The following is a 54,152-nucleotide window of genomic DNA, read 5'->3' as shown; positions in this document are numbered from 1 at the left end:
AGTGCGCGATCTGGTTCGCCCGCGCATCCAGCTCCGCGTACGAGACCACGCCCGCGGCGTCGACCAGCGCCGGCGCCTGCGGAGTCACCCGAACCCGCGCCTCGAACAGCCCCGGCAACGTCACCTCGCCGGCGACGCCCGCCGAACCACCCCACTCAACCAGCTCCCGCCGCTCCTCCTCCCCAAGAAGCGCCAACTCGCTGACCCGCAAACCGGGTTCGAGCACAGCAGCGTCCAGCAACCGACCCAGACGGCCCGCGAAAGCCTCGACGGTCGCGGCATCGTAGAGATCCGTCGCGTACTCGACGAACCCACGGATCCCCGCCGGCCGACCCCCCTCATCGAAGGCCTCCGACAGGCTCACCGTCACATCGAACTTCGAGGTCCCCGTCGCCAACGACTCCGCCCGCACCCGGAGCCCCGGCAGCTCGAACCGCCCCTCCTCCGCGTTCTGCAACACCAACGCCACCTGGAACAACGGATGCCGCCCACCCGACCGCACCGGGTTCAGCCGCTCCACCACCAACTCGAACGGCACGTCCTGGTGCGCCCACGCCTCCAGACACACCTCCCGCACCCGCTCCAGCAACTCCCCGAACGACGGATCCCCCGACACATCCGTCCGCAACACCAACGTGTTCACGAACAGCCCCACCAGCTCATCGAGGCCCTCGTCGGCGCGCCCTGCCACCGGCGATCCCACCGCCACATCGGAGCCCGCGCCCAACCGCGACAGCAACGCCGCCAACCCCGCCTGCAACACCATGAAGAGTGTGGCGTCCTCCGACCGCGCCAGCTCACGCAGCCCCGCATGCCCCGCCGCACCCACCTCGAAGGGCACCACCGCACCTGCGAACGACCCGACCGCCGGGCGCGCCCGGTCCCCCGGCACCGTCACCTCATCCGGCAGTCCAGCCAACTGGTCGGCCCAGTAGTGAAACTGACGGAGCATTTCACTTCCGGGGTCCGCCACATCCCCCAACACCTCGCCCTGCCACACCGTGTAATCCGCGTACTGCACCGGCAGCGCCGACCACCCCGGCGCCCCACCGCCCAGCCGCGCCTCGTACGCCGCCACCAGATCCCGCGCCAACGGACCCGCCGACCACCCGTCCCCCGCAATGTGGTGCAGCACGAGCAGCAGAACGGCGGCGGCCGGATCGTCCTCGACGCGGAACAGCCAGGCCTTGGCGGGGATTTCGGTGGCGAGGTCGAAGGGGTGGCGGGCGGTGGCCAGGAGCTCACGGTCGAGCTGGTCGGCCGCCACGGTCATGGTGTGGAGGCTCAGGCGGGCCAGCTCCGGGGTCAGCACGCGCTGGTGGGGCCGGCCGGCCGTCTCGGGGAAGACGGTGCGCAGCGGCTCGTGCCGGGCCACCACGTCGTTGATCGCGACCTCCAGCGCACCGGCGTCCAACTCACCGGTGAGCCGCAGGGCGAGCGGCATGTTGTAGGTGGCGGACGGCCCTTCCAGCTTGTGCAGGAACCACAACCGCTGCTGGGCGAAGGACAGCGGCAGCAACTCCGGCCGGGCCCGCGACACCAGCGCCGGGCGCACCTCACCCGCCTCCAACCGCCGCGCCACCCCCGCCACCGTCGGCGCCTCGAACAGAACCCGCAACGGCAGTTCCACACCCAGCACCCGCCGCACCCGACTCACCAACCGGGTCGCCAACAGCGAATGCCCACCCAACTCGAAGAAGTCGTCGTCCACCCCCACCTCGGGGATTCCGAGGATCCCGGCGAACAACGAACACAGCACCTCCTCGGCCTGGGTCCGCGCCGCACGGGAGGGGGTGTCAGTGCCGTACTCCGGCGCCGGCAGCGCCGCCCGGTCCAGCTTCCCGTTCGCGTTCAGCGGCAGCTCGTCCAGCACCACCACGGCCGACGGCACCAGATACCCCGGCAGCACCGCCCCCAACCGAGCCCGCAACCCCGCCGACGACACCAACTCCCCCACCACACCCACCACATACGCCACCAACCGCGTCTCACCCCCGTGCACACACGGCACCACCACCGCCTGCGCCACCCCCGACAACCCCCGCAACACCCCCTCCACCTCACCCGGCTCCACCCGGAACCCACGAATCTTCACCTGATCATCAGCACGACCCAGATACTCCAACTCCCCACCCGCACCCCACCGCACCACATCCCCCGTCCGATACATCCGCTCACCCACACCACCGAACGGACACGCCACGAACCGCTCCGCCGTCAACCCCCCACGACCCACATACCCCCGCGCCACACCCGGCCCCGCCACATACAACTCACCCACCACACCCGGCGCCACCACACCCAACGCCTCATCCAGCACGAACACCCGTGCACCCGCCACGGGTGTCCCGATCACAGCCTGGCCCGCCGTGTCCTCCGCACAGGTCTCGGCCAGCGGCTCGGTCAGCGTCGTGGCGACCGAACACTCCGTGGTGCCGTAGCCGTTGACCAGCTCGACGACGGCGGACCAGCGGCGGATCAGCTCGGTCGGGCAGCTCTCACCGCCGATGTGCACCCGGCGCAGCTCGGGCAGCGCGGACTCGGTGCCGGCCGGAAGGGTGGCGAGCACCGGGACCGGCATGGTGACGTGGGTGATCCGCTCCGTGCCGAGGACGGCGGCGAGCTCCTCCCCGATCAGGTGGCCGTGCTCGGGGATCACCAGGGTGGCTCCGCCGGCGAAGGTGGTGAGCAGCTCCCAGATCGCCACGTCGAAGGTGGCCGGGGCCAGTTGGAGCACCCGGGAGCCGGCGTCGGTGGCCTGGTGCCGGGCCGCGGTGGCGACCAGTGCGGCGATGCCGGTGTGCGGCACACCGACCGGCTTCGGTTCGCCGGTGGAGCCGGAGGTGTAGATGACGTAGGCGAGGTGCTGCGGGAGCAGCGGCCGGATCCGGTCGGCGTCGCCGGGCGCGGTGGCGGGGACGGCGGCGAGCGCGGTGCACGTCTGAGCGCTGTCGAGCGCCAGGACCTCGACGTCACCGGCCGGGAGGTGCCGGGCGAGCCGGGCCGCGTCACCGTGCAGCAGGACGGCCTTGGGGCCCGCGTCCTCGATCAGGTGGACCAGGCGTTCGGTGGGCTGTTCCGGGTCGAGCGGAAGGTATCCGGCGCCGGCCTTCATGACGCCGAGCAGGGCGGCGAGGTGTTCGGTGCCCCGAGGCAGCGCGACGGCGACCAGGTCGTCGGGGCCGACGCCGCGGCTGATCAGCCAGCGGGCGAAGCGGTTGGCGTGCGCGTCGAGTTCGGCGTAGGTCCAGGAGGTGCCGGCCGCGGTGACGGCGAGGGCATGCGGGGTGGCGGCCGTCTGCCGTTCGAAGACCTCCGGAAGGGTCGTCGGGGTGATCGCCGGGCCGGCGTCCGCGTCCTCGCTCCGGGACCGCCCGCTCGGGTTCGGCTCGTCGATGTTCCGCATGATGAACTCCTTCGCCCCTGGTGTTCCGAGTGGATCGCGATGCCGTGGAGGTGTGGCGGACGCCGGCCCGGCGTCGGGGGTCAGCCGCGGCTGACGGCGACCGGGAAGGACCTGAGTCCGGCGATGCTGGGGTTCCGGTAGTACTGGAGCGGCCCGTCGGTCCGTTCCAGCACCGGGTAGCGCCGCAGCAGCGCGGCGAGCGCGATCCGGATCTCCGTGCGGGCCAGCGGTGCGCCCAGGCAGTAGTGGACGCCCTGGCCGAAGCCGACGTGCTGGTTGTGCCTGCGGTGGATGTCGAAGCGCTCGGGTGCCTCGAACTGCCGCTCGTCGTGGTTGGCGGAGATCGCCGAGAGCGAGACGAACTGCCCGGCGGGGATGGGGACTCCGCCGAGTTCGGTGTCGCGGGTGGTCAGCCGGAGGCTGTTGACGACGGCGGGCCGGTAGCGGACGGACTCCTCGACGGCGGCCGGGATCAGGTCGGCGTCCTGCCGGACCGCGCGGAGGGCGTCGGGGTCGCCGAGCAGCTCGAAGGCGAGGCTGCCGAGCGAGCAGGCGGTGGTGACGTGTCCGCCGATGAGCAGCAGCTTGCCGAGGTTGACGACCGCCTCGTCGGTGAGGCGTTCGCCCTCCACCTCGGCCGTGGCGAGCCGGCTGAAGAGGTCGTCCTTGGGGTCGGCGCGGCGCAGCCGGAGGTGTTCGCGCAGGTAGGCCATGAGTTCCGCGCCGGCTTGGTCGATCGCCGTGACCAGTTCCTCGCCGGCCAGTTCACCGGCCTCGAAGGAGAGCAGCCGGTCCGCCCAGCCGCGCAGCAACTCGCGGTCCTCGAAGGGCAGTCCGATCAGTTCGGCGATGACCATCACGGGCAGCGGGTCGGCGAGGTCCCGGGCCAGGTCGATCTCCGGGCGGCCGTCGACGGCGTCCAGCAGGCGTTCGACGGTGGCTTCGATCTCGGGGACGAGCCCGGAGACCGTGCGGTTGGTGAACGCCTTGCTGATGAGCGCCCGCAGCAGCCGGTGCCGCGGGGGGTCCATCTCGGTGAGCCGGCCCTCGCCCCAGGTGTCGCCCTTGCCCCACTCACCGGGGTAGGCCCGCCACAGCTCCGAGGAGTAGGTGCCGTGGTCGGAGCTGGCGGCGACGACGTCGGCGTACCGGTAGACCATCCAGGCCCCGGTGGCCGGGTCCTGGTGCACGGGATTTTCGTCCCGCATGGTGCGCAGCCAGGCCCGGAGCGCTTTCCCGTCATCCAGGGAGTACGGCGGTTGGGGGGTTGCCGGGGAATTCCCGGCAGTCGTTTCGGTACGTTCCTGTTCCGACTCCACGAAAGCCTCCTGTGCGCGCACGGCGAATTGACCCAGGGCGTGTGGGATTCCTCCGAGACTCGATCACGCGCCCGGCGATGTCAAGCTCAACCAGCTTGAACACCAGGGGGTTTGAACGCCGGCGGGCCCGTTCGCGCGGACGGCTCGGGGACATTCTCGAATCCGGGTGCCACTGCTAACGTCGCAGCATGACTCTTCCCGAGAATCGTCCGTTCCGTTTCGGAGTGAATCTCGTCGCACCGGCCCCTCGACGTGAATGGGCGGAAAAGGCCCGCAAGGTCGAGGATCTGGGTTTCGATGTGCTGGGGGTGCCCGACCACCTGGGCGCGCCGGCCCCGTTCCCGGCCCTGGTGGCCGCGGCGGAGGCCACCGAACGGGTCCGGCTCTCCACTTTCGTCCTCAACGCCGCGTTCCACAATCCGGTGCTGCTGGCCAGGGAGGTCGTCAACACCGACCTGCTGACCGACGGCCGGCTGGAGGTCGGCCTGGCGGCCGGGTCCATCCGGCAGGGCACCGGCTCGGCCGATGTGCCGTTCCCGTCCGCGCCCGAGCGGGTCGGTCAACTGGAGCGCACGGTCCGGGAGTTGCGCGCCCTGATGAGCAATCCCGAGCACTCCCCCCAGCCGGTGCGGCCGGGCGGCCCGCCGCTGCTGGTGGCCGGGAACGGCGACCGGGTGCTGCGGCTGGCCGCCGAGCAGGCCGACGTGATCGGCTTCACCGGCATCTTCACCGACCGCGGGGAGTTCCCGCACCTGGCGAGCCCGGAGGAGCTGGGCGGGCGGGTGGACCTGGTCCGCAAGCACCTGGGCGACCGGGTCGCGGAGGTGGAGTTCAATCTGCTGGTGCAGCAGGTCATCGTCACCGACGACCCGAAGGGGACCGCCGAGCAGTGGTCCCGGCACCCGCTGGCGCACTTCACCCCGGAGCAGGTGCTGGCGGCGCCGGCCTGGCTGATCGGGTCGGAGCGGCAGATCGCCGATCTGCTCGTGGAGTACCGGGAGCGGTTCGGCCTCAGCTACATCGTGGTGCTGGAGCCGTGGTTGGACGCGTTCGCGCCGATCATCGAGCTGCTCAGGTAGTCACCGGGGCGCTCAGCCGCCGATCGGAACGGGCGGGCGGTGTTCACCGCCCGCCCGTTCCGGTGTCATCGTCGCCGCCGGCGAGTTCGAGCGCGTCGGCGGCCCGGACGACCTTCTCCAGCGCCTCGTCGCGCAACTCCAGCCCGTGCCGGTAGTAGTCGGCCTGACGCTCGGGGTGGGCGTGCAGCGTGCCGCGCACCGAGAGCAGGCCGAGCGGCTGGACCGGTTCGAGGTACGGGAACGGACCACCGACCGTGCCGTTGAGCAGGTCGGTGGTCCGCCAGCCGAAGAAGTAGAAGGCGTCGGTGTACACGGACGCCCAGTCCCAGGCCTTCAGGTACCGCCGGTGTTCGGCCGCGGCGGTCTGCCCGGGCCCCGCCGGCGGCCAGGACGAGGCGTCGAGCACGCTGAGGATGCTGTCCATCAGCAGGTCCAGCTGCCCGAACCGGGTGTGCACCTCGGCGATCACGCCGAGCGGCACCCGGTGGGTGGCGTCGTACCGGTGCAGCAGTGCCGCATAGCGCTTCCACGCGTCGACCACGGGCTCATACATCGTCCGATTATGACAGCCCGTCAGGTGCGTAGCGGGCGGCCGGGTCGATGTGCCGCAACTCCGGCGAGAAGTAGGCCTTGAACCGCGGCCGGTCCCGACCGGGGCGCCAGGCGATGTAGTTGTGGAGGCCGCGGCCCGCGGCCAGCGGGCGCCCCGCCACGTCGCGCAGCGCCTGCTCGTACGGTTCGAGCGGCCGCCCGCCGGCTGCCAGCGCCCGGTGCATTCGCCGCCGTACGGCCTCGTCGTGCGGGGCGTAGGTCCACATCGGCAGGTAGACGGTGGCCGCGCCGACCGCGGCGGGCCGCTCACCGGTGAAGGAGAGGCAGGTGACGGGTGGCTGGGCCGTGAGGTCGGCGGCCGCGGCCGCGGCCATCAGCTCACAGAACTCGCGCACCGGGGTGGCCGCGAAACCCGGGTAGGGCGCCATGAGTTCGGCCAGCCGGTCGGCGTTGCTGGCGTGGTGCCGGAAGTACAGCTTGACCCGGGCCGCGCGGTCCGCCGACAGGTCGAGCGAGAACAGCACCGGGGGGTCGAGCCGCTCACCGCGCGGCATGTGGGCGACCACCGCGGGCCAGGCCTCGCCCAGCCCGACGGCGGCCAGCCCCTGCCGGCACAGCTCGGCGGCCTGCTCGGGCCCGCCGACGCCCGGATAGAACCAGACCTTGAACTGGACCGGCCCGCTGCTCCGCACCTCGGCGCCGAACATCGCGACGTGCGCCGTGGCCGGCTTCTCCGGCAGGAACAGGTCGGCGACCTGTGTCCAGCGCCGCTGGTCCGTCCCGAACCGGCGGACCAGCCGGGCCATGGTGGCGCGGGCCGCGTCGACCCGGTCCGCCGGGGAGTCCCCGGGTGCCAGCGCCTCGACCGCGAACTGCACTGCGGCGTCGTCCTCGAGGCCGACCGCGAACTCCACCGGCGACCCGTCCGACGACACGTCGGACTCGGGCAGTTCCGCTGCCGTGGCGGTGCCCCAGGACTCGGTCATGGCCCGGAACGCCTTGAGGCACTCACCGGTCCGGTCACCGAGTCCGAGGCCGGTCGCCAGCCGGGCCAGGCGGGCCTCGCTCACCGCCCGGGCCGGCGTCAGGTCGGTGTTCGCTCCGTTGATCCCGCTCGCCGTCTCCATCGCTGCCGGTTCTCCCGCCGTCAGCCGAGCGTCAGCGGCAGCCGGGCGAGCCCGCGCAGCGTCCCGTTCGGCCGGACCACCGGCTCGCCCGCCAGGCGGAGCCGGGGGTGGCGCAGCAGGGCGCCTAGCGTGGCGTGCGCCTCGATCCGGGCGACGTTGAGGCCGAGGCAGGAGTGCGCACCGCGCCCGAAGGCCAGGTGGGCCCCCGGCTTGCGGTCCAGTCGCAGGGTGTCCGGGTCGGGGAACTGCTCCGGGTCGCGGTTGCCCGCGCCGATCAGCGCGGTCACCACCTGGCCGGCCCGGAGCTGCTGTCCGCCGATCTCGGTGTCGGCGGTGACGGCCCGGGCCAGCGCCTGGACCGGCCCGACGAACCGGATCAGCTCCTCGACGGCGGTGTCCGGGCCCACCTCGCCGCGGACCAGCGACTCCCAGGCGTCGGGCGCGGCGAGGAGCGCGGCCACGGCATTGCCGAGGAACCGGCTGGGCACCTCGAACCCGGCGTGGAAGAAGGCGCGCACCGAGTTGACCAGGACGTCGTCGACCGCCACGCCGGAGCCGGGCAGCAGCTTCACCACGTCGGCCAGCACGCCCTCCGGGCCCGGGGCGGCGAGCCAGCCGCGGACCAGGTCGTTGAAGTGGGCGCGGGCGCGCAGTCCGGGTTCCTCGGCGTCGGGGTCTAGTTGGGCGTCCATGCTGTGGTCGAGGTCGTCGTTGAAGCGGGCGAACGCCTCGTCGGTGACGGGTGCCTCGACGCCGAGGAACCGGGTGACGGTCCGCAGGGTGAAGACGTCGGCGAAGTCCTGGATGAAGTCGAAGGACTCCCGTTCGGCCAGTTCGTCGAGCAACTTCACGGCGAAGGCGTCCAGTTCGTCCCGCAGGGCGTCGAGGTCCTGGGCCCGGACCGCGTCGAGGGCGAGGTGCCGCAGCGGGGTCTGGTCCGGCGGGTCGAGGGTCTGCAGGCTCAGCAGGGTCGGCGGGGTGGGGATGCCGATCTTGCGGAAGTCGGTGCTGAACACCTCGGCGTCGCGCAGGATCGCCGTGCAGTCGGCGTACCGGGTCATCAGCCAGGAGCCGATGTCGGCGTGCCAGTACACCGGTCGGGTCTCGCGCATCCGCCGGTAGACCGGGTAGGGGTCGGCGAGCACGGCGGGGTCGAGGGGGTTGAACAGGGGGTCGGCCTGCTCACGGTCGGGCGATGCGGTCACGGCGGTCTCCGATGTTCGCGACGGCGCCGGCGCCGATGAGCGGCTGCGCATCCGGTTCGTCCGGGACGCCGCCGGTCGTCGGGGCGGGTCCGAGGACCGGGCAGCGGCGGGCGGCCGGGGTCTTCAGGAAGGCGGGCGACGACTCGAAGTCGTCGTAGTAGCGGTGGAAGACGGGGGTCGTGCCGGCGGACAGCGGCGGCACGATCCAGGACCAGTCGGCGGGTACCGCCCGCCCGGCCTTCTCCTCGCGCTCGAGGTGGCGCAGGAACCGTCGGGACTCGGTGTGGTGGTCGGTGACGGCGATGCCGTCCTGCTGGAAGGACCACAGCACCGCCACGTTCATCTCGACCAGGGCGCGGTCCTTCCAGAGGGTGTGGTCGGCGCCGCGGTCCAGGCCCATCCGGTCGGCGAGTTCGGGCAGCAGGTCGTAGCGCTGCTCGTCGACGAGGTTGCGGGCGCCGATCTCGGTGCCCATGTACCAGCCGTTGAAGGGCGCGGCGCCGTACCGGACGCCGCCGATCTCCAGGGTCAGGTCGGAGATGACGGGCAGCGCGTACCAGCGCAGGCCCAGGTCGGCGAACCAGTCGTAGTCGGGGTGCCGCAGGGGGACCTCGCGCACGGCGTCGGGCGGCAGGTCGAAGAGCCCCGGCGGCCCGGCCGGGGTCTGGATGAGCAGCGGCAGGGGGTCGAAGCGGGTGCCGGGGCCACCCGGCCAGCCGAGGGCGCGCAGCCGGTCGGTGAGGTCGGCGCCGGCCGGGTCACCGGTGATCCGGCCGTCGGGCCCCCGGTAGCCGGCGTAGCGGATCAGCTGTGCGTTGTGGATGCGGGGGCCGCTGCCGTCCGGGCCGTCGGCGGCGAAGACGCTGATCATCGGGCGGATCCGGCCGCCGTTGAAGGCCGTCCGCAGGTGGTCGACGCAGGCGCGGTGGAGCTCCTCGGCGGTCCGCAGGTGGCGCAGGTCCCGGACCACCAGGCTCTGCCAGTACAGCCGGCCGATGCAGCGGCTGCTGTTGCGCCAGGCGACCCGGGCGCCGAAGGCCAGTTCCTCGGCGGTGTGGGTGTAGCTGCCGGTTCGGCGGACCTCGCGGCGGATCTCGGCCATGCGGTCGGCCGGCGAGCGGCCGGTGGCGTTCTCGCGGTGGAAGAGTCTGATGAATTCCTCGGCGCGGGCCAGCACACCGGGAATGTCGACGCCTGCCGGCTCTGCCATTCTGGCACCCCCGAAAGATGCGCCGTAGCCCGGCCGCGATTGAGCCGGGCTACGGCTCTGCTGCTTCTACTGTCGTCAGTGCAGGTAGCGCATGATGATTCACCTCCCTCGCATTCGGCGAAGTCGCCCGGGCGGCGTGCTCATCAATCTAGGTGGGGCCTCGGATGCCGTCAACGAATGTCCGGAACACTCGACGGAATGCCGTTCGGAAAACAATTCCGGAGCATTTCCCGGGGCGGGCTCAGAGGGTGACCGGCAGGGCGGTCAGGTGCCAGCTGCCGGGGTTGGGCAGCCGCGGCACCTGGTCGGCCGGGACGGCCAGCGCCAGGTCGGGGAAGCGGCTCAGCAGCGCGCCGAGCGCCACCTCGGCCTCCACGAAGGCCAGCGAGGCGCCGATGCAGTAGTGCGCGCCGTGGCCGAAGCCGAAGTGGACGGCCGCGCCGGGAGGCCGGCCGACGTCGAGCAGGTCGGGGTCGGCGAAGGCCCGCGGGTCGCGGTTGGCGGAGGCGATCACCGCCACCACGGGCTCCCCGGCGCGCACCTGCGCCCCGCACAGCTCGAAGTCCTCCAGCGCGTAGCGGATGGCGGTCAGCAGCAGCGGCGGCCGCCAGCGCATCAGCTCCTCGACGGCCCGCGGCATCAGGTCCGGGTCCTTGCGCAGCGCGGCGAGCTGCTCGGGGTGCGAGAGCAGGGCCACCACGGAGTTGGCGATGAAGTTCGCGAGGTTGTCCTGGGCCGCGAAGACGGTGTGCCAGACCATCGTGATCAGCTCGGTGTCGCTGATCTGCCCGGCGTCCTCGGCCTGGGCCCGCAGCAGGTCGGAGATCAGGTCGTCGCCGGGCTGCTCGCGGCGCAGCGCGATGACCTCCCGGGCGCCGCCGATGGCGGCGCGCAGCGCCTCGTCGTAGGTCTGCCCGCCGGAGCTCATCCCGGCCACGTACTCCCGCCACCGTGGGCGGTCCGGTGCGGGGATGCCCATCACGTCGCCGACCACGAAGGTCGGCAGCGGCTGGGCGAAGTGCTTCAGCAGGTCGACGGTGCCCTGCTCGGCGTGGCCGGGCAGGGCGTCCAGCAGCTGCTCGGCGTTGTGGCGGATCAGGTCCCGGCGGGCCGCGGCACGGCGCGCGGTGAAGGCCCGCAGGGCGAGCCGGCGCAGCCGGGTGTGTTCCGGGCCGTCCATGTGCGACATGGTCAGCAGGTACGGCCGGATGTCCTCGGGTATGCGCTGGTTCCAGCTGTCCGCGGTCATGCCCAGGCGCGGATCGTTGAGCATGGTCTTGGCGTCGGCGTGGCGGGTCACCGCCCAGATCGACCCGAATCCGGGCGCCTGGAGTTTCACGACGGGATTCAGTTCGCGGGCCCGGCCGTAGGCGGCGATCGGATCCCGCAGCACCTCGGGATCGACCATGCTGATCTCGGGGATGTCGGTCCCGGTGTTCTCGCTGTTGAACAAGGCATTCCCCCAGGAGATTTCGGACGAATTCCGACTGGATGGCCACGATGCTAGTCACCGTGGCAATCCTCGGCAAACGTTCGAAATCTCCTGGGGGAATACCGGTCGGGCCGGGTGGGAAGTCCCGGAATTATTCGCTCTTGTTGTACTTCAGCACGCTGAGCGGCACGAAGACCACCAGCAGCACCGCGCAGGAGAGCAGCGCGGGGCCGAGCTCCGAGGTGCCGCCGTCGCTCATCAGGTCACGGGTGGCCGTGACCACGTGTCCGATCGGGTTGATGTCGACGAACGCCTTCAACCAGCCCGGCATGGTGGCCGGCATGACGAAGATGTTGCTGGCGAAGGTCAGCAGCGACAGCAGCAGCATGCCGAGCGCGGACACGGCCTGCGGCGTGCGCAGCACCAGGCCGAGCAGGGTCCAGACCCAGGAGACGCAGAAGCCGAACAGCATGGCGAGCAGGATGCCGCCAATGACGCCGAGCGCTCCGCCGTGCGGCCGGAAGCCCAGCGCGAGCCCGACGGCGACCACCACCACCGAGGAGATCGCGTAGCGGACCAGGTCGCCGATCAGCGCTCCGGTCAGCGGCGACGGCCGCCAGATCGGCAGCGACCGGAACCGGTCGAAGACGCCCTGCTGGAGGTCGGTGGTGAGGGCCACGGCGGTCTGCGTGGAGATGAACAGCACGCCCTGCACCAGGATGCCGGGCAGCAGGAACTGCAGGTACTCCCGGGCGGTGCCGGAGATCGCGCCGCCGAACAGGTAGGTGAAGATCAGCGTGAACATCACCGGGGTGATGGTCGCGTTGAACATCTGCCCGGGCGAGCGCTTGATCTTCACCAGCGCCCGCCAGCCCAGGGTGACCGAGGTCGACAGGGCGCCGGGGCGGCGCGCCGGGCGGGTGTCCTCGCCCAGGACCCGGTGGAGCCTCAGCTCCGGGTTGGCCGGGTGGGTGGCGGTGGTCATCCGATCTCCTCCGTCATCAACTCGGCGGCCTTCGCCATCAGCTCGCCGTCCTGTGCCTGGTCCCGGCGTCCGGCGGACTTCGCGGCCGCCGCCCGGCCGCCGCGCTGCCGGCCGGGTTTGCCGCCGCCCTGGCGCCCCGGCCTGCCGCCGCCCCGGCCGGGCTTGCCGGCCTGGGCGGTCTCCGTGGCGGCCGGCCGGCCGGTCAGGGCCAGGAACACCTCGTCCAGGCTCGGCCGCTCCATGGCGAAGTCCTCCACCTCGACGGACCGGGTGAGTTCGCCGAGCGCCTGCGCCACCTGCCGCGGATCGGTGCCGCGGGCGGTGAGTTCGGCCCGGCCGGTGGCTTCGACGGTGACGCCGAGGGCCCCGGCCAGGATGCCGGTGGCGGTCGGCAGGTCCCCCGGGTCGCGCAGTTCGACGCGGAGCGAGCCGCTGCCCACCGAGGCCTTCAGCTCGCCGGGGGTGCCCTCGGCCACCAGCTTCCCGTGGTCGATGACCGCGACCCGCTGGGCGAGTTGGTCGGCCTCCTCCAGGTACTGGGTGGTGAGCAGCACGGTGGTGCCGCGTTCGACGGTGGCGCGCACGATGTCCCAGACCTCGTTGCGGCTGCGCGGGTCGAGTCCGGTGGTCGGCTCGTCGAGGAACATCAGCTGGGGCCGCACGATGAGTCCGGCCGCGACGTCGAGCCGGCGCCGCATCCCGCCGGAGTAGCCGCGGGCCGGCCGGTCGGCCGCGTCGACCAGGTCGAACGCCTCCAGCAGATCGCGGGCCCGCTCGCGGGCGGCCGGCGGCCGGTAGCCGCGCAGCCGGGCCAGCAGCACCAGGTTCTCCACCCCGGTGAGCTCGTTGTCGATGCTGGCGAACTGGCCGGTGAGGCTGATCTGTTCGCGCACCCGGTCGGGTTCGCGGACGACGTCGTGGCCCAGCACCCGGGCGGTGCCGGCATCCGGGGCCAGCAGCGTCGCCAGGACGCGCAGGGTCGTGGTCTTGCCGGCACCGTTGGGTCCCAGGACTCCGTAGACGGCACCGGCCGGGACGGCCAGGTCGAGACCGTCGACGGCGGTGGTGGCCCCGAAGGACTTCACCAGGCCGACGGTCTCGACCGCGAGTTCATTGCTCACGTTCACCCTTGAGGTCGCTTGCGGCTGAAGTGGTGGGCGAGGCCGGCGAACCGGCCCGCCCCGGTCTGCGGCCCGCGCCGGAACCCTGGCGACTGCGTCCGGCCCGCTGCTGCGCGGCCTGGGCGGACCGCAGTCCGAGGTCGTAGGCGATGTCCTGCCAGGTCAGGCCGAGGTCCCGGGCGACGAACATCAGGCTCGCTTCCAGGACGTCGAGGTCGGCGCGGGCCCGGGCTATCAGGGTCAGGGCCGCCATCACGTCGAGCTGCTCCACCTCGGGCGCGGCCTCGGACCGCCCGTTGCCGGCGGCGCGGGAGGCGACCAGGTGGATGGCCTCCTGGGCGGTGAGGCCGCCGGGTGCGCCGGAAGCCCCCGGCTCCCGGGCGGCGGCGAAGCGCTCGGCCAGGTGGCGCAGCGCCACGTGTTCGCGCCGAGCGCGGGCCTGGTCGGGGTCTTCGGCGCGGAACAGGGCCTCGGATGCGTCAGCGTGCTCAGTCACGCGTGCATGCTGCCGCCATCAACAGACGCTTGTCAACACCGCGTTGAAAAGCCGTCAGTTGATCGTCAGCTTGTTCGTCGCCAGCTTGTTCGACTCGACGCCGGACGACCCGCCGCGGTGACCGGTACGGCACCGGCGAAGGACTGCGCCGCGGCCAGGAGCGCGGCGTTCTCGGCGGCCGAACCGACCGTCACCCGCACCCCCTCGTCCGGGAAGGCGCGGACCAGCACCCGCCGGTCCCGGCAGTGCCCGGCGAACGGTACGGCGGCCGAACCGATCGGCAGCCAGAGGAAGTTGGCCGCGCTCTCCGGCACCTCCCAGCCGCCGTCGAGCAGCGCGGTCCGCACCCGGTCCCGCTCCCCGGCGATCCACCGGGCCCGCCGCAGCAGCTCCGGCTGCCCGTCCAGCGCGGCCAGCGCGGCCCGCTGGGCGAGCGCGGTGACCGCGTACGGGACGGCGACCCGACCCAGCAGGTCGGCGACCGGCTCGGCCGACACGCAGTAGCCGACCCGCAGGCCGGCCAGGCCGTACGCCTTCGAGAACGTCCGCAGGGCGACCACGTTGCCGCGCCCCTGCCGCAGCCGCTCCCGGACCAGCCCGACGCCGTCGAGCGGGTCGGGGCCGGCGGCGAACTCCGCGTACGCCTCGTCCAGCACGATCAGCACCTGCGGCGGCACCTCGGCGATGAACCGCTCGACCTCGGTGCGGCTCAGGGCCGTTCCGGTCGGGTTGTTGGGGCTGCACACGAAGACCAGCCGGGTGCGGTCGGTGATCGCCGCCGCCATCGCCGGCAGGTCCAGGGTGTGTCGCGCGGTCAGCGGCACCTGGCGCACCACGGCGCCGGCGATCCCGGCGAGCGCCGGGTAGACCTCGAACGAGCGCCAGGGGACGAGCACTTCGTCACCGGCCGCACAGGCGATCTGGATCAGTTGCAGGCACAGGCTGACCGAGCCGGCCCCCAGGCTGACGCACTCGGGCGCCACCCGGTAGCGCTCGGCGAGCCGGGCGGTGAGCTCCGCGGCGGAGTTGTCCGGGTAGCGGTGCGACCCGGCGGCCGCGGCCGCGATCGCGTCCAGCACGGCGGTGGGCGGCCCGAACGGGGATTCGTTGCTGTCCAGGGCGATCATCCCGGCGTCGGCCGGTCGGCCGCGGAACCGCGGCAGCCCGCCGAGGTCCGGCCGCAGCCGCGGTCCGGCCAACCCCGGACCGCGCTCGGTGCCGGCCGGGGAGGTCACTGCGCGCGGCGGTCCGGGCCACCGGCCGCCGAGTCCATCGCGTCCACCAGGCTCTTGGGACGCATGTCCGTCCAGTGCGTCTCGATGTAGTCCAGGCACTCCGCCCGGCCGGCCTCGCCGAAGACCGTGTCCCAGCCCGCCGGGACGTCCACGATCACCGGCCAGAGCGAGTACTGGAGCTCGTCGTTGCGCAGTACTAGGTACGACGCACCCTCGTCCTCGAACGGATTCGCCATCGCCTTTCCCGTCCTTTCTTTTCCGGCTCTTTCCGGGGCCGGGACCTTTTCCCGGCGCCTTTGGCTCTTTTCCCGGCGCCTCGGCTTTCCCAGGGCCAGGAAAGCGTCTCACGACAATTTCGGCACAACAAGGCCGTCGAGCACGAGGCGGATCAGTCCGGCGGCATTCTCGGCGAGGAAGAAATGCCCGCCCGGGAACACCCGGACGTCGAAGGCGCCGCCGCTGAACTGCCGCCAGTCGGCGGCGTGCTCCGGCCCGGCGGTCGGGTCGGCACTCCCCATCAGCACGGTGACCGGCAGCTCGGCGCGGGCGCCGGGTGCCGGCCGGTAGTCGGCCAGCACCCGGTAGTCGGCCCGCAGTGCCGCCACGGCCGCCGCCAGCGCGGGGGCGTCCGACAGCAGACGGTCGTCGGTGCCGCCGAGCCGGCGCAGCTCGGCGATCAGCTCCGCATCTGTCCACTGCCGCTTCCCGGCCGCCTCGCGCGGGCGCGACGGCGCCCGACTACCGGACACGAACAGCCGGTCGACGGACCCCGGCCGCTCGGCTTCCAGCAGCCGCACGGTCTCGAAGGCGACCAGGGCGCCCATGCTGTGCCCGAGCACCGCGGTCGGCAGGCCCGGGTCGGCCGCCAGCGCGTCAGCCGCACCGCGCGCCAGCGCGTGCAGGTCGGTGGCGGACGGCTCGGCACGGCGCCACTGGCGGCCCGGGTACTGGACGCCGACCACCTCCAGGCCGGGCGGCGCGGCCGCCGCCAGCGAGAGGAACGACCCCGCGGAACCGCCGGCGTGCGGGAAGCAGACCAGCCGGAACCGCGATTCCCGGCCGGGGTTGAAGGGCATCGTCCACTTACCGCCGCCCCGGTTGCCGGTGTCAATTCCCACGGCGAATCCCCCGATCGTTGTCGATTCCGGTCCGAGCCGCTTCCGAATGGTCGCCCGGATATTCCTCGGCCCAGTCCGGGCATTCCTCCCGCAAATGGGCGGCCAGCGCACTGGGGCTGGGGAAGTCGAAGATCAGGGTCGAGCTCAGCGACAGGCCGGTGGCCGCGGCGATGCGGTTGCGCAGTTCGATCGCCCCCAACGAGTCGAAGCCCAGCTGGGGGAAGAACGCCTCGGGCGGGACGTCCGCCGCCGACGCGTGGCCGAGCACCGCGGCGGCCTCGGCGCGCACCAGGTCCAGCAGGGTCCGGGCGCGGCCGGGCGGGGTCGGCGCGGCGGCCGCCACCGAGGTGCTCTCCGAGCGGTTCTCCGAGGTGTTCTCCGACGCGGCGCGGGCGGCCCGGCCCCGATCCGCTCCCGGGCGGCCCGCAGGCTGCGGGTCGGTGAGGGCGGCCGCGACGACGGTCGGCCCAGCTGCCGCGAGGGCCTCGTCGAACAGGGCGAGGCCGCGCTCCGCCGACAGCGCGTGGATGCCCTGGCGGGCGAGCCGCTCGTGGTCCCGGGCGCGCAGCCGCCCGGTGATGCCGCTCGCCGGCTCCCACAGGCCCCAGGCGATCGACAGCGCGGGCCGATCCGCTCCGTGGCGCTGCTCGGCCAGCGCGTCCAGGAAGGCGTTGGCGGCCGCGTAGTTCCCCTGCCCGGCCGATCCGGTCACGCCGGCCACCGACGAGAACAGCACGAAGGCCGACAGGTCGAGGTCCGCGGTCAGCTCGTGCAGGTTCAGCGCGGCGTCCGCCTTGGCCCGCAACACCTCCGCCAGCGCCTCCGGCGTCAGCGAGCCGATCACCGCGTCCCGGGTGGTCCCCGCCGCGTGCACCACCGCGCCGATCCGCACACCGCGCCCGGCGAGGCCGGCCAGCAGCTCCCCGACCGCCGCCCGGTCTCCGGCGTCCACCGCCGCGACGCTCACCTCAGCACCCAACTTCCCGAGCTCTTCGACCAGTTCGGCACTGCCGGGGGTGTCGGTGCCGCGCCGGCCGACCAGCACCAGCTGCCGCACGTCGTACCGGGTCACCAGGTGCCGGGCGACCAGGCCGCCCAGCGTGCCGAGCCCGCCGGTGATCAGCACCGCGCGGTCGCGGTCGAAGTCCCTGACGGTGAGCACCACCTTGCCGATGTGCCGGGCCTCCGCCAGGTGGCGGAAGGCGGCCGGGGCGGCCCGCAGATGGCGGGTGGTGACCGGCGGCGGCGTCAGCACCTCCTCGTCGAACAGCCGCAGCAGCTCGGTGAACATCCGCTGGATGCCGTCCGGACCGGCCTGCCGGATGTCGAAGACGGTGTACTCGACGCCGCCGTACGCACCGGCGACGGCCTCGGGATCGCGCTGGTCCGTCTTGCCCATCTCCAGGAACCGGCCGCCCGGCGCCAGCAGCCGGAGCGAGGCGTCGGTGAGCGCGCCGGCCAACGAGTTCAGCACCACGTCCAGGCCGTGACCGCCGGAGCGGGTGCGGACGGCCGCCTCGAAGGAGTCGTCGCGGGAGGACGCGATGTGCGCCGGATCGACGCCCATCGCCCGCAGCGCGGGCCACTTCGCGGGGCTCGCGGTGGCGAAGACCTCCGCCCCCAGATGCCGGGCGAGCTGCCGGGCGGCGATGCCGACCGCACCGGTCGCCGTGTGCACCAGCACGCGCTCCCCGGCCCGCAGCCGCCCCAGCTCGACCAGCCCGTAGTAGGCGGTGAGGAAGCCCACCGGCACGGCCGCCGCCTGGGCGAAGGACCAGCCCGCCGGGATCCGGCAGAGCAGCCGCCGGTCGGTGACCGAGACCGGCCCGATCCCGTCGAAGAGGCCCATCACCCGGTCCCCCGGCCGCAGTTCACCGACCCCGGGGCCGACCTCCAGCACCACGCCGGCACCCTCGACGCTCTGCTGCTCGACGTCCTCGGGCAGGCCCGCCCTGGGGTCCACCACACCGAGGGTCAGCAGCACGTCGCGGAAGTTGACGCCGGCCGCGTGCAGGGCCACCCGCACCCGGCCCGCGCCGAGCGGCGCGTCGGCCTCCGGCCAGTCCGTCAGCGCCAGGTCGTCCGGGGTGCCGCGCCCCACGAAGTCCAGCCGCCAGGCCGCGTCACCGGGCGGCGGCGCGAGCAGCCGGTCGGCCACCGGGGTCAGCTCAGGGGTCAGGAACCCGCCCCGGCGCACGGCGCCCTGGGGTACGCGGGAGCGGATCGCCCGGCCGAGGGCGGCCGCCGACTCCGGGTGCGTGTCGACGTCCAGCAGTTGGAGCCGCCCGGGCTCCTCCTGCTGGGCACACCGCACCAGCCCCCAGACGGCCGCGGCGGCCGGGTCCGGCTCGGGGTCGGCCGTTCCGGTGCGCACGGCGCCGCCGGTCAGCACGGCGATCCGGCAGCGCGCCAGCGCCGGCTCGGACAGCAGCCCCTGAACCGTGGTGAGCACGCCGGTGGTGGTGTCGTGCAAGGCCTGCCGACGGGCCCCGCCGGAGGCGGCGGGCGGGCAGACGACCAGCACCACATCGGGCGTCCGTCCGGTCGTCCCGCGGAGCAACCCGGCGACGTCCGGGTAGCGTTCGGCGCCCAGGGCGGCCCCCAGGACAGCGCCCGGGGCGGCGGCGAGGGATCCGGGCGGGAGCGGCGAATCCGGCGAACCGTGCGCAGCGTCGGCAGTGATCAGTGCGATCCGTTCCGCACCCCGCCCGTCTGCACCCCGGTCGCCCTCCGGCAGGTGGGTGGCCGACCAGCTCAGCCGGCGCAGCACGTCGGGAGCCCGTACCACTGAAGGAGATTGACGGAGCGTCAGCGACTCCACCGACAGCACCGGCCGACCGTCCGCATCGGCGATCCGGATGGCCACCTGGTCGGGGCCGACCGGCGTCAGCCGGACCCGCAGTGGACCAGTGGCCGGTGCCCGGTGCCGGGTGATGCCCTGCCAGAGGAACGGGATGCGGGCCCCTGGGCCCGGCACCTCCCGGGCCAGACCGAGGAGTTCGATCGGGTGCAGCGCCGCGTCCAGCAGCGCGGGGTGCAGGCCGAAGTGCCCGGTCTCGGCACTGATCGCAGCCGGCGCGACCAGCTCCGCGCAGCAGCCGTCGGCCGTGCGCCAGAGCGCCCGCAGTCCGCGGAAGGCCGGCCCGTAGCCGAGGCCGCGGGCGGCGAGGGCGGCGTAGTCCTGATCGCCGTCCAGCGGCAGCGGCTCGGCACCGGGTGGCGGCCACGCGGCGGACGGGACCGGGTCGGCGGCGGAACCGGACTCGGGCTCGGACGCGACCTTGGACTCGGACTCGGACTCGGGCTCGGACTCGGGCTCGGGCTCGGCAGGAGCCAGCACGCCGGTCGCCCTGCGCTCCCACTCGGCGGCGGGATCCGCGACCGGCCGGCTGAACAGCGCGAACGGGCGGCGCCCGGCAGCGTCCACGGCCCGGACCACCAGGCGCAGTTCGGCGGCGGCCCGGTCAGGCCCCCGGTCGGACCCCAACGGCAGCGGGCTCTCCAGCACCAGCTCGGCCACCCGGTCGCAGCCCGCCGGCCGCGCGACCTGGCAGGCGAGTTCGGCGACCAGGGCACCCGGGGCGATGGCCCGCCCGGCCACCACGTGGTCGCCGAGCCAGCGGAACCGGGCCGGGTCGAGCCGGCCGGACCACACCAGCTCGCCGGTTTCGGGCAGGTCCAGCGGCCCATCCAGCACCGGGTGGCCCGCGTCGCGCGTGGAACCCGCGCCCTGTTCTTCGGCCCGGTCCTCGGTGCCGTCCTCGGTGGGGTTGAGCCAGTACCTGCGGCGTTCGAAGGGATAGGTCGGCAGGGTGGTCAGCTCGCCGCCCCAGGCCGTCGCCACCGCCGGCCAGTCCACCTCCAGACCCGAGGCGAAGCCGGCGGCCAGTGCGTTCGCCACGGTCCGGGCCTCGTCCCGGGCACCGCGCAGCAGCGGTACCGGCACCGGGCGGTCGAGCTCCGCGGGCTCGTCGAGGCCGGCCAGGACCGCCGAGGCCATCGCGGACAGCGTGCTGTCGGGGCCGATCTCCACGAAGTGCCGTCCCCCGGCCGCGCGGGCCGCGGCGATCCCGTCCGCGAACCGGACCGGGCGCCGGATGTGCTCCGCCCAGTACTCGGGCGACATCAGATCCGCCGCCTCGGCCGCCCGGCCCGTCAGCGTGGAGATCACCGGCAGGGTCGGCCGGTGGTAGGCCACCTCTGCCGCGATCCGGGTGAACTCCGCCAGCACCGGAGCCATCAGCGGGGAGTGGAAGGCATGGCTCACGGTCAGCGGCACCGTCCGGTGTCCGGCGGCCGCCAACTGCGCCACCACCGCGGAGACCGCCTCGGCCTCGCCCGAAACCACCACCGCGGCCGGGCCGTTGACGGCGGCGATCCCCACCCGGTCCGCCAATCCCGTGAGCAGCGGCTCGACTTCGGCCAGCGGGGCGCGCACCGAGACCATCGCACCGCCGGGCGGCAGCGACTGCATCAGCCGGCCCCGGGCGGCCACCAGCTTGGCCGCGTCCGCCAGCGAGAAGACGCCCGCGACCTGCGCGGCGACCAGCTCACCGACCGAGTGGCCGAGCACCAGGTCCGGTCGGACGCCCCAGGACCGCACCAGCTGGAACAGCGCGTACTCGGTGGCGAACAGCGCGGGCTGGGTGAAGCCGGTCCGGTCCAGCTCCGTCGCCTCGGCGGCCGCCGGGTGGGCGAACACCACGGACGCCAGCGGGCGGTCCAGGTACGGATCGAACGCGGCGCAGGCCTCGTCGAACGCCGCCGCGTACACCGGGAACCGCTGGTGGAGCTGCCGACCCATCCGGGGCCGCTGGGTGCCCTGCCCGGCGAACATGAACACGCGGCGCCCGGTGCCGGCCGGCGTCACCGTGCCCAGCGACAGGCCCGCCGCCGTGCGGTCCTCGGCCAGCGCCGCCAGTGCGGCCCGGTAGTCGCCGTCCGGATCCGCCAGCACGGCGGCCCGGTGGTCGAAGCCGTGCTGGATGCGGGCGGCGGTGTAGGCGACCGAGGCCGGGTCGACCGGCGTGCCCAGGTCACCGGGCGCCGCCAGGTGGTCGTGCAGCCGGCGGGCGTGGGCGCGCAGTGCCGTCGCCGTCTTCGCGGACAGCACCAGCGGAAGCCCGCCCGGGTGCACCGGCCGGGCAGGTCGCGGATCGGCGGGCGGTTCTTCGAGGATGACGTGGGCGTTGGTCCCGGAGATGCCGAACGAGGACACCCCCGCCCGCCGCGGCGCCCCCGGCGCCGGCACCCACTCCCGCGCCTCCGTCAACAACCGCACATCACCCGACGACCAATCCACCCCACCCACCGGCTCCACCACATGCAACGTCCGCGGCAACACCCCATGCCGCATCGCCATCACCATCTTGATCACCCCACCCACACCCGCAGCCCCCTGCGCATGCCCCACATTCGACTTCAACGACCCCAACCACAACGGCCGCCCCACCCCCCGACCCCCACCAAACACATCCACCAACGCCTGCGCCTCAATCGGATCCCCCAACCGCGTCCCCGTCCCATGCCCCTCCACCACATCCACATCCCCAACCCCCAACCCCGCCGACCGCAACGCCGCCCGCACCACCCGCCGCTGCGCCCCACCACTCGGCGCCGTCAACCCATTCGACGCCCCATCCGAATTCACCGCCGAACCCGCCACCACCGCCAACACCCGATGCCCCAACCGCCGCGCATCCGACAACCGCTCCACCAACAACACCCCCACCCCCTCACCCCACCCCGTCCCACCCGCATCCGACGAAAACGACCGACACCGACCATCCCCCGCCAACCCACCCTGCCGAGAAAACTCCACAAAAGCCCCCGGCGTCCCCATCACCGTCACCCCACCCACCAACGCCAACCCACACTCACCCGACCGCAACGACTGCACCGCCAAATGCAACGCCACCAACGACGACGAACACGCCGTATCCACCGAAACCGACGGCCCCTCCAACCCCAACACATACGAAATCCGACCCGACGCCATCCCCACCGCCGAACCCGTCAACAAATACCCAGCCGACCCACCACCCCCCTCCCACAACCGCGGCCCGTACTCATACGCCATCCCCCCCACAAAAACCCCCACCCCACCAGAACCCCGCAACCCACCAGCCCCCACCCCAGCCCGCTCCAACACCTCCCACGCACACTCCAACAACAACCGCTGCCCCGGATCCACCCCCGCCGCCTCCCGCGGCGACACACCGAAAAACCCCGCATCAAACAACCCCACACCCTCAACAAAACCCCCCACCCGCACCCCACACACCTCACCCGACAACACCCCAACACCCCACCCACGATCCACCGGAAAACCCGACACCCCATCCCCACCCGACACCACCAAATCCCACAAACCCTCCGGCGAAACCACCCCACCCGGAAAACGACAAGCCATCCCCACAATCACCACCGGATCCGAACCACCCACCACCGGAACAGGAACCGGAGCCGACGGGACGGGGACCGGCTCCGGCCCCTCAGCGGCGTCCCGAGCGGTGTCCCGCAGGAACGACCCCAGGTACTCACCGAGCGCCGTCGGCGACGGGTGGTCGAAGACCACGGTCGGCGGCAGCCGGAAGCCCGTCACCTCGCACAGCCGGTTCCGCAACTCCACCGACATCAGGGAGTCGAACCCCAGATCCCGGAACGCCACCCCCGCGTCGAAACCGCCCCCGCCCAGCACCTCGGCGGCGATCGACACCACCAGCTGTCGGGCGGCCACCACCCGTTCGCTGTCGGGCAGTTCGGCCATCCGACGGCTCCAGGCCGTGCCGTCCCGGCCGGCGCCGACCGCCGTGGCGACGGCCGACTCCACGGCCGGCTCCACGCCGGACTCCACGGCCGCCTCCACGACGGGCTCCACCGCCGACACCAGCTCGCGCAGCAGTGCCCGTACCTTCGGCGCGCTCCGCAGCGCCGCCAGGTCGAGCCCGGGCGCCACCAGGGCCGGGCGGTCCAGCGCGCGGGCGGCGTCGAAGAGCCGCAGGCCGTGCTCGGCGTCGATCGGGCGCAGGCCGACCCGGGCGAGGCGTTCGAGGTCGCGCGCCGCCAACCGGCCCGCCATGCCGTCCGCGAGGTCCCACAGGCCCCACGCCAGCGAGCGGGCCGGGAGGCCGAGGTCGGCGCGGTGTTCGGCGAGGGCGTCCAGGAAGGTGTTGGCCAGGCTGTAGTTGCCCTGCCCGGCGGTGCCGAGGGTGCCGGAGACGGACGAGAGGAGCTCGAAGAAGGCGAGCGGGGTGTCCAGGGTCAGCTCGTGCAGGTTCCAGGCCGCGTCGACCTTCGGGCTTATCACCTCGGTGAGTTGACGATCCGTCATCGATCGGACGGTCGCGTCCTGGACGATGCCGGCGGCGTGGACGACGCCGACCAGCGGATGCTCGGCGGGAAGGCCGGCCAGCACCGTCCGCAGCGCGTCCCGGTCGGCGCAGTCGCAGGCGGCGATCCGCACCTGGGCACCCGCGCTCCGCAGCTCGGCGGCCAACTCGGCGGCGCCCGGGGCGTGTTCGCCGCGCCGGCTGGTCAGCAGCAGGTGCCGCACGCCGTGCCGGGCCACCAGGTGCCGGGCCACCAGGGCGCCGAGCGCGCCGGTGCCGCCGGTCACCAGGACGGTGCCGTCGGCCACCCCAACGGCGCCGGACACCACAGCGTTGCCGGCCGGAGCCGCCGCCTCGTACGGGCCGAGCCGGACCAGTCGGGGCACGAACAACTCCCCGCCACGCAGAGCAACTTCGGGCTCACCGCAGGCCAGCGCCGCGCGCACCGCCCGGTCCGGGAGCCCGGCCAGGTCGGCGTCCCGGTCCACGTCCAGCAACAGGAAGCGGCCGGGCTCCTCCGCCTGGGCGCTGCGCACCAGACCCCAGAGCGGCGCCTGCACCAGCGCCGGCGCGCCCTGGTCGGCGGCCGAGGTGCGGACCGCGCCGCGCGTCACCAGCACCAACCGGGTGTCGGCGAACCGGGCGTCGGCCAGCCAGGCCTGGAGCAGGGCGAGCGTCTCGCTGGCCGTACGGTGCACCTCGCCGGGCAGGCTCGCCTCCTGGGCGGCACCGGTCGGGAAGCAGGGCACCAGGACGGCGGCGGGCGGGGCTTCGCCGCCGTCGACCCGCGCGCCCAGCCCGGCCAGGGCGGCCACGGCAGGAACGCTCGCGGCGCGGTCGAGCAGCCAGCGGTCGCCGGCTTCCCGGTCCGCCGTCACCAGCGGGCGCCAGGCCACCTGGAACAGTCCGTCCTCGACCGGAGCGGCCCCGGCGGCCCGCAGCACCAGCGCGTCCACGGCGGCCAGCGGCGTGCCGTGTTCGTCGGCGATCCGCAGCGACACCGTGTCGGTGCCGGCGGGCGACACCCGCACCCGCAGTCGGCTCGCGCCGCCGCCGTACATCCGCACGCCGCTCCAGGAGAACGGCAGCCGGACGGCACCGTCGCCCTCGGCGGCCGCCAGCACCGCGGCGTGCAGCGCCGCGTCCAGCAGCGCGGGGTGCAGGCCGTAGCCCGCGGTGTCGGTGCCGTCGGGCAGCCGGAGGTCGAGGTACTGGTCCGCGCCGAGCCGCCAGGCGGCCCGCAGCCCCTGGAACGCCGGGCCGTACTGGTAGCCGAGCTCGGCCAACCGCTGGTAGACGCCGTCCAGTTCGACCGGCTCGGCGCCCGGCGGCGGCCAGGCGGCCGGCTCGAAGTCGGCGGCCGACCGGGGTGCGCGCGGTGCCAGGGTGCCGGTGGCCCGGCGGGTCCACTCCCCCGGTTCACGGGCGTCGCCCGGGCGCGCGTAGACGCTGAAAGGCTGCTCGCCGGAGGCGTCGGCCGCGCCGATGACGTACTGGAGCTGGACGGTGCCGCCGTCCGCCGGGATGTGGATCGGAGCCTGCTGCACCAGCTCGGCGACCGTCGCGGCGCCGTCCGACCCCGCGGCGTGGGCAGCGAGTTCGACCAGCGCGGTGCCGGGCAGCACGGCCGTCCCGCGGATCGTGTGGTCCGCCAGCCACGGGTGGGTGAGGGTCGACAGCGAGCCGGTCAGCACCCGTGCCTCGCGGTCCGCCAGGGTGACGGCGGTGTCCAGCAGCGGGTGTCCCCCGGTCTGCGGCCGACCCGGCGATTCGGCGTCCAGCCAGTACCGGCGGCGTTCGAAGGGGTACGTCGGCAGCACGACCAGCGGGCGCCTGGGGGTGACGGCCGTCCAGTCCACCGGCAGCCCGCTGGTGTACGCCAGGGCCAGCACTCGGCGGAACCCGGCGGCGCTCCCGTCGCCGAGGCCGTCCAGGACCGCCACACCGTCGGTGTCCCGCTCAGCCCGGAGCGGTTCGGCGAGCCCGGCGGCGCCCGGCATCGCCAGCACCGTCCGGTAGTTGCCCCCGGTCAGGTGCCGCAGCGCCGGTGTCAGGTCGACGGGCTCGCGCAGCACCGACAGCCAGTGCTCGGCGGTCAGGCCCCGGCGCGCGTCGAGCGGCTCGCCGGTCCGGGACGAGCGGAGCGCGGCCGCCGTCCGGCCCGGGTCGGTCGCGGCCGCGAGGCTGCGCAGTTCGTCGTCACCGGCCTGCCGGACCAGGGCCGCACAGAGCCGGGCCGCGTCGTCCAGACCCAGCGCTTCCGCCACGAGGGCCGCGACGAGCTCGCCGACCCCCCGCCCCAGCACCGCGTCGGGCCGCACCCCGCACTGCGCCCAGAGCCGGGCCAGCGCGGCCCCGACCACGAACGCCACCGCCGCCGGCGGGTCGGCCGGCGTCAACTCCGCCACGTCCTGGCCGAGATACGGCTCCAGGGCGGCCGCGCACTCCCGCACCCGGGCGGCGAACACCGGCGACGCGGCCAGCAACTCACGTGCCCCAGCGGCGAGTTCGGCGACGTCACCGGCGAAGACGAACACCACCCGGCTGCGGCCGCCGGCGACACCGGCCAGCACCCTGGGGTCCGGCTCACCCGCCGCCAGCGCCGCCAGTGCGGCCCGGTAGTCGCCGTCCGGATCCGCCAGCACGGCGGCCCGGTGGTCGAAGCCGTGCTCGATGCGGGCGGCGGTGCAGGCGACCGAGGCCGGGTCGACCGGGCTGCCCAGGTCACCGGGCGCCGCCAGGTGGTCGTGCAGCCTGCGGGCGCGGGCCCGCAGCGCCGTCGCCGTCTTCGCGGACAACACCAGCGGCTGGCCGACCTCGGCCACGCCGGCCGACGGCTCGGCCGCGGCCAGCACCGGGGTCGAGGCGGAGTCGGCCGTCGCCTCGGCGACCCCGTCGAACTCCGGTGCCTCTTCGAGGATGACGTGGGCGTTGGTCCCGGAGATGCCGAACGAGGACACCCCCGCCCGCCGCGGCGCCCCCGGCGCCGGCACCCACTCCCGCGCCTCCGTCAACAACCGCACATCACCCGACGACCAATCCACCCCACCCACCGGCTCCACCACATGCAACGTCCGCGGCAACACCCCATGCCGCATCGCCATCACCATCTTGATCACCCCACCCACACCCGCAGCCCCCTGCGCATGCCCCACATTCGACTTCAACGACCCCACCCACAACGGCCGCCCCACCCCCCGACCCCCACCAAACACATCCACCAACGCCTGCGCCTCAATCGGATCCCCCAACCGCGTCCCCGTCCCATGCCCCTCCACCACATCCACATCCCCAACCCCCAACCCCGCCGACCGCAACGCCGCCCGCACCACCCGCCGCTGCGCCCCACCACTCGGCGCCGTCAACCCATTCGACGCCCCATCCGAATTCACCGCCGAACCCGCCACCACCGCCAACACCCGATGCCCCAACCGCCGCGCATCCGACAACCGCTCCACCAACAACACCCCCACCCCCTCACCCCACCCCGTCCCACCCGCATCCGACGAAAACGACCGACACCGACCATCCCCCGCCAACCCACCCTGCCGAGAAAACTCCACAAAAGCCCCCGGCGTCCCCATCACCGTCACCCCACCCACCAACGCCAACCCACACTCACCCGACCGCAACGACTGCACCGCCAAATGCAACGCCACCAACGACGACGAACACGCCGTATCCACCGAAACCGACGGCCCCTCCAACCCCAACACATACGAAATCCGACCCGACGCCATCCCCACCGCCGAACCCGTCAACAAATACCCAGCCGACCCACCACCCCCCTCCCACAACCGCGGCCCGTACTCATACGCCATCCCCCCCACAAAAACCCCCACCCCACCAGAACCCCGCAACCCACCAGCCCCCACCCCAGCCCGCTCCAACACCTCCCACGCACACTCCAACAACAACCGCTGCCCCGGATCCACCCCCGCCGCCTCCCGCGGCGACACACCGAAAAACCCCGCATCAAACAACCCCACACCCTCAACAAAACCCCCCTCCCGCACCCCACACACCTCACCCGACAACACCCCAACACCCCACCCACGATCCACCGGAAAACCCGACACCCCATCCCCACCCGACACCACCAAATCCCACAAACCCTCCGGCGAAACCACCCCACCCGGAAAACGACAAGCCATCCCCACAATCACCACCGGATCCGAACCACCCACCGACGACGACACCGGAATCGAAGCCGCACCGGATTCCTCGGAGGCCCCGCCCCGACGGGCGGCCACATAGGCGCTGAGCGCGGCCGGCGTCGGGTGGTCGAAAACCACCGTCTCCGGCAGCCGGAGGCCCGTCGCCTCGCACAGCCGGTTCCGCAACTCCACCGACATCAGGGAGTCGAACCCCAGATCCCGGAACGCCACCCCCGCGTCGAAACCGTCCTCGCCCAGCACCTCGGCGACCACGGCGAAGACGACCTCCTCGGTGGCCGCCCCGGGCGGGTTCGAGGCTCCGGCCTCCTCGGCCGCGGGCCACCAGCACCGCTCCCGCTGGAAGGCGTAGGTGGGCAGGTCCACGACCCGGGGCCGGGCGGCGGCGAAGGCCGGCCGCCAGTCCACCGGCTCGCCCCGCACATAGCGAGCGGCAGCGGCGGCCAACCCGTCGTGGCCGGCCCCGGCCTCGATCCGCGCCTCGGCCGACGCCACGGCCTCGGCCTCGGCCCCCGGTTCGACCCGACCGGTGATGACGCCGTCCCCGTCCGCTCCGGCCGCCAGGGCCTCGAGGGCCGTCCGGAAGTCCGCCGGATCCGTGGCGATGACCACCGCCCGGTGGTCGAAGGCGGTGCGGGTGGTGGCGAGCGAGTGGCCGATGTCCGCCGTCGAGTACGAGGGGTGCTGCGCCAGGTGGTCCCGCAGGCGCCCGGCCTGGTCCCGTAGGGCCCGCTCGGTGCGCGCCGACAGCACCCACGGCACCGGGCCGGTCACGGCCCGCGGCGCCTCGGCCACCGCCGCCGTCACGGCCTGCGGTGCCTCGGCTGTGGTCCCGGTCACGGCCTGCGGCGGCGCCGCCAGCACGACGTGGCAGTTGGTGCCGCCCATGCTGAACGAGGACACCCCGGCCGTCCGCTCCCCCGGTCCGGCCGACGGCCAGTCCTCCGCCCGGGTCTGCACCCGCAGCCCGAGGCCGTCGAGGTCGATCCTCGGGTTGGGCGTACGGAAGTTGAGGCTGGCCGGGATGACACCGTGGCTCAGGGCCAGGGTCACCTTCAGCAGACCGGCGATGCCGGCCGCCGCCTCCAGATGGCCGATGTTGGTCTTGACCGATCCGACCCGCAGGGGCTCGCGGTCCGCCGGGCCGGCGCCGAACGCCGCGCCCAGCGCGGCCGCCTCGACCGGGTCGCCCACCTTCGTTCCGGTGCCGTGGAGTTCGACGTACTGCACCGCCGCCGGTTCGATCCCGGCCGCGCGGTGGGCCGCCCGCAGCACCTCGGTCTGCGCCTCGGCGCGGGGCACGGTCAGCCCCTCGGCGGCACCGCCGTGGTTGACGGCGCTGCCCCTGATCACCGCGTGCACCCGGTCGCCGTCGGCCAGCGCCCTGGAGAGCCGCTTGAGCACCACCAGTCCGGCACCCTCGCCCCGGACGAAGCCGTTGGCGTCCGCGTCGAAGGCGCGGCTGCGGCCGTCCGGCGACAACCCTCCGAAGGCCTCGACCAGTTCGGCGCCGGCCTCGGTCAGGTTGAGCTGTACGCCGCCGACCAGCGCCAGCGAGGACTCGCCGCCGCGTAGGCTGGCGCAGGCCAGGTGCACCGCGACCAGGGACGAGGCCTGCCCGGCGTCGACGGTGATGCTCGGGCCGCGCAGGTCGAGGTGGTAGGAGACCCGGTTGGCCAGGATGCTGCGGTGGGTCCCGGTCATGGCGTGGTGGGTGAGCGGCGCGGCGCCGTCCCGCTGGACGACTCCCGCGTAGTCATTGGTGGAGACGCCGAGGAAGAGGCCGGTGTCGGTGCCGCCGAGCCGGGCGGGCAGCAGACCGGCCGACTCCACGGCCTCCCAAGCGAGTTCGAGCACCAGGCGCTGCTGCGGGTCCATCGCGTTCGCCTCGCGCCGGGATATCCCGAAGAAGCCGGCGTCGAACCGGTCGTGGTCGGTCAGCCGGCCCTCCCAGCGGCCGGTCCGGGGTGAGCGGCTGATCGCCGACCGGCCGTCGCGCAGCAGCTGCCAGAAGTCGCTCGGCGACGGGGCCTGGGGAAAGCGGCAGGACATGCCGATGATCGCGATCGCCTCGTCCTGGGCCGTCGTGGACGCCACCGTGCCGTCCGCCAAGATGTCCGCCACTGTCGGTTCCCCGCTCCTTCTGGTCCGTCCGGTACGTCTCGGGTCCTGCGGTGCCGCGCCGGGGCGGCCGGTCTCACCAGCTGACGCGCAGTGAGCTCAGGCCGCGCGTGATCAGTCCGTCCTTCCACACCACGGAGGGCGCCGCGGCGGGTCCCCCCTCGGAAATCCGCAGGGCCGGGAAGAACTCGAACAGCCGGGTGAGCGCGATCCGCACCTGCAATCGCGCGAGCGGCGCACCGAGACAGCGGTGCACACCGTGTCCGAAGGTGAGATGGGCGGCCGTTCTGTCGTCACGCAAGTGGTCCGGATCCGCGAATATCCTGCCGTCGCGATTCCCGTGCAGCAAGGAAACCACCACCGCCTCCCCGGCCCGCACGGTGATACCGCCCAGTTCGACGTCCTCGACGGCCACCCGGGGAAAGCTGACGGATGTCGAAGGGGTGGTTCGCAGCATTTCCTCGACCAGCGCGTCCACTTTCGATTCGTTCTTCAGAATCTCCCTGGGAACAGCGCCGCGCAGAACGGCCAGCGCGGAAAGGCTGATCTGCCCGACCGTCGTCTCGTAACCCGCTGTGAGCAACGCCAGGCCCAGGCTGAGGAGCTCGGCCCCGGAGAGGGCGTCGCCGTCGTGCGCCCGGATCAGGGCGGTGAGCAGGTCGTCGTCCTCGTGCTGCCGCTTGCGGTCGATCAGGGCGGACATGTAGCCGACCAGCTGGACCCGCTTCCTGGCCTTCTCCTGGTCGCTGCTGGCGGTGATGTCGAACAGCACCTCGACGGCGGAGTCGAAGACCGGGCGGTCCTCGACGGGCACCCCGAGCAGGGTGCCGAGCACGGCCACCGGAAGCGGCTCGGCGAAGCAGGTCATCAGGTCGACGGGGGCGCCGCGGCGGCTCATCCCGGCCAGCAGCTCGGTGGCGGTCCGGTCCACCAGCGGGGCCATCGCGGCCGCCCGGCCGGTGCTGAACGCGGCCGCGACGATCCGGCGCAGCCGGCCGTGGTCGGCTCCGTCCATGCTCATGATCGAGCTGGGCGCCGGGGCCGCCGAGTTCAGCTGCGGCGCGCCGGGCGCGACCGCGGCCGCCCGGCTGAACCGCCGGTCGGACAGCACCAGCCGGGCCAGTCGGTAGTCGCGCACTAACCACATTCGGTCACCGGTCGGCGACCGCACCTCGGCCAGTGGGGCGGTGCTCCCGCCCGTCATGAATTCCGGCAGCGGACCCAGCTGATCCAGCCTCAGCATTGACGACATCCCTCGTCTCGAAAAACCCGGTCGGCCGGCCGTTGCGCGCGGTCCGCGGGCGGTCTCTCTTCCCTCGATATCCGGCGCGCGATTTGATGTCCGGCACGCGATCGAGGTCCGGCACGCGATATCCGGTGAGCGCCGTTCGGGCGTCAGCCTAACCGCGGGGACCACGATGTCTCCACAAAATCGCAGCCGCCAGCCAGGAGAGGTATTCCGTGGACATTCCGATCACACCGGGCACCTTCAGCACCGGCCTGCCCTATCTGGCCTTCGGCTCCGGCGAGCCGCTGGTCTACCTGTCCGGGTTCACGATGACGCACGGCGCGCCGCCGCCGGGACCGCAGCGCCGCCGGGCGACCGCGCTGGTGGCGCCGTTCGTCGCCGCGGGCTACCAGGTGTTCTGGACCAACCGCCGGCCCGGCATGCGGGTGGGCACCACGATGGGCGAGGTGGCCACCGAGCACGCCGAGGCGCTGCGCGACCGGTTCGCCGGCCCGGTGCCCGTGCTCGGGCACGCGACCGGCGGCTCGATCGCCCTCCAGCTGGCGGTCGACCACCCCGGTGCGGTCGACCGCCTGGTGCTGGCGAGTACGGCGTACGCGCTGGGTCCGGTCGGCAGGCGCTTCCACCGCGAGCTGATCGCGGCGGCCGAGCGCGGTCGCTCGGGCATGCACAAGGCGGCGCCCGCCATCACCCGCAATCCGCTGCTGCAACGCCTGATCGCGGTGCCGCTGTGGCTGGCGGGCCGGATGGACCGGCCCGAGGACCCCTCGGACGTCAAGGCGATGCTGCTGGCCGAGGACGCCTTCGACGTCCGGGACCGGCTGGCCGCGGTGACCGCGCCGACCCTCCTGGTGTGCGGCGGCCGCGACCACATGTGGCCGCCGGAGATGTTCCACGAGACCGCCGCCGGGATCCCGGGGGCCCGCCTGACCTGCTACCCGAAGCGTGGTCACAACCTGCTGGCGGCACCGGAGTTCAGCACGGACGTGCTCGCGTTCCTCGGCTCCCGGTAGGTCCGATCGGCCGGACAGGCCCCAGCCTGTCCGGCTGCGGCCCTGGCAGGGGCGCGGTTCACACCGTGTCGGACTGCCTGGCGCCCATCCGCTCGGTCAGCCGGTCGGCGAAGCTCTGCCACGCGTCGGCGCACTCCCGGGCGAGGCTGACCACGCTCTCCTGGCGGTGCGGCGGCACCGTCTCCACCAGCCGGGCCCACACATCGGCGTCGACCGCGCAGATCCGCAGCGCGCGCAGCAGGATCCGACCGGCCTCCGGGAGCCGCAGGCAGGGGTCGTTGCTCAAACTGTCCAGCAGGTCGGCCGTGGGCACCGCCGGCCGCTGCGGACGCGGGGCGATCAGTGCGCCCGGCCGGTCCTGCTCCAACGCGTGCTGCTGCGGGGTGGTCAGCGGCTCGCCCCGCCTGAGCCGGGTCCGCACATCACTGGCGGTGGCCAGCGAGATGCCCGCGGCCCTGGCGATCTCGCGCAGCGAGGCCGCCGGATTGGCCTGCATCAGGCTCCCGGCCCGGCGCCTCCCCTCCGCGCCGCTGCGCGGCCGCACCCGCCCGTCCCGACCGACACTGGTGTTCGGCTGCTCATTTTGCGCAGTCGAACGCTGCCGGATGGATCCGACGGTGTTCGCCGCCAGCCCGACCACCGAGGCGATTCTGCGATCGGACCACTGCGGGTGCGACCCGATGATGCGGACCGCGGCGGCCTTGCGGTCGGCCAGCGACAGCGGCAGCCCGTGGGCGCTGTTCAGTTCGACGGCCAGGACGAAGGCATCGGCCTCGGTACCGTCGAAGAACCGGACCTCGATCCGCTCGTCGCCCCGGACGGCCGCGGCCCGCAGCCGGTGCGCACCGTCGATGACCCGCATGGTGGGGCGGTGCACCACGATCGGCGGCAGCGGCGTGGCCAGCTCGGCCAACATCCGGATGTGCTCCGGGTCCTCGCCGCCGGCGCGCGGGGACTGCCACGTCCGCAGCTCCTCGACGGTCACACTCTCGACCGGTGCCTCCTGCGCCACGCCCAGCGCGGGCGGGGTGCCGGACGGCTTGCCGCCCCGCCGGGTGGCTCCGATGCCGGATGGTTCCTCTGGGCGCACGGCGCTGACCTGTAGCGTGCCGATCATTGATCACTCACCTCGGTAGCGTGGTTCGGTGTCCAAAGAGCGAAGTCGTGGGGTCGGAGCTGCTTTCGGGCAGCCGCGCTGAGGCCGCGGATGCTCTCCGGTTGCCGCCGGGCATGCGGATGCGAGGAGCATTGTTTGCGGGCGCGCTTCTAAAAGGCGTTCAGGAGGGGCAGGAAGGGCGGGTCGGGGCATCCACCGCCGCGGCGCAATTATTCCCGAAGTCGAGATGCAGATCGCCGCATGAGAAATTGTCCCCCCGTTGCATGCTGCCTCCGTCCAGCGGATTCCCTGCCCGATCCTTTACTGCGGGAAACCTGACAAGTCTTGCCAGATTCGATCTCCGCCGCTCGCCCTCTGTCAAGGCAACAACGCACCTAGATGATTCGTCAACTACTCCTTGGCCGGATTCGGCCGTCCTGATGTACCGTCAGAAAGATTCACGGCTTCCACTCTGGCGCCGGGGGGGCACCATGTCGCACAGTGGCAGGTCAGCGGCGTTCGGACGGACGCGGACCACCGCCGTGGCACTGCGGCCACGCGCACAACATGCGCACAACTCCCGGGTTTAGGAGCTCCGCTCACGGCGGTGCCACTCGGCGACCAGCCCCGGCCACTCGAACGGCGCGCCGCCGTGCTTTCGCCGCAACCGGCTCAGCAAAGTCCGGCGGACGAGCCGGAAGACCGCGCCGCGGACCACCAGCGATATTACCGGCGGGACCGCGAGGAAATGCAGCCCGTAATAACGACGGGGGCCGCCGCGGCGCACCGCGCCGAGCGCGGCACAACACGCCACGGAATTGATGTCGGCAGCCTCGATGGATTCATAAGGAATTTTCCCGGCCATGCCGCGATGATTCCAGCCGCCGGGAATTCCGACAAGGATCGGCAATGCCGTTCGAGGCGCCCGGGGCGGTGCCGGGGCGGTGCCGCGCCGGCGCTTTCACCGCCATTCACCGGGGCCGCCGTGCCGTGCTACCGCGGCGGCGGCGGCCGTCGACGGTCGCGGCTCCCACCAGCCGCCCACCAGCCGCCACCAGCCGCCTCGGCGACTCGGATGACCCCATCATCCGGATGTTCGGTGTATCTTGATGCCTCAGGCAAGGGAGGGAGTCGCACATGGTGCGGTTGACTCGGGCCCAGCAGCAGGAACGCACCCGGGCGACCGTGCTGGCTGCGGCGAAGGCGGAGTTCACCGAGCGCGGGTATATCGAGGCGAAGGTCGACCGGATCGCCGAGCGCGCCGACCTGACCCGCGGTGCGGTGTACTCGAACTTCCCGAGCAAGCGTGCGCTCTATCTGGCGGTCCTGGTCGACGTGGTCGAGCACGGCGACGACCGAATCGCACCGAGCTCGCCGCCGTCGATGGCCGGCGCGCTGGGCGGATTCGCCCGCGCCTGGCTGCACCGGCTCCCGCTGACCGCCGACGACCCCCTGGCCCACCAGGTGCGCCTGCCCGCGCTGGCCGGCGTCTTCGACGACGAACCGGCTCGCGGCGCGCTCGCGCAGGCCTCCCGTCTGGAGGCGCTGCTGCTCGCCCTCGCGCTGGAATCGCGGCCATCCGCCGATGGTATGACAGCACGTCAGGTCCGACGGGCCGAACTGGTCCTGCGGCTGCTCAACGGCCCGGCGCTCGACTTCGGCGACCCGTTCGACGTGGCGGACGCCTGCGAGCACCTCGGCGGACTCCGCCTGGCCGACAGCTGGGCCCCGCCGCACCTGCCCTACGTGGAGCCGGCGCGATCCTGCCGGGAGCCGTGGACGCCCCCGGCCGAGCTGCCCGACCTGATCAGCGGCCGACCGGTCGGATTCGCCGAGGACGGTGTGGTCGCCGTCCTCGGCACCAGCCGGCTCGCCGCCGCCGAGGAGCTGGTCCGCGCCGCCCGCCCGGGCGACCGCGTCGTGGTCGCCGTGGTGACCGGCGACCCGGCCGAGACCGGGCGCCTGGTCCAGCTCAGGATCAGCGACTTCACCCACTGCCTGCGGCGCGCGTTCGCACCGGACGCCTGGCCGCGCCTCCACCTCGTCCTGGACGACCGCGCCCTGGTCGCCGCGGCCGTCGGCGTACCGGACGCCGACGACGCCACCGAGTCCGCGGTCCGCATCAGGGGCGGCGAACTCGTCGCCCGCGCCGACGGACGGGGCGCCGCACATGCTGCGGCTACCGCCGATGTCCCGAACACCACACCACGTGAGGCCACAACATGACCCAGTCCGTCTCGCCCCACGCCACCAGCACCGACCTGCTGGTGCTCCACGCCCTCCGCTGCATCGGCTTCTCGGGCATCGCCTCGGTGGCCGCGGCCACCGGGCTGCCGGAGGCCGACGTCGAATCGGAGCTGATCGACCTCGCCGTGGCCGGGCTGGTCACGCACATGGCCGGGCCCTTCGGCGGGTGGGGCATCTCGGACGCCGGCCGCGCCGAGGACGCCCGCCGGATCACCGAGGAACTGGACGCGGCCGGCACCCGGGCCGTGGTGACCGCGGCGTTCGACGGATTCATGGTGCTCAACCCCGAACTGCTCGACCTCTGCACGGCCTGGCAGACCCGCTCCGTCGACGGTTCGACGACCCTCAACGACCACACCGACAAGGCCTACGACGCCCGGGTGCTGGACCGGGTCGCGGACCTCGACCGGCGTGCCGACGCCGTCTGCGCCGAACTGTCCGGGGCGATGCTGCGCTTCCAGCGCTACCGCACCCGGCTCACCCATGCGCTCACCCGGGCCAAGGCCGGCGAGCTGGACTACGTCACGGACGGCACGGCCTCGTACCACACCGTGTGGTTCCAGTTGCACGAGGACCTGCTCGCCACCCTGGGCCTCACCCGGCACTGACTCACCAGCCCTGACCCACCGGCACTCACCCACCGGCACCGAAGGACGGCAACCCGATGACCTGGATCCACCCCCTCTCGGCTCAGGTCGAGGAAACGGCGGAGGTCCTCGGCGGCAAGGGATTCGGTCTGGTCGTCCTGCGACGCCTCGGCCTGCCCGTGCCCCCGGGCTTCGTCATCAGTACGGCGGCCTGCCGGGCCTTCCTCCGCGACGGCCGGTTCCCCGAGGGGCTCGACGCCGAGCTGGCGGACGCGCTCGCCGGCCTGGAGGCCGCCGCCGGGCGCACCCTCGGCGGAACCGACCGGCCGCTGGCGGTGTCGGTGCGCTCCGGCGGCAGCGTGTCGATGCCCGGCATGATGAGCACGGTGCTCAACCTCGGGCTCACCACCGCGGCCACCGAGGCGCTGGCGGCCGAGACGGCCGACCCCCGGTTCGCGCTCGACTCCCGCCTGCGGTTCCTGTCCAGCTATGCCACGGAAGTGCTCGGGGTGGACCGCGAGTGCCTGGCGGCGGTCGAGCACGAGCTCGCCGAACAGCACACCGGAAGCACCGGGAACCCCGGAGTCACCGAGGAGCAGCTCACCGACGCGATCCGGGGCGTGACGGAGCTGATCCGCGAACACACCGGCGAGCCGGTCGGGGAGGATGCCGTCCGGCACCTGGAACACGCCGTCGCGGCGGTGTTCTCGTCCTGGGACACCCCGCGGGCGAGGACCTACCGCGAGCTGCACGACATTCCGCGTGACCTCGGCACCGCGGTGACCGTCCAGGCGATGGTGTTCGGCAACCGCGACGAACGCAGCGGGACCGGGGTCGCGTTCAGCCGCGACCCCAACACCGGCGAACCCGTGCCGTTCGGCGAGGTCCTTTTCGGCCACCAGGGCGAGGCCGTCGTCTCGGGCCGGTCGCTGACCTCGCCGCTGCGGGAGCTGGCCGACCGGGAGCCGGCCGTCTGGGCGGGCCTGCTGGACGCCCTGCAACGGATCGAAGCGCACTACCGTGACGCCTGCTACGTCGAATTCACCTTCGAGGCGGGCGAGTTGTGGGTGCTTCAGGTGCGACCGGGCCGGCTGGTCGGGCGCGCGGCGGTCCGGGTCGCGGTCGACCTCGCCGACGCGGGCACGATCGAGCGCTCCGAGGCGCTGCTGCGGATCGCGCCGCAGCAACTGCGCCAGGTGCGAACGCCCCGGATCGCACTGGACGCCACGGCCGACCTGCTCGCCCGCGGGCTGGGCGCCTCCCCGGGCGTCGCGGTGGGGCGGGTGGCCACCAGCGCCGACAGCGCGGCCCGGATGGCCGCACACGGCCCGGTGGTCCTGGTCCGCCCGGAGACCTCGCCGCTGGACATGCACGGCCTGGCCGCCGCCGTCGGCGTGGTGACCAGCCGGGGCGGGCCGACCAGCCACGCCGCCGTCGTCGCACGCTCGATGGGCAAACCCGCGGTGGTCGGGGCCGCCGGCCTCACGGTCGACACCGAGGCCGCCACGGTCCGGGTCGACCGGCGGGCACTCCCCGAGGGCACACTGATCGCCCTCGACGGCACCAGCGGCGAGGTCGTCGTCGGCACCCCCCGCGTCGTCGACGCCGCCGCCGACCCCCGACTGCACCGCCTGCTCGCCTGGGCCGACGAAGTCGCCGGCGGCAACGGCGACGGCGAAGCCCGCGACGAGGCCGCCCGCCTCAGCGCGGCCCACGCCGTCCTTCGACCACCGGCCGGCTAGCCCGGGCGGGCCCGCCTCAGCGCCACCCACGCCGTCCCCCGTCCGACGGCCGCCCAGCCAGGGAGGCCCGACGATCCCCGCCAGGACCCCGGTCGCCACGCCACCCGGCTCAAGCAGTGGCGGCGGCCTCGGCCAAAACATCGAGGACGGGCCGGATGAGCGGGTGGCCGTCGGCGCCGGCGCGGACGGCGGCGAAGACGCGGCGGGTGGCGAGTTCGCTGTCGACGGGGCGGACGGCGACCTGCCCGAGGTCGGCGCCGCGCAGTGCCGAGCGGGGGACGAGGGCGACGCCCGCGCCCGCCGAGGCGAGGGCGACGACGGCCCGGAAGTCGTCGGAGGAGTGCACCAGCCGTGGCTGGAAGCCCGCGTGTTCGCAGGCCAGCAGCACGACGTCGTGGCAGGGGTTGCCCGGGTAGGGGCCGATCCAGGGCTCGCCGGCCAGGTCGGCGACGGCGAGCGGCCCCTCGTCGGCGGCCAGCGGGTGGCCGAGCGGCAGGACGGCCTCGAAGGGCTCGGCGTACAGCGGGACGCGGGTGAGCCGGGCGTCGTCGGCGCGCGGGGCGCCCCGGTACTCGACGGCGACGGCGAGGTCGGCCCGCCCGTCGAGGACCATCGGCAGGCTGGCGTCGCCCTCGGCGTCCTGCACCTTCAGCCGGACGCCGGGCGCGCGCTCGGCGAGCAGGCCGATCGCGGGGGCGAGCACGAGGGCGATGCCGGTGGCGAAGGAGGCGACGGTGACCTCGCCGGAGACGCCCGCGCTGTAGGCGGCGAGGTCGGCCTCGGCGCGTTCGAGCTGGGCGAGGACGGCGTCGGCGTGGCCGAGCAGGATCTCCCCGGCGGCGGTGAGCCGCACGCCCCGGCCCTCCCGGGCGAGCAGGTGGTGACCGGTCTCCTGTTCCAGGGCGGCCAGCTGCTGGGAGACCGCGGAGGGCGTCAGGTAGAGGGCGGCCGCCGCGGCGGTCACGGTGCGGTGGTCCGCCACGGCCCGCAGGGTCCGCAGCCGTCGTGCGTCGATCACAGGCCAATTCTGCCAGCGCGGCGGAGCCCACCGGCCCGTCGCCCGGAATCCGGGTCCGCCCGGTACCGAGGCCACCGGACCCGGTACGCCTCATGGCGTATTTCCGGACGAGCTCGATCCGCCCCGTTGACCGACCGGGCCACGCGGCGCTTGGCTCGTTCCCGAGGCGGGCCACGGGGGTGTCGGGGGCCCGTCGCCGTCACAGGGGGAGGATGACCATGACCACCACCGCACGTTCCCGCCGCCGGCTGGCGGCCCGTACCGCCGTCGTGCTGCTGGCGGCCGCCGTGGCCGGTGCCGCGATGCCGGCCGCCGAGGCCCGGCCGCCGAAGGGCGACACCGCCCGGGTGAGCGAGGGCCCGAAGGGCGAGCAGCTGAACGCCGACTCGTACGCGCTGGGCCTGAGCGCCGACGGCCGTTCGGCGCTGTTCAGCTCCTCGGCGAGCGATCTGGCCCCCGGCCACGTCGGCGACACCCAGGACCTCTACGTCAGGGACGTCCGGAACGGGCACGTCGAGCAGGTCGACCTGGCCGACGACGGCTCCCGGCTGGACGCGGGCATCGCCGACGCGACGATCAGCGGCGACGGCCGCTACGTGGCGTTCAGCACGGCCGCGACCAACGTGGTGCCCGGGCAGCAGCAGCACCGGTTCGACGTCTTCGTCCGCGACCGGTGGACCGGCCGCACCGAGCTGGTCAGCGCCGGCACCGGCGCCAGCGCCGACGACCAGAGCATCCGGATGGCCGTCAACCCCAGCCTGAGCTGGGACGGCCGCTACGTGGCCTTCGCCTCCGACCGCACCGACCTCGGGTCGACGGTCAAGCGCGGCCGGGTCAACATCTACGTCGCCGACCGCTGGACCCACACCACCCGGCTGGTCACCGTCGGCGCCGACGGCACGCCGGCCGACCAGAACTCCTTCGAGCCGACGCTCAGCGCGGACGGCCAGACCGTCGGCTTCACCTCACGGGCGGGCAACCTGCTCCCGCCCCAGGAACAACCGGCCGCCACCGCCGCCCTCACCGACGACCAGGCCGAGGACGCCACCCCGCCCGCCCCGACCACCGGCGCCCGCCCCCGGCTGACGGTGCCCCGGTTCTACCCGTTCTACGTCTGGGACGCCCGCACCGGCCGGATCAGCGGCGCAAGCTACGACGAGACCGGGGCGTTCCGGCCCACCGGCCAGGACGGCCGGATCAGCCCCGACGGCCGCTACGCCGTCTACAGCGTCCCCCGGCCCGGCGGGCGGCCCGGCTCGCACGGCATCCACCTGGTGGTCTACGTCCGCGAGTTGGCCACCGGCACGGTCACCCAGGTGAGCACGCCGCTGCCGGGCACCACCACGGACCTCTCCTCCTCCGAGGGCGTCATGACCCTCGACAGCCGCTGGGTCTACTTCAGCTCCGACGTCGAGACCCTCGTGCCCGGCGACACCAACCAGGCGACCGACGTCTTCCGCCGCGACCTGTGGACCGGACGCGTCGAGCGGGTGAGCGTCGCCGCGGACGGCGCGCAGAGCACGGCCCCGTCGTTCGGGCCGTACGTGGACGCCTTCGGCGACACGGTGCTCTTCAGCGCCGGCGACGGCAACCTCGTCCCGGGCGACACCAACAACGTCACGGACGTCTTCCGCCGTCGCCTCTGACACTGAGTCACTCTCCGTACGAAATACGCCTGTTGACGTATTTCCAGCCGATATCTCCTGCTCCGGTTGACCGGCGCTCCCTCCCGGCGATTGGCTCTCCCCGAGCCCGCCGCCGGGAGGGAGCCCGGCCGGGCGATCACCTCGGGGAGGACCGCCGACATGACCCACCGCACCCCTACGACCCGCATCCGTACGACCCGCAACCGGTGGCTGGCCGGCGGCGGCGCCGTACTGGCCGCCGCCCTGCTCGCCACCGCCGCCGCCACCCCGGCGCAGGCCACCCCGCCGCTGCGCGACACCACCCAGGTGGACCTCGGGCCGGACGGCGCCACGCCCGACAGCCCGGGCTGGGCCGCCGGGGTCAGCGCGAACGGCCGGTACGCGCTGTTCGTCTCGGGGGCGGGCAACCTGGTGCCCGAGAAGCCGACCGGCGGACGCGACGTCTACGTCCGGGACCTGCGCGACGGCGGCACCGAACGCGTCACCGTGTCCGACGACGGCAAGCCCCTGGACGGCTTCAGCAGCGACGCGGCGATCAGCGCCGACGGCCGGTACGTCGCCTTCTCCAGCGACGCCAAGAACGCCGTCCCGGGCCAGACGCCCAAGGGCTACGGCAACGTCTACGTGCGCGACCGCGTGACCGGCCGCACCGAGCTGATCACCGCCGGCGACGGGACCGGCGACCAGTCGCAGTCCTCCGCCGCCAGCCCGTCGATCAGTGCCGACGGCCGCTACGTGGCCTTCGTCTCCACCCGAACCGACCTGGTCGGCGGGGCCTCAGCCGCGCCCGCGCTCAGCTACCCGTCCGGCACCTACAACGTCTTCGTCACCGACCGCCGGCAGCACACCACCCGCCTGGTCTCGGTCGGCGCGGACGGCTCGCCCGCCGACAGCTACTCCGTCAATCCGACGATCAGCGCGGACGGCCGCACCGTCGGCTTCAGCTCCTTCGCCGGCAACCTGCTGCCGGCCGCCCAGGCGCCCGGGGTCAAGGCCGCGCTCGCCGCTCCCGCCGCCGCCGACCCGAAGCTGTCCCGGCCCCGGTTCGCCCCGTACTACACCTACGACCTGGAGACCGGCCGCACCGCCGTCGCCGCGACCGACCCGGCCGGAACGGCGACGCCCGTGGGCTTCGACGCCACGATCAGCCCCGACGGGCGCTACGCCGTCTACGACGCCCCGGCCTCGCGCGGCCCGAGCAGCCTCAACAAGGACCTCTTCGTCCGCGACCTGCGCAAGGGCACGGTGACCCGGGTCAACACCACCCTGCCGGGCACCAGCGCGACCGGCTCGTCCACCCACGGCGTGCTCACGGCCGACAACCGCTGGGTCTACTTCACCTCCGACTCCGAGAACCTGGTCGAGGGCCCGAAGCACACCGCCACCGACGTCTACCGGCACGACCTGCGCACCGGCCGCACCGAGCGGGTCAGCACGGCCGCGGACGGCTCGCCGGCCAACGGCGCGTCGGTCGACCCGTTCGTGGACGCCAAGGGCACCACGGTGGTCTTCGGCTCCACCAGCGGCAACCTGGTCCAGGGCGTCAACGACCCGGCGAGCGACAACTTCCACGTCTTCGCCCGCACGCACTGAACCCCACGCACTGAGCACCCGCTGACGACGCACCGCCCCCGGAAACCGCGAACGGGAGTGGGAAGCCGCGGGGGGGAGCGGCTTCCCACTCCCGGGCGGGAGGGTGGGCAGTTGGTTCAGGGGCCGCGGGGCGGCCTTGGAGGCCCGTGGCCGGTCCGGTTCCGAGCGGACCGGCCACGGGCGGTCTGGGTGGACCCGCGGCCCGGACGGGGGCCGCGACGGGTCCGGCGGGCTACTCCCCCAGCGCGGCGCGCGCGTCGACGAAGGCCGCCACGGCGCGCTCGACGTCCTCGGTGGAGTGCGCCGCGGACAGCTGCACCCGGATCCGGGCCTGGCCGTGCGGGACCACCGGGTAGGAGAACCCGATCACGTACACGCCGCGCTCCAGCAGGAGTTCGGCGAGCCGGCCGGCCTTGGCCGCGTCGCCGATCATCACCGGGGCGATCGGGTGGTCGCCGGGCAGGATCTCGAAGCCGGCCTCGGTCATCTTCGCCCGGAACAGCGCCGTGTTGGCGGCCAGCCGCTCGCGCAGTTCGTTGGACTGCTCGACCAGGTCGAGCACCTTCAGCGAGGCCGCCGCGATCACCGGGGCGAGCGAGTTCGAGAACAGGTACGGGCGGGAGCGCTGGCGCAGCAGGGCGACGATCTCCCGGCGGGCGGCGACGTAGCCGCCGGAGGCGCCGCCGAGGGCCTTGCCCAGGGTGCCGGTGATGATGTCCACGCGGTCCATCACACCGTGCAGTTCGGGGGTGCCGCGGCCGCCCGCGCCGACGAAGCCGACGGCGTGCGAGTCGTCGACCATGACCATCGCGTCGTAGCGGTCGGCGAGGTCGCAGATCTCACGCAGCGGGGCGACGTAGCCGTCCATCGAGAACACGCCGTCGGTGACGATCAGGCGGCGGCGGGCGTCCTGGGTCTCCTTGAGCTGCTGCTCCAGGTCGGCCAGGTCGCGGTTGGCGTAGCGGTGGCGGCGGGCCTTGCTGAGCCGGATGCCGTCGATGATGCTGGCGTGGTTGAGCGCGTCGGAGATGACGGCGTCGCGCTCGTCGAGCAGGGTCTCGAAGACGCCGCCGTTGGCGTCGAAGCAGGAGGAGTACAGGATGGTGTCCTCCTGGCCGAGGAAGGCCGAGAGGCGGTTCTCCAGCTCCTTGTGGACGTCCTGGGTGCCGCAGATGAAGCGCACCGAGGCCATGCCGTAGCCCCAGCGGTCCAGCGCGTCCTTGGCGGCGGCGAGCACCTCGGGGTGGTCGGCGAGGCCGAGGTAGTTGTTGGCGCAGAAGTTCAGCACCTCGCCCGGGCGGCCGCCGGCGGTGACGGTGACCGCGGCGCTCTGCGGGCTGCCGATGACCCGCTCCGGCTTGAAGAGGCCGGCCTCGCGGATCTCGTCGAGGGTGGTGGCGATGTCGGCGCGCACGTTGTCGAACACGGGCAGACTCCTATCGGATCGGCGGGGTGGTGACTCAGGCGGTCCAGTCGAGGATGATCTTGCCGCAGTTGCCGCTGGCGGCGTCGTCGAAGGCGGCCTCGAAGTCGTCGGCGGCGTACCGGCCGGTGATCACCGGGCTGAGGTCCAGGCCGCCCTCCAGCAGCACGGACATCGCGTACCAGGTCTCGAACATCTCGCGGCCGTAGATGCCCTTGATGGTGATCATCGAGGTGACGATGCGGGCCCAGTCCACCGGGAAGTCCTCGGCGGGCAGGCCGAGCATGGCGATCTTCCCGCCGTGCGTCATGTTGGCGATCATCGACTGCATCGCCTCGGGGCGGCCGGACATCTCCAGGCCGACGTCGAAGCCCTCGCGCAGGCCCAGCTTCTGCTGGCCCTCCTCGATGGTGTGCTCGGCGACGTTCAGCGCCAGCGTGACGCCGACCTGGCGGGCCAGGTCGAGGCGGTACGGGGAGACGTCGGTGATCATCACGTTGCGGGCGCCGGCGTGCTTGGCGACGGCGGCGGCCATGATGCCGATCGGGCCGGCGCCGGTGACCAGCACGTCCTCGCCGACCAGCGGGAAGGACAGCGCGGTGTGCACGGCGTTGCCGAAGGGGTCGAAGATCGCGGCGACGTCCAGGTCGACCGGCACCCGGTGCACCCAGACGTTGGAGGCGGGCAGCGCCACGTACTCGGCGAACGCGCCGTTGCGGTTGACGCCCAGGCCGATCGTGTTGCGGCACAGGTGGCGGCGGCCGGCCAGGCAGTTGCGGCACTTGCCGCAGACCAGGTGACCCTCGCCGCTGACCAGGTCGCCGATCGCGATGTCCGCGACGGCGGAGCCGATCTCGGCCACCTCGCCGACGAACTCGTGGCCGAGCACCAGCGGGGTCTTGATGGTCTGCTGCGCCCAGCCGTCCCACTTGCGGATGTGCAGGTCGGTGCCGCAGATGCCGGTGCGCAGCACCTTGATCAGCACGTCGCCGGGGCCGATCTCGGGCTTCGGGACGTCCATCAGCCAGAGTCCGGGCTCGGCGTTCTGCTTGACGAGTGCCTTCACGGCGACGGCTCCTGAGGTGCGAGTGGGGCGGACTGCGAGGGTGGGCAGGCCGACGGCGCCCGGTGTGGCCGTTGCCGACGGGTGCGCTCCGGGCAGGCAGAAATCTGCCTGGTGGGGGCGGGTCCGGTCCATCGAGGAATTCTTAAGGGCGGCCACAGCTGGGCTAAACGATCGTGCCCGAGCTGGGGCCGGGGGCGCTCGCGGCGTGCCGGTGCTCACCCGTTCGGCCGGGCGCGGGCGCCGCGGTCCGACACCAACCGCCCGACGGGCGGCGGTCCTTGACAGCGCGAGTCGGCGCGCCCGCCTCCGGCGCTGGGGCACTCGGCTGACCGGTGGTCCGTTCGGGCCAGCCCGGCGGCGACCGACGCGCGGGGCGGCCCGGGCGGTGCTTACGGTGGCGACGCTCCCCCCACGGCCGCGTGGAGCAGCGCTCCGGGGCCGTCCGCCGCAGAGAGGCGCCTCGACACAATGACCAACACCAGACGGCCGATGACCGGCACCGGACGGCCGATGCCCGGCACCGGACGGCCGCAGCCGGTCCTTCCCCGCTCCACCGGCCGGGTGGCGGCCGCCGCCCTGGCCCTGACCGGGCTGCTGGCCGGCGCGGCCTGCTCCGGCCCGTCCACCTCCGCGCAGCAGGTCGGCGAACCGGCGGTGACCGCCGAGCCGGCCGCGGCCAGCCCGTCGGCCGCGGCCTCGTCCGGCGGTGGCGGGGTGGTGCCGCTGACCCCCGAGGTCACCAAGCAGCTCGACGCCACGATCCAGCAGCTGCTGAGCAAGACCAAGGTCCCCGGCATCAACGTCGTCGTCAGCACGCCCGGCGGCACCTACCTGCGGTCCTTCGGCGTCGCCGACAAGATCAGCAATGCGCCGATGACACCCGCCCTCAGTCTGCGGATCGGCAGCGAGACCAAGACCTTCACCGCGACCGGCGTGCTGCGACTGGTGGACCAGGGCAAGGTCGGGCTGGACGACCCGATCTCCAAGTACGTGGACGGCGTGCCCGGCGGCGACGGCATCACGGTGCGCCAGCTCGGCGAGATGCGCAGCGGTCTGTTCCCGTACTCCTCCGACCCGGAGTTCGTGAACACGCTGATCAACGACCCGAACCACGTGTTCACGCCCGACCAGCTGCTCGCGTACGGGTACAAGCACCCGGCCGTCGCCCCGCCCGGCACGCAGTTCCAGTACAACAACAGCAACTACATCATCCTCGGCAAGCTGATCGAGAAGGTCGGCGGCCAGCCGGCCGGCCTGTTCCTCAAGGACCAGGTGTTCACGCCGGCCAAGCTGGCCCAGACCGTCTTCCCGGTCGGCCACGAGTTCCCCGACCCGCACGCGCACGGCTACACCGACCAGACGCCCAACGGGGCGATCGCGGACGCCACCGACTGGAACCCGTCCTGGGCGTGGACGGCCGGGGCCATCATCACCACCCTCTCCGACCTGGAGAGCTGGGCGAAGACCCTGGCCACCGGCGCCATCCTCACTCCGGCCACCCAGGCGCAGCGGCTGAAGACGCTGCCGACCGGGGACCCGGGCGTCGGGTACGGCTTCGGGCTGTTCGACAACAACGGGTGGATCGGGCACAACGGCTCGCTGCCCGGCTACGAGAGCGTCGCGGTGTACCTGCCGGAGGCGCAGGCCACGCTGGCGATGCTGCTCAACACCGATGTGCTGTACCAGGGTTCGGAGCCGTCCTCGCTGTTCGCGAACGAGATCACGAAGATCGTCTCGCCGAAGCACGTCTACTCGATCCCGCCCGCGACCGCCGCCCCGTCGGCCCCGGCCACGCCCTCCGGCTCGCCGTCCGGGGTGCGGGCCTGACCGTCCGCCGCTACGCCAGGGACCCCTTCCGCTCTCCGGAAGGGGCCCCTGGCTCTTTGCAGCTCTTGTGCCGCTTCACTCTTGACCGGCCGTCAGACCCCCAGCACCTGGCCCAGGTCGTACGACACCGGCTCCTCCAGCTGCGCGTAGGTGCAGCTCTCCGGCGTGCGGTCCGGGCGCCAGCGCCGGAACTGGGCGGTGTGCCGGAAGCGGGTGCCCTCCATGTGGTCGTAGGCGACCTCCACCACCCGCTCGGGGCGCAGCGCGACCCAGGACAGGTCCTTCCCGCCGGTCCACCGGCTGACCGCGCCCGGCAGCCGTCCCTCCACGTGTGCGGCCTCGTCCGCCCAGGCGCCCCACGGGTGTTGGGAGAGGTCGGTCATCCGCAGCGGCGCCAGTTCCTCGGCCAGTTCGCGGCGGCGGGCCATGGCGAAGGCGGCGCAGACGCCGACGTGCTGGAGCCGGCCCTCCGCGTCGTGGATGCCGAGCAGCAGCGAGCCGACCACCGGGCCGCTCTTGTGCTCGCGGTAGCCGGCCACCACGCAGTCCGCGGTGCGCTCGTGCTTGATCTTGAACATGGTCCGCTCCCCCGGCCGGTACGGCTGGTCCAGCGGCTTCGCCACCACCCCGTCCAGCCCGGCGCCCTCGTACTCGGCGAACCAGCTCTGCGCCAGCTCGCGGTCGGTGGAGGCGGGTGCGGTGAACACCGGGTCGGCCGCGTCGGCGAGCGCCGCCTCCAGGGCCGCGCGGCGGACGGACAGCGGCTCGTCCAGCAGCGAGGTGTCGTCGAGGGCCAGCAGGTCGAAGGCGACGAAGGAGGCGGGCGTCCGTTCGGCCAGCAGCTTCACCCGGCTCGCCGCCGGGTGGATCCGTTCCAGCAGCTCCTCGAACCGCAGCCGGCCGTCCCGGGCGATCACCACCTCGCCGTCCAGCACGCAGCGCGCCGGCAGCTCGCGCCGGAACGCCTCGACCAGCTCGGGGAAGTACCTGGTCAGCGGCTTGCCGGTGCGACTGCCGAGCTCCACCTCGGCGCCGTCGCGGAACACGATCGAGCGGAAGCCGTCCCACTTGGCCTCGTACTGCATTCCCGGCGGGATCTTCGCCACCGACTTGGCGAGCATCGGCGCCACCGGTGGCATCACGGGCAGGTCCATGCCTCCGATCCTCGCGCGCGGCGCCCCGGGGCGCGCGCCGGGCCGGGCGACCGTAGCGTGTGACACATGGGCTCAGCCGTCGAACTGGAAGTCGCCGGGCGGACCGTCCGGCTGTCGAATCCGGACAAGGTGTACTACCCCGAGCGCGGCTTCACCAAGCTGGACGTCGCGCAGTACTACCTCGCCGTCGCCGACGGGGTGCTGCGCGGACTGCGGGACCGGCCCACCACCCTCCAGCGCTTCCCGGACGGGGTGGAGGGCGAGTTCTTCTACCAGAAGCGCGCCCCCAAGGGCCTGCCGGAGTGGCTGCCCACCGCCCGGATCAACTTCCCCAGCGGCCGCTCCGCCGACGAGATCTGCCCCACCGAGCCGGCCGCCGTCCTGTGGGCCGCCAACCTGGGCTGCCTCACCTTCCACCCCTGGCCGGTGCGGCGCACCGACACCGACCACGTCGACGAGCTGCGCATCGACCTCGACCCGCAGCCCGGCACCGACTTCCACGACGCCGTCCGCGCCGCCCACGAACTGCGAGCCCTGCTGGAGGAGTTCGGGCTGCGAGGCTGGCCCAAGTCCTCCGGCGGGCGCGGCCTGCACGTCTACGTCCCGCTGGAGCCCGAGTGGACCTTCACCGACGGCCGGCACGCGGTGATCGCCCTCGGCCGGGTGCTGGAGCAGCGGATGCCCGGGAAGGTCACCACCGCCTGGTGGAAGGAGGAACGCGGCGAACGCATCTTCGTCGACTACAACCAGATGGCCCGCGACCGCACCATCGCCTCCGCCTACTCGCTGCGCGCCCGCCCCCGCGCCACCGCCTCCACCCCCCTGCGCTGGGAGGAGCTGGACGACGCCTCTCCCGAGGACTTCGACCTGCGCACCGTCCCCGCCCGCTTCGCCGAACTCGGCGACCTGAACGCCGAGATGGAGGGCCGGGCGTTCCGCCTCGACGGCCTGCTGGAACTGTACGAACGCCAGCTGCACGACGAGGGCCTGGGCGAACTCCCCTACCCGCCCGACCACCCCAAGGCGGCCGGCGAGCCCACCCGGGTCCAGCCGAGCCGGGCCAGGAAGAAGTGATCAACTAGGCTGGCGCTCCACGATCAACCGGGGGGACACATGGGCGCGCGAGGGCTGTCGGAAATACTCACGGACGCGGCGGGCGGGGTATTCCCGCCGTCGGACGGTTCGGTGACGGTCGTCCCGCAGCCCTCGCCGCGCGACGCCGGGGTGCTGTCCTTCTCGGCGCACGCGGTGATCTTCACCGACGAGGACCCGGCCTGGGTGCGCGAGACGCTCGCCGCCGTGCCCAGCGACCCGCTGGCCGCCCCGCTCTGCCCGCCCTTCCTCACCGCCTTCGCCGAGCGCACCGGCCGCGTCGTCAACAACATCGACCTGCTGACGGTCGCCACCCGCCTCCCCGGCGAGCCGCCGCTGCCGCTGACCCCGGTCGAGGACCGCGAACACCCGCGGGTGGTCAGGGCGTTGCGCTACCGCGAGGACGTCCGGGTGTTCACCACCGACGGCGGCGTGCTGGTGCTCGGCCGGGGCGTGGCCGGCCGCTGGGAGGCCGCGATCGAGGTGGACCCGCAGGCGCGCGGCCGCGGCCTCGGCCGGGCCCTGGCCACCGCCGCCCGGCACCTGCTCCCGGCGGGCGAGGTGGTCTGGGCCCAGCAGGCGCCCGGCAACGCGACCAGCGTCCGCGTCTTCCAGGCCGCCGGCTACCGCCCGGTCGGCGCCGAGACCCTGCTGGTGCTGGGGCGACCGTGACCCACCTCGCCGAAGTCCCCGCCGACGTCCGGGCCCGGCTGGCGGTCCGCTTCGGCCCGTCCGCCGAGGCCTGGTGCGCGGCGCTGCCCGCCGTGGTGGACTCGCTCGCCGAGCGCTGGGGCCTGACCGTACGGGCCGCCGGCGGCGGCGGGACGGCCCGCGTCCTCCGCTGCACCGACGGCGGGGGCGCGACCGTCTGGCTCAAGCTCACCCCGGACCGCCGCGTGGCGGCCGAGGAGGAGACCGCGCTGCGCGCCTGGTCCGGCCTGCCGTCCGTGGTCCGCCTGCTGACCGCCGACCCGGCGACCGGCGCGCTGCTGCTCGCCGGCGTCAGCCCGGGCAGCACGCTGCGCGAGCGCGCCTGGCGGCCCGACGAGGTGGCCGCACTGCTGACGGCGCTGCGGTCGGTGCCGGTGGCCGGGGTGCGGCTCCCCGCCCTCGCCGAGCGGGTCGACTTCCTCTTCGACCTCACCGAACGGCGGGCCCCCGGGCTCGTCCGGGCCTCGGCGCGCACCCGCGCCCTCGACCTGGCGGCGGACGGCCCGGTGGCGCTGGTCCACGGCGACCTGCACCCGGGCAACGTCCTCGACGGCCCCGCCGGACCGGTGGTCATCGACCCCCGGGCCACTCTCGGCGACCCGGACTTCGACCTGGTCGACTGGGTGCTCGACGGCGTGGCGGACCTCGGTGGCGTCCGCGACCGCATCGCCGCGCTCACCCCGCTCGTGCCCGGTGCCGACCCCGTCCGCACCCTCGCGTGGTGCCGCGCCATCGCCCCGATCGTCGCCGCCCCGCGCCTGGCGGCCGGCCGGCGGGACGCGCAGACGGCGTTCCTCCGCGAACTGGCCGGGCTCTGAACGTCGCCCCGTCGCGGGTCAGCCCGTCGCGGGTCAGCCCCGCGGGGCCAGCTCCGCGATGATCCGCACCGCGTCGGCGATCTGGGCGTCCGTCAGGTCCCCGCGCGCCGTCAGTCGCAGCCGGGAGACCCCGTCCGGCACGGACGGCGGGCGGAAGCAGCCGACGGCCAGGCCGGCCCGGCGGCAGTCGGCGGCCCAGGCGACGGCCGCCTCCGGGGAGGGGGCGCGCACCGACACCACGGCCGCGTCCGGCTCGCAGGCCCGCAGTCCGGCGGCGGTGAGCTGCCCGGCCAGGGCCCGGGCGACCTCGCGGGCCCGGTCCGCCCGCTCCGGCTCGGCGCGCAGCAGCCGCAGCGCGGCCAGCGCGGCGCCGGCGGCGGCCGGAGCCAGGCCGGTGTCGAAGATGAAGGTGCGGGCGGTCTCGGTCAGGTGGCGGATCACCCGGCGCGGGCCGAGCACGGCGCCGCCCTGGGAGCCCAGCGACTTGGAGAGGGTGACGGTGGCGACGGTGTCCGGCTGCCCGGCGAGCCCGGCCGCGGCCAGCGCCCCGCTCCCGCCGGGGCCGAGGACGCCCAGCCCGTGCGCGTCGTCGACCAGCAGCGCGGCGCCGTGCGCCCGGGCCGCATCGGACAGCCCGGCCAGCGGGGCGGCGTCCCCGTCCACCGAGAACACCGAGTCGCTGACCACCAGCGCCCGCCGCTGCGTCCGCCCCGCCAGGATCTCCCCGACGGCCGCCGGGTCACTGTGCGGCGCCCGCCGGACGTCCGCCCGGGCGAGCCGGCAGCCGTCGATCAGCGAGGCGTGGTTGTAGGCGTCGGAGACGATCAGCGTGTCCGGGTCGGTCAGCGCCGTCAGCGCCGCCAGGTTCGCGGTGTACCCGGAGGAGAACACCAGCGCCGCCTCCGCCCCGCAGAACGCGGCCAGCTCCTCCTCCAGCTCGGTGTGCAGCGCCGTCGTCCCGGTCACCAGCCGCGACCCGGTCGCCCCGCCACCCCACCGCAACGCCGCCTCCGCCGCCGCCCCGGTGACCACCGGGTGCCTGGTCAGCCCCAGGTAGTCGTTGCCCGCCAGGTCCAGCAACGGCTCCTCGGCGGCCCGGCTGCGCAGCGTACGGGTGAGCCCCGCCTCGGCCCGCAGCTCGGCGGCCTCGTCGAGCCAGTCGAACACGGCGGCAGGTGTGAGAGTGTGCGCTTCGGACGCGAGGGGGTGGGCCATGTCCGGCACTCTGGCACGGCCCGCGATCACCGGGCAATGTGCGACTGGGCACAGAGTCGCCGCCGCGGAGTTGGCCGTGTCGTACCCCGGGGGCCGCCTCGGGCTTTGCCGGGGGTGGCGGCGAGCAGGCAAGATAGCCGGGTGACCCTCCTTGATCTGATGCCGAAGCCCGCCACTCCCGATGCGCTGTACGAGACGTTCGCAGCCTGGGCGGAGGAGCGGGGGATCACGCTGTACCCGGCGCAGGAGGAGGCGCTGATCGAGCTGGTGTCCGGGAACAACGTGATCCTGGCGACGCCGACCGGGTCGGGCAAGAGCCTGGTGGCGGCGGGCGCGCACTTCGCGGCGCTGGCGGAGGGGCAGCGGACCTTCTACACCGCGCCGATCAAGGCGCTGGTGTCGGAGAAGTTCTTCGACCTGGTGAAGATGTTCGGCACCGAGCAGGTCGGCATGATGACGGGCGACGCGAGCGTCAACCCGACCGCGCCGATCATCTGCTGCACCGCCGAGGTGCTGGCGCAGATCGCGCTGCGCGACGGCACCCGGGCGGACATCGGCCAGGTGGTCATGGACGAGTTCCACTTCTACGCCGAGCCGGACCGCGGCTGGGCCTGGCAGATCCCGCTGCTGGAGCTGCCGCAGGCGCAGTTCCTGCTGATGTCGGCGACCCTCGGCGACGTCCGCCGCTTCGAGGAGGACCTGACCCGCCGCACCGGCCGGCCGACCACGGTGGTGCGCAACGCGACCCGCCCGGTGCCGCTGTTCTACGAGTACCGCCGCACCACGATGCACGACACCCTGGAGGAGCTGCTGCAGACCGGTCAGGCACCGGTCTACGTCGTGCACTTCACGCAGAAGGAGGCGGTCGAGCGGGCCCAGTCGCTGATGAGCATCAACATGTGCTCGAAGGCGGAGAAGGACGCCATCGCCGACCTCATCGGCAACTTCCGCTTCACCACCAAGTTCGGCCGCAACCTGTCCCGTTACGTGCGCCACGGCATCGGCGTGCACCACGCGGGCATGCTGCCGAAGTACCGCCGGCTGGTCGAACGCCTCGCCCAGGCCGGCCTGTTGAAGGTGATCTGCGGGACGGACACGCTCGGTGTCGGGGTCAACGTGCCGATCCGCACGGTGCTGTTCACCGCGCTGTCCAAGTACGACGGCCAGCGCGTGCGGATCCTGCGCGCCCGCGAGTTCCACCAGATCGCCGGCCGGGCCGGCCGGGCCGGCTTCGACACGGTCGGGCAGGTGGTGGCGCAGGCGCCCGAGCACGTGATCGAGAACGAGAAGGCGATCGCCAAGGCCGGGGACGACCCGAAGAAGAAGCGCAAGGTGGTCCGGAAGAAGGCGCCGGAGGGCTTCGTCGGCTGGAGCGAGGAGACCTTCGACAAGCTGATCGCCGCCGACCCGGAGCCGCTGGTCTCCCGGTTCAAGGTGAGCCACGCGATGCTGCTGTCGGTGATCGGCCGCCCCGGCAACGCCTTCGACGCGATGCGCAAGCTGCTCACCGACAACCACGAGGACCGTTCCGCGCAGCGCCGGCACATCCGCACCACGATCGCGATCTACCGTTCGCTGCTGGAGGGCGGCGTGGTGGAGCGGCTGCCGGAGCCGGACGCCGAGGGCCGGATCGTCCGCCTCACCCTGGACCTCCAGGAGAACTTCGCGCTCAACCAGCCGCTCTCCACCTTCGCCCTGGCCTCCTTCGAACTGCTCGACCCGACCTCGCCCACCTACGCGATGGACGTCGTCTCGGTGGTCGAGGCGACGCTCGACGACCCGCGCCAGATCCTCGCCGCCCAGCAGAACAAGGCCCGCGGCGAGGCCGTCGGCGAGATGAAGCGCGACGGCATCGAGTACGAGGAGCGGATGGAGCGGCTCCAGGAGATCACCTACCCGAAGCCGCTGGAGGAGCTGCTCACCCACGCCTACGAGGTGTACCGCCGGGCGCACCCGTGGATCGGCGACCACCAGCTCCAGCCGAAGTCCGTGGTGCGCGACCTGTACGAGCGGGCGATGACCTTCTCGGACTACGTCGGCTTCTACGAGCTGGCGCGCACCGAGGGCATCGTGCTGCGCTACCTGGCGGGCGCGTACAAGGCGCTGGAGCAGACCGTCCCCGAGGACGTGAAGACCGACGAGCTGAAGGACGTCATCGCCTGGCTCGGCGAGCTGGTCCGCCAGGTCGACTCCAGCCTGCTCGACGAGTGGGAGCAGCTGGCCAACCCGACCGAGCCGCAGGCCGCCGAGGTGACGCTGGACGACAAGCCGGCGCCGGTGACGGCGAACGCGCGGGCGTTCCGGGTGCTGGTGCGCAACGAGATGTTCCGCCGGGTGGAGCTGTGCGCGCTGGAGCACTACGACGAACTCGGCGACCTGGACGGCGAGTACGGCTGGGACGGGGACCGCTGGGCGGACGCCATGGACGGGTACTGGGAGGAGTACGACGACCTCGGCACCGGCCCGGACGCGCGCGGCCCGAAGATGCTGATCATCGAGGAGGAGGACTCCGCCTGGAAGGTCCGGCAGATCTTCGACGACCCGGAGGGCGACCACGACTGGGGCATCAGCGCCGAGGTCGACCTGTACGGCTCGGACGAGGAGGGCCGCGCGGTCCTGCGGGTGACCGCGGTGGACCGCCTCGGCGGCTGACCGACCGTCGACGATGAACCAAGGCCAGGGGCCCGGGGGGGGGGGGCCCCGGGCCCCCGGCGTGGTTTTTTGCGGGCGGGTGGGAGGCGCC

General features: G+C 73.5%; 34 protein-coding genes. 12 read left to right on the top strand and 22 right to left on the bottom strand.

The features are described 5' to 3' along the window. A partial coding sequence (locus ABTY15_RS31870; RefSeq protein WP_350602984.1) for a non-ribosomal peptide synthetase occupies positions 1 to 3,406 on the bottom strand: 3,406 nt, incomplete at its 3' end. 80 nt (positions 3,407 to 3,486) lie between these two features. Beyond that, positions 3,487 to 4,596: a cytochrome P450 gene (locus ABTY15_RS31865; protein WP_350602981.1), complete on the bottom strand. Its 1,110-nt coding sequence runs from the start codon at positions 4,594 to 4,596 to the stop codon at positions 3,487 to 3,489. A gap of 317 nt (positions 4,597 to 4,913) precedes the next feature. Between ABTY15_RS31865 and ABTY15_RS31860 the strand changes: the two genes are divergently transcribed. Then, complete coding sequence (locus ABTY15_RS31860; RefSeq protein WP_350602976.1) at positions 4,914 to 5,804, top strand: TIGR03621 family F420-dependent LLM class oxidoreductase; 891 nt, start codon at positions 4,914 to 4,916, stop codon at positions 5,802 to 5,804. Between the two features lie 43 nt (positions 5,805 to 5,847). Here ABTY15_RS31860 and ABTY15_RS31855 read toward each other — a convergent pair whose 3' ends face one another. From ABTY15_RS31855 to ABTY15_RS31795, 13 genes are all read right to left on the bottom strand, one after another. Continuing rightward, positions 5,848 to 6,357 (bottom strand): hypothetical protein, encoded by a 510-nt coding sequence (locus tag ABTY15_RS31855; RefSeq protein ID WP_350602972.1) that lies wholly within the window; start codon positions 6,355 to 6,357, stop codon positions 5,848 to 5,850. 7 nt (positions 6,358 to 6,364) lie between these two features. After that, positions 6,365 to 7,483, bottom strand: a complete 1,119-nt coding sequence (locus tag ABTY15_RS31850; RefSeq protein WP_350602968.1) for a tryptophan dimethylallyltransferase family protein — start codon at positions 7,481 to 7,483, stop codon at positions 6,365 to 6,367. Positions 7,484 to 7,503: 20 nt separating this feature from the next. Further along, positions 7,504 to 8,688, bottom strand: coding sequence for a cytochrome P450 (locus tag ABTY15_RS31845; RefSeq protein WP_350602965.1), 1,185 nt, complete (start codon positions 8,686 to 8,688; stop codon positions 7,504 to 7,506). After that, positions 8,666 to 9,898 carry a nitric oxide synthase oxygenase gene (locus ABTY15_RS31840; protein ID WP_350602960.1) on the bottom strand — a complete coding sequence of 411 codons (1,233 nt, stop codon included), beginning with the start codon at positions 9,896 to 9,898 and terminating at the stop codon, positions 8,666 to 8,668. Before ABTY15_RS31840 ends, ABTY15_RS31845 begins: the two co-directional genes overlap by 23 nt. Positions 9,899 to 10,139: 241 nt before the next feature. Further along, a complete protein-coding gene (locus ABTY15_RS31835; RefSeq protein WP_350602957.1) occupies positions 10,140 to 11,351 on the bottom strand; it encodes a cytochrome P450 family protein in 1,212 nt (403 codons plus the stop codon). A 130-nt stretch (positions 11,352 to 11,481) separates the two neighbouring features. After that, positions 11,482 to 12,315: an ABC transporter permease gene (locus ABTY15_RS31830; protein ID WP_350602956.1), complete on the bottom strand. Its 834-nt coding sequence runs from the start codon at positions 12,313 to 12,315 to the stop codon at positions 11,482 to 11,484. After that, on the bottom strand, positions 12,312 to 13,442 hold the full coding sequence (locus tag ABTY15_RS31825; protein ID WP_350602953.1) for an ATP-binding cassette domain-containing protein: 1,131 nt from the start codon (positions 13,440 to 13,442) through the stop codon (positions 12,312 to 12,314). The genes ABTY15_RS31830 and ABTY15_RS31825 overlap by 4 nt, the downstream gene beginning before the upstream one ends. Continuing rightward, complete coding sequence (locus tag ABTY15_RS31820; protein WP_350602952.1) at positions 13,426 to 13,932, bottom strand: DNA-binding protein; 507 nt, start codon at positions 13,930 to 13,932, stop codon at positions 13,426 to 13,428. Before ABTY15_RS31820 ends, ABTY15_RS31825 begins: the two co-directional genes overlap by 17 nt. Before the next feature lie 65 nt (positions 13,933 to 13,997). Beyond that, entirely contained in the window at positions 13,998 to 15,167 is a 1,170-nt protein-coding gene (locus ABTY15_RS31815) for a histidinol-phosphate transaminase (protein ID WP_350602950.1), read from the bottom strand. Next, a complete protein-coding gene (locus tag ABTY15_RS31810) occupies positions 15,164 to 15,403 on the bottom strand; it encodes an MbtH family protein (RefSeq protein WP_350602949.1) in 240 nt (79 codons plus the stop codon). Before ABTY15_RS31810 ends, ABTY15_RS31815 begins: the two co-directional genes overlap by 4 nt. A gap of 108 nt (positions 15,404 to 15,511) precedes the next feature. After that, positions 15,512 to 16,285, bottom strand: coding sequence for a thioesterase II family protein (locus tag ABTY15_RS31805; RefSeq protein ID WP_350602948.1), 774 nt, complete (start codon positions 16,283 to 16,285; stop codon positions 15,512 to 15,514). After that, positions 16,275 to 29,915 carry an SDR family NAD(P)-dependent oxidoreductase gene (locus ABTY15_RS31800; protein ID WP_350602946.1) on the bottom strand — a complete coding sequence of 4,547 codons (13,641 nt, stop codon included), beginning with the start codon at positions 29,913 to 29,915 and terminating at the stop codon, positions 16,275 to 16,277. Before ABTY15_RS31800 ends, ABTY15_RS31805 begins: the two co-directional genes overlap by 11 nt. Positions 29,916 to 29,988: 73 nt before the next feature. Further along, entirely contained in the window at positions 29,989 to 31,329 is a 1,341-nt protein-coding gene (locus ABTY15_RS31795) for a cytochrome P450 (protein ID WP_350602941.1), read from the bottom strand. Between the two features lie 44 nt (positions 31,330 to 31,373). Between ABTY15_RS31795 and ABTY15_RS31790 the strand changes: the two genes are divergently transcribed. After that, positions 31,374 to 32,174: an alpha/beta fold hydrolase gene (locus ABTY15_RS31790; protein WP_350602936.1), complete on the top strand. Its 801-nt coding sequence runs from the start codon at positions 31,374 to 31,376 to the stop codon at positions 32,172 to 32,174. 58 nt (positions 32,175 to 32,232) lie between these two features. Here the strand turns inward: ABTY15_RS31790 and ABTY15_RS31785 are convergent, their stop codons facing one another. Together ABTY15_RS31785 and ABTY15_RS31780 are read right to left on the bottom strand one after the other, a co-directional pair. Beyond that, entirely contained in the window at positions 32,233 to 33,291 is a 1,059-nt protein-coding gene (locus tag ABTY15_RS31785; protein WP_350602932.1) for a ParB/RepB/Spo0J family partition protein, read from the bottom strand. 565 nt (positions 33,292 to 33,856) lie between these two features. Then, positions 33,857 to 34,135, bottom strand: a complete 279-nt coding sequence (locus ABTY15_RS31780; protein WP_350602928.1) for a hypothetical protein — start codon at positions 34,133 to 34,135, stop codon at positions 33,857 to 33,859. Positions 34,136 to 34,407: 272 nt separating this feature from the next. On the opposite strand from ABTY15_RS31780, the gene ABTY15_RS31775 reads away from it, so the two are divergent. From ABTY15_RS31775 to ABTY15_RS31765, 3 genes are read left to right on the top strand one after another with little or no spacing between them, the layout of a single operon-like run. After that, entirely contained in the window at positions 34,408 to 35,496 is a 1,089-nt protein-coding gene (locus tag ABTY15_RS31775; protein ID WP_350602924.1) for a TetR/AcrR family transcriptional regulator, read from the top strand. Beyond that, the gene (locus ABTY15_RS31770; RefSeq protein ID WP_350602921.1) at positions 35,493 to 36,125 is read left to right on the top strand and encodes a transcriptional regulator; all 633 of its coding nucleotides are present in this window, start codon (positions 35,493 to 35,495) and stop codon (positions 36,123 to 36,125) included. The genes ABTY15_RS31775 and ABTY15_RS31770 overlap by 4 nt, the downstream gene beginning before the upstream one ends. 56 nt (positions 36,126 to 36,181) lie before the next feature. Next, entirely contained in the window at positions 36,182 to 37,846 is a 1,665-nt protein-coding gene (locus ABTY15_RS31765; protein ID WP_350602918.1) for a pyruvate, phosphate dikinase, read from the top strand. A gap of 109 nt (positions 37,847 to 37,955) precedes the next feature. Here ABTY15_RS31765 and ABTY15_RS31760 read toward each other — a convergent pair whose 3' ends face one another. Further along, positions 37,956 to 38,864 (bottom strand): LysR family transcriptional regulator, encoded by a 909-nt coding sequence (locus tag ABTY15_RS31760; RefSeq protein ID WP_350602916.1) that lies wholly within the window; start codon positions 38,862 to 38,864, stop codon positions 37,956 to 37,958. A 218-nt stretch (positions 38,865 to 39,082) separates the two neighbouring features. Here ABTY15_RS31760 and ABTY15_RS31755 point away from each other — a divergent pair, with 218 nt between their 5' ends. After that, positions 39,083 to 40,510, top strand: coding sequence for a TolB-like translocation protein (locus ABTY15_RS31755; protein WP_350602913.1), 1,428 nt, complete (start codon positions 39,083 to 39,085; stop codon positions 40,508 to 40,510). Positions 40,511 to 40,669: 159 nt separating this feature from the next. Further along, positions 40,670 to 42,103: a TolB family protein gene (locus tag ABTY15_RS31750; protein WP_350602910.1), complete on the top strand. Its 1,434-nt coding sequence runs from the start codon at positions 40,670 to 40,672 to the stop codon at positions 42,101 to 42,103. Between the two features lie 232 nt (positions 42,104 to 42,335). On the opposite strand, the gene ABTY15_RS31745 is transcribed toward ABTY15_RS31750, so the two are convergent. Together ABTY15_RS31745 and tdh are read right to left on the bottom strand one after the other, a co-directional pair. After that, a complete protein-coding gene (locus tag ABTY15_RS31745) occupies positions 42,336 to 43,529 on the bottom strand; it encodes a glycine C-acetyltransferase (RefSeq protein WP_350602907.1) in 1,194 nt (397 codons plus the stop codon). A 34-nt stretch (positions 43,530 to 43,563) separates the two neighbouring features. Beyond that, positions 43,564 to 44,592 (bottom strand): L-threonine 3-dehydrogenase, encoded by a 1,029-nt coding sequence (gene tdh / locus ABTY15_RS31740; RefSeq protein WP_350602902.1) that lies wholly within the window; start codon positions 44,590 to 44,592, stop codon positions 43,564 to 43,566. Positions 44,593 to 45,060: 468 nt separating this feature from the next. Between tdh and ABTY15_RS31735 the strand changes: the two genes are divergently transcribed. Then, the gene (locus ABTY15_RS31735) at positions 45,061 to 46,419 is read left to right on the top strand and encodes a serine hydrolase domain-containing protein (RefSeq protein ID WP_350602898.1); all 1,359 of its coding nucleotides are present in this window, start codon (positions 45,061 to 45,063) and stop codon (positions 46,417 to 46,419) included. A gap of 92 nt (positions 46,420 to 46,511) precedes the next feature. On the opposite strand, the gene ABTY15_RS31730 is transcribed toward ABTY15_RS31735, so the two are convergent. Further along, positions 46,512 to 47,573, bottom strand: a complete 1,062-nt coding sequence (locus tag ABTY15_RS31730; RefSeq protein ID WP_350602894.1) for an ATP-dependent DNA ligase — start codon at positions 47,571 to 47,573, stop codon at positions 46,512 to 46,514. Between the two features lie 66 nt (positions 47,574 to 47,639). On the opposite strand from ABTY15_RS31730, the gene ligD reads away from it, so the two are divergent. Genes ligD through ABTY15_RS31715 form a run of 3 tightly spaced genes read left to right on the top strand, consistent with a single transcriptional unit; the run spans position 47,640 to position 50,194 of the window. Then, positions 47,640 to 48,647 carry a non-homologous end-joining DNA ligase gene (ligD, locus tag ABTY15_RS31725; protein WP_350602892.1) on the top strand — a complete coding sequence of 336 codons (1,008 nt, stop codon included), beginning with the start codon at positions 47,640 to 47,642 and terminating at the stop codon, positions 48,645 to 48,647. Positions 48,648 to 48,686: 39 nt separating this feature from the next. Further along, complete coding sequence (locus tag ABTY15_RS31720) at positions 48,687 to 49,337, top strand: GNAT family N-acetyltransferase (protein WP_350602889.1); 651 nt, start codon at positions 48,687 to 48,689, stop codon at positions 49,335 to 49,337. Then, on the top strand, positions 49,334 to 50,194 hold the full coding sequence (locus tag ABTY15_RS31715; protein ID WP_350602886.1) for an aminoglycoside phosphotransferase family protein: 861 nt from the start codon (positions 49,334 to 49,336) through the stop codon (positions 50,192 to 50,194). The genes ABTY15_RS31720 and ABTY15_RS31715 overlap by 4 nt, the downstream gene beginning before the upstream one ends. Positions 50,195 to 50,227: 33 nt before the next feature. On the opposite strand, the gene ABTY15_RS31710 is transcribed toward ABTY15_RS31715, so the two are convergent. After that, positions 50,228 to 51,409, bottom strand: coding sequence for an 8-amino-7-oxononanoate synthase (locus ABTY15_RS31710; protein ID WP_350602884.1), 1,182 nt, complete (start codon positions 51,407 to 51,409; stop codon positions 50,228 to 50,230). Between the two features lie 159 nt (positions 51,410 to 51,568). Between ABTY15_RS31710 and ABTY15_RS31705 the strand changes: the two genes are divergently transcribed. Then, a complete protein-coding gene (locus ABTY15_RS31705; protein ID WP_502893642.1) occupies positions 51,569 to 54,061 on the top strand; it encodes a DEAD/DEAH box helicase in 2,493 nt (830 codons plus the stop codon). Positions 54,062 to 54,152: the final 91 nt, after the last annotated feature.

Source organism: Kitasatospora sp. NPDC097643 (assembly GCF_040302625.1).
In the GTDB taxonomy this organism is placed as follows: Bacteria; Actinomycetota; Actinomycetes; order Streptomycetales; family Streptomycetaceae; genus Kitasatospora.
This window is presented reverse-complemented; position numbering and strand designations above follow the sequence as displayed.

Bases quoted from the DNA above. Each gene is read 5' to 3' on its own strand.
- ABTY15_RS31860 (WP_350602976.1), top strand. From the start codon at position 4,914: ATGACTCTTCCCGAGAATCGTCCGTTCCGTTTCGGAGTGAATCTCGTC.
- ABTY15_RS31855 (WP_350602972.1), bottom strand. From the start codon at position 6,357: ATGTATGAGCCCGTGGTCGACGCGTGGAAGCGCTATGCGGCACTGCTG.
- ABTY15_RS31850 (WP_350602968.1), bottom strand. From the start codon at position 7,483: ATGGAGACGGCGAGCGGGATCAACGGAGCGAACACCGACCTGACGCCG.
- ABTY15_RS31840 (WP_350602960.1), bottom strand. From the start codon at position 9,898: ATGGCAGAGCCGGCAGGCGTCGACATTCCCGGTGTGCTGGCCCGCGCC.
- ABTY15_RS31830 (WP_350602956.1), bottom strand. From the start codon at position 12,315: ATGACCACCGCCACCCACCCGGCCAACCCGGAGCTGAGGCTCCACCGG.
- ABTY15_RS31810 (WP_350602949.1), bottom strand. From the start codon at position 15,403: ATGGCGAATCCGTTCGAGGACGAGGGTGCGTCGTACCTAGTACTGCGC.
- ABTY15_RS31785 (WP_350602932.1), bottom strand. From the start codon at position 33,291: ATGATCGGCACGCTACAGGTCAGCGCCGTGCGCCCAGAGGAACCATCC.
- ABTY15_RS31780 (WP_350602928.1), bottom strand. From the start codon at position 34,135: ATGGCCGGGAAAATTCCTTATGAATCCATCGAGGCTGCCGACATCAAT.
- ABTY15_RS31775 (WP_350602924.1), top strand. From the start codon at position 34,408: ATGGTGCGGTTGACTCGGGCCCAGCAGCAGGAACGCACCCGGGCGACC.
- ABTY15_RS31770 (WP_350602921.1), top strand. From the start codon at position 35,493: ATGACCCAGTCCGTCTCGCCCCACGCCACCAGCACCGACCTGCTGGTG.
- ABTY15_RS31765 (WP_350602918.1), top strand. From the start codon at position 36,182: ATGACCTGGATCCACCCCCTCTCGGCTCAGGTCGAGGAAACGGCGGAG.
- ABTY15_RS31755 (WP_350602913.1), top strand. From the start codon at position 39,083: ATGACCACCACCGCACGTTCCCGCCGCCGGCTGGCGGCCCGTACCGCC.
- ABTY15_RS31750 (WP_350602910.1), top strand. From the start codon at position 40,670: ATGACCCACCGCACCCCTACGACCCGCATCCGTACGACCCGCAACCGG.
- ABTY15_RS31735 (WP_350602898.1), top strand. From the start codon at position 45,061: ATGACCAACACCAGACGGCCGATGACCGGCACCGGACGGCCGATGCCC.
- ABTY15_RS31730 (WP_350602894.1), bottom strand. From the start codon at position 47,573: ATGGACCTGCCCGTGATGCCACCGGTGGCGCCGATGCTCGCCAAGTCG.
- ligD (WP_350602892.1), top strand. From the start codon at position 47,640: ATGGGCTCAGCCGTCGAACTGGAAGTCGCCGGGCGGACCGTCCGGCTG.
- ABTY15_RS31720 (WP_350602889.1), top strand. From the start codon at position 48,687: ATGGGCGCGCGAGGGCTGTCGGAAATACTCACGGACGCGGCGGGCGGG.
- ABTY15_RS31710 (WP_350602884.1), bottom strand. From the start codon at position 51,409: ATGGCCCACCCCCTCGCGTCCGAAGCGCACACTCTCACACCTGCCGCC.
- ABTY15_RS31705 (WP_502893642.1), top strand. From the start codon at position 51,569: ATGCCGAAGCCCGCCACTCCCGATGCGCTGTACGAGACGTTCGCAGCC.